At 68.0% G+C, this 45,000-nt stretch carries 44 protein-coding genes and 1 pseudogene (1 of these 45 only partly in view); 1 reads left to right on the top strand and 44 read right to left on the bottom strand.

Annotated features, from left to right (window positions below; all coding sequences use genetic code 11):
* The 39 genes from purH to FJX73_07410 all read right to left on the bottom strand — a co-directional run.
* Positions 1-1,395 carry the 5' portion of a bifunctional phosphoribosylaminoimidazolecarboxamide formyltransferase/IMP cyclohydrolase gene (gene purH / locus FJX73_07600; GenBank protein MBM3470640.1) on the bottom strand. It extends 141 nt beyond the left edge of the window, so 1,395 of the gene's 1,536 nt are visible here — the first part of the coding sequence; its start codon is at positions 1,393-1,395; the stop codon falls past the left edge of the window.
* Positions 1,395-2,042, bottom strand: coding sequence for a phosphoribosylglycinamide formyltransferase (locus tag FJX73_07595; GenBank protein ID MBM3470639.1), 648 nt, complete (start codon positions 2,040-2,042; stop codon positions 1,395-1,397). The genes purH and FJX73_07595 overlap by 1 nt, the downstream gene beginning before the upstream one ends.
* A complete protein-coding gene (locus FJX73_07590; GenBank protein ID MBM3470638.1) occupies positions 2,039-3,076 on the bottom strand; it encodes a phosphoribosylformylglycinamidine cyclo-ligase in 1,038 nt (345 codons plus the stop codon). The genes FJX73_07595 and FJX73_07590 overlap by 4 nt, the downstream gene beginning before the upstream one ends.
* Before the next feature lie 24 nt (positions 3,077-3,100).
* A complete protein-coding gene (locus FJX73_07585; protein MBM3470637.1) occupies positions 3,101-4,555 on the bottom strand; it encodes an amidophosphoribosyltransferase in 1,455 nt (484 codons plus the stop codon).
* Positions 4,556-4,558: 3 nt separating this feature from the next.
* Positions 4,559-6,781 carry a phosphoribosylformylglycinamidine synthase subunit PurL gene (gene purL / locus FJX73_07580; GenBank protein ID MBM3470636.1) on the bottom strand — a complete coding sequence of 741 codons (2,223 nt, stop codon included), beginning with the start codon at positions 6,779-6,781 and terminating at the stop codon, positions 4,559-4,561.
* Positions 6,778-7,476 carry a phosphoribosylformylglycinamidine synthase subunit PurQ gene (gene purQ, locus FJX73_07575; protein ID MBM3470635.1) on the bottom strand — a complete coding sequence of 233 codons (699 nt, stop codon included), beginning with the start codon at positions 7,474-7,476 and terminating at the stop codon, positions 6,778-6,780. The genes purL and purQ overlap by 4 nt, the downstream gene beginning before the upstream one ends.
* Positions 7,473-7,718, bottom strand: a complete 246-nt coding sequence (gene purS, locus FJX73_07570; GenBank protein ID MBM3470634.1) for a phosphoribosylformylglycinamidine synthase subunit PurS — start codon at positions 7,716-7,718, stop codon at positions 7,473-7,475. The genes purQ and purS overlap by 4 nt, the downstream gene beginning before the upstream one ends.
* Complete coding sequence (locus FJX73_07565) at positions 7,719-8,645, bottom strand: phosphoribosylaminoimidazolesuccinocarboxamide synthase (GenBank protein MBM3470633.1); 927 nt, start codon at positions 8,643-8,645, stop codon at positions 7,719-7,721.
* Positions 8,642-9,934, bottom strand: coding sequence for an adenylosuccinate lyase (locus FJX73_07560; protein ID MBM3470632.1), 1,293 nt, complete (start codon positions 9,932-9,934; stop codon positions 8,642-8,644). Before FJX73_07560 ends, FJX73_07565 begins: the two co-directional genes overlap by 4 nt.
* Entirely contained in the window at positions 9,931-11,256 is a 1,326-nt protein-coding gene (locus FJX73_07555) for an adenylosuccinate synthase (GenBank protein MBM3470631.1), read from the bottom strand. Before FJX73_07555 ends, FJX73_07560 begins: the two co-directional genes overlap by 4 nt.
* Before the next feature lie 6 nt (positions 11,257-11,262).
* The gene (gene purD, locus FJX73_07550) at positions 11,263-12,564 is read right to left on the bottom strand and encodes a phosphoribosylamine--glycine ligase (GenBank protein ID MBM3470630.1); all 1,302 of its coding nucleotides are present in this window, start codon (positions 12,562-12,564) and stop codon (positions 11,263-11,265) included.
* Positions 12,565-12,686: 122 nt separating this feature from the next.
* A complete protein-coding gene (locus FJX73_07545; GenBank protein MBM3470629.1) occupies positions 12,687-13,625 on the bottom strand; it encodes a dihydrodipicolinate synthase family protein in 939 nt (312 codons plus the stop codon).
* Positions 13,612-14,631 (bottom strand): LLM class flavin-dependent oxidoreductase, encoded by a 1,020-nt coding sequence (locus FJX73_07540; GenBank protein MBM3470628.1) that lies wholly within the window; start codon positions 14,629-14,631, stop codon positions 13,612-13,614. The genes FJX73_07545 and FJX73_07540 overlap by 14 nt, the downstream gene beginning before the upstream one ends.
* A 112-nt stretch (positions 14,632-14,743) precedes the next feature.
* Entirely contained in the window at positions 14,744-16,360 is a 1,617-nt protein-coding gene (gene groL, locus FJX73_07535; GenBank protein ID MBM3470627.1) for a chaperonin GroEL, read from the bottom strand.
* Between the two features lie 12 nt (positions 16,361-16,372).
* The gene (locus tag FJX73_07530) at positions 16,373-16,693 is read right to left on the bottom strand and encodes a co-chaperone GroES (GenBank protein MBM3470626.1); all 321 of its coding nucleotides are present in this window, start codon (positions 16,691-16,693) and stop codon (positions 16,373-16,375) included.
* A gap of 145 nt (positions 16,694-16,838) precedes the next feature.
* Positions 16,839-17,840 carry a tRNA (adenosine(37)-N6)-threonylcarbamoyltransferase complex transferase subunit TsaD gene (gene tsaD / locus FJX73_07525; GenBank protein ID MBM3470625.1) on the bottom strand — a complete coding sequence of 334 codons (1,002 nt, stop codon included), beginning with the start codon at positions 17,838-17,840 and terminating at the stop codon, positions 16,839-16,841.
* Between the two features lie 20 nt (positions 17,841-17,860).
* Positions 17,861-18,424, bottom strand: a complete 564-nt coding sequence (gene rimI / locus FJX73_07520) for a ribosomal-protein-alanine N-acetyltransferase (protein ID MBM3470624.1) — start codon at positions 18,422-18,424, stop codon at positions 17,861-17,863.
* Positions 18,414-19,304, bottom strand: a complete 891-nt coding sequence (gene tsaB / locus FJX73_07515) for a tRNA (adenosine(37)-N6)-threonylcarbamoyltransferase complex dimerization subunit type 1 TsaB (GenBank protein MBM3470623.1) — start codon at positions 19,302-19,304, stop codon at positions 18,414-18,416. Before tsaB ends, rimI begins: the two co-directional genes overlap by 11 nt.
* Positions 19,160-19,621: a tRNA (adenosine(37)-N6)-threonylcarbamoyltransferase complex ATPase subunit type 1 TsaE gene (tsaE, locus tag FJX73_07510; GenBank protein MBM3470622.1), complete on the bottom strand. Its 462-nt coding sequence runs from the start codon at positions 19,619-19,621 to the stop codon at positions 19,160-19,162. Before tsaE ends, tsaB begins: the two co-directional genes overlap by 145 nt.
* A gap of 31 nt (positions 19,622-19,652) precedes the next feature.
* On the bottom strand, positions 19,653-20,942 hold the full coding sequence (locus FJX73_07505) for a nodulation protein NfeD (protein ID MBM3470621.1): 1,290 nt from the start codon (positions 20,940-20,942) through the stop codon (positions 19,653-19,655).
* Positions 20,943-21,028: 86 nt separating this feature from the next.
* Complete coding sequence (locus FJX73_07500; GenBank protein MBM3470620.1) at positions 21,029-21,727, bottom strand: gamma-glutamyl-gamma-aminobutyrate hydrolase family protein; 699 nt, start codon at positions 21,725-21,727, stop codon at positions 21,029-21,031.
* Complete coding sequence (locus FJX73_07495; GenBank protein ID MBM3470619.1) at positions 21,717-22,445, bottom strand: hypothetical protein; 729 nt, start codon at positions 22,443-22,445, stop codon at positions 21,717-21,719. Before FJX73_07495 ends, FJX73_07500 begins: the two co-directional genes overlap by 11 nt.
* Before the next feature lie 12 nt (positions 22,446-22,457).
* The gene (locus tag FJX73_07490) at positions 22,458-23,450 is read right to left on the bottom strand and encodes a D-cysteine desulfhydrase family protein (GenBank protein MBM3470618.1); all 993 of its coding nucleotides are present in this window, start codon (positions 23,448-23,450) and stop codon (positions 22,458-22,460) included.
* A 21-nt stretch (positions 23,451-23,471) separates the two neighbouring features.
* Positions 23,472-25,085, bottom strand: a complete 1,614-nt coding sequence (pxpB, locus tag FJX73_07485) for a 5-oxoprolinase subunit PxpB (GenBank protein ID MBM3470617.1) — start codon at positions 25,083-25,085, stop codon at positions 23,472-23,474.
* 17 nt (positions 25,086-25,102) lie between these two features.
* Positions 25,103-25,915, bottom strand: coding sequence for a prephenate dehydratase (gene pheA / locus FJX73_07480; GenBank protein MBM3470616.1), 813 nt, complete (start codon positions 25,913-25,915; stop codon positions 25,103-25,105).
* On the bottom strand, positions 25,915-27,069 hold the full coding sequence (gene alr, locus FJX73_07475; GenBank protein MBM3470615.1) for an alanine racemase: 1,155 nt from the start codon (positions 27,067-27,069) through the stop codon (positions 25,915-25,917). The genes pheA and alr overlap by 1 nt, the downstream gene beginning before the upstream one ends.
* Positions 27,069-28,652: an NAD(P)H-hydrate dehydratase gene (locus FJX73_07470; protein MBM3470614.1), complete on the bottom strand. Its 1,584-nt coding sequence runs from the start codon at positions 28,650-28,652 to the stop codon at positions 27,069-27,071. The genes alr and FJX73_07470 overlap by 1 nt, the downstream gene beginning before the upstream one ends.
* Positions 28,653-29,000: 348 nt before the next feature.
* Positions 29,001-29,381, bottom strand: coding sequence for a holo-[acyl-carrier-protein] synthase (gene acpS / locus FJX73_07465; GenBank protein ID MBM3470613.1), 381 nt, complete (start codon positions 29,379-29,381; stop codon positions 29,001-29,003).
* Entirely contained in the window at positions 29,378-29,554 is a 177-nt protein-coding gene (locus FJX73_07460) for a Trm112 family protein (GenBank protein MBM3470612.1), read from the bottom strand. Before FJX73_07460 ends, acpS begins: the two co-directional genes overlap by 4 nt.
* Before the next feature lie 48 nt (positions 29,555-29,602).
* Positions 29,603-31,450 carry a glutamine--fructose-6-phosphate transaminase (isomerizing) gene (glmS, locus tag FJX73_07455; GenBank protein ID MBM3470611.1) on the bottom strand — a complete coding sequence of 616 codons (1,848 nt, stop codon included), beginning with the start codon at positions 31,448-31,450 and terminating at the stop codon, positions 29,603-29,605.
* A gap of 29 nt (positions 31,451-31,479) precedes the next feature.
* On the bottom strand, positions 31,480-32,256 hold the full coding sequence (locus FJX73_07450) for a WecB/TagA/CpsF family glycosyltransferase (protein MBM3470610.1): 777 nt from the start codon (positions 32,254-32,256) through the stop codon (positions 31,480-31,482).
* Entirely contained in the window at positions 32,253-33,590 is a 1,338-nt protein-coding gene (gene glmM, locus FJX73_07445) for a phosphoglucosamine mutase (GenBank protein ID MBM3470609.1), read from the bottom strand. Before glmM ends, FJX73_07450 begins: the two co-directional genes overlap by 4 nt.
* A gap of 15 nt (positions 33,591-33,605) precedes the next feature.
* Positions 33,606-34,010, bottom strand: a complete 405-nt coding sequence (locus FJX73_07440) for a hypothetical protein (GenBank protein ID MBM3470608.1) — start codon at positions 34,008-34,010, stop codon at positions 33,606-33,608.
* Positions 34,007-34,813 (bottom strand): TIGR00159 family protein, encoded by an 807-nt coding sequence (locus FJX73_07435; protein MBM3470607.1) that lies wholly within the window; start codon positions 34,811-34,813, stop codon positions 34,007-34,009. Before FJX73_07435 ends, FJX73_07440 begins: the two co-directional genes overlap by 4 nt.
* A 134-nt stretch (positions 34,814-34,947) precedes the next feature.
* A complete protein-coding gene (gene rpsI, locus FJX73_07430) occupies positions 34,948-35,322 on the bottom strand; it encodes a 30S ribosomal protein S9 (protein ID MBM3470606.1) in 375 nt (124 codons plus the stop codon).
* A 46-nt stretch (positions 35,323-35,368) separates the two neighbouring features.
* The gene (rplM, locus tag FJX73_07425) at positions 35,369-35,797 is read right to left on the bottom strand and encodes a 50S ribosomal protein L13 (GenBank protein ID MBM3470605.1); all 429 of its coding nucleotides are present in this window, start codon (positions 35,795-35,797) and stop codon (positions 35,369-35,371) included.
* A 559-nt stretch (positions 35,798-36,356) separates the two neighbouring features.
* Complete coding sequence (locus FJX73_07420; protein ID MBM3470604.1) at positions 36,357-36,683, bottom strand: DUF3800 domain-containing protein; 327 nt, start codon at positions 36,681-36,683, stop codon at positions 36,357-36,359.
* 231 nt (positions 36,684-36,914) lie between these two features.
* Complete coding sequence (locus tag FJX73_07415; protein ID MBM3470603.1) at positions 36,915-37,370, bottom strand: PIN domain-containing protein; 456 nt, start codon at positions 37,368-37,370, stop codon at positions 36,915-36,917.
* Positions 37,324-37,626, bottom strand: coding sequence for a CopG family transcriptional regulator (locus FJX73_07410; GenBank protein ID MBM3470602.1), 303 nt, complete (start codon positions 37,624-37,626; stop codon positions 37,324-37,326). Before FJX73_07410 ends, FJX73_07415 begins: the two co-directional genes overlap by 47 nt.
* A 200-nt stretch (positions 37,627-37,826) precedes the next feature.
* On the opposite strand from FJX73_07410, the gene FJX73_07405 reads away from it, so the two are divergent.
* The gene (locus tag FJX73_07405) at positions 37,827-38,564 is read left to right on the top strand and encodes a sulfite exporter TauE/SafE family protein (protein MBM3470601.1); all 738 of its coding nucleotides are present in this window, start codon (positions 37,827-37,829) and stop codon (positions 38,562-38,564) included.
* A gap of 3 nt (positions 38,565-38,567) precedes the next feature.
* Here FJX73_07405 and FJX73_07400 read toward each other — a convergent pair whose 3' ends face one another.
* The 5 genes and pseudogenes from FJX73_07400 to FJX73_07380 all read right to left on the bottom strand — a co-directional run bounded on the left by FJX73_07400 (position 38,568) and on the right by FJX73_07380 (position 44,326).
* The gene (locus tag FJX73_07400) at positions 38,568-39,317 is read right to left on the bottom strand and encodes a glycosyltransferase family 2 protein (protein MBM3470600.1); all 750 of its coding nucleotides are present in this window, start codon (positions 39,315-39,317) and stop codon (positions 38,568-38,570) included.
* A 15-nt stretch (positions 39,318-39,332) separates the two neighbouring features.
* Positions 39,333-40,473: pseudogene (locus tag FJX73_07395) on the bottom strand (glycosyltransferase family 2 protein).
* A 1-nt stretch (position 40,474) separates the two neighbouring features.
* Positions 40,475-41,275: a class I SAM-dependent methyltransferase gene (locus tag FJX73_07390; GenBank protein ID MBM3470599.1), complete on the bottom strand. Its 801-nt coding sequence runs from the start codon at positions 41,273-41,275 to the stop codon at positions 40,475-40,477.
* Positions 41,209-43,668 carry a hypothetical protein gene (locus tag FJX73_07385; GenBank protein ID MBM3470598.1) on the bottom strand — a complete coding sequence of 820 codons (2,460 nt, stop codon included), beginning with the start codon at positions 43,666-43,668 and terminating at the stop codon, positions 41,209-41,211. The genes FJX73_07390 and FJX73_07385 overlap by 67 nt, the downstream gene beginning before the upstream one ends.
* Before the next feature lie 13 nt (positions 43,669-43,681).
* On the bottom strand, positions 43,682-44,326 hold the full coding sequence (locus FJX73_07380) for a hypothetical protein (protein MBM3470597.1): 645 nt from the start codon (positions 44,324-44,326) through the stop codon (positions 43,682-43,684).
* Between the last annotated feature and the right edge of the window lie 674 nt (positions 44,327-45,000).

Raw genomic sequence — 45,000 nt, 5'->3', positions numbered from 1 at the left:
ATCGGCAAACGGGAAGAAGGCATCGGAGGCCATCACCGCTCCGCGGGCCCGCTCCCCGGCCTTGGCCGCGGCCAGGCGGACGCTGTCCACCCGGCTCATCTGTCCGGCGCCGACACCTACCACCTGTCGGTCCCTGGCAAACACGATGGCGTTGGACTTCACGTGCGCGCAAACCGCCCAGGCGAAGCGGAGGTCATCCCACTCAGCGGCCGACGGTACGCGGGAGGTGACCACGCTCCACGCGGCCTCGTCCAGGCCCAGGACGTCCTCCGACTGGATCAGCATCCCGCCTCGGATGCTCCGGAAGGCGAGTCCGGCCCGCCCGCTCGCCCCCCGGTTCCCGGTCGCGAGCAGCCGCAGGTGCTTCTTGGCCAGCAGAAGTTCGGCTGCGCCGGGCTCGAACGAGGGCGCAATGATGGCTTCGAGGAAGAGTTGCACCATCGCCTCCGCGGCCCCCTGATCCACCGGAGCGTTGACGGCAAGTATCCCTCCGAACGCGGACACAGGGTCGCCGTCGCGGGCACGCAGGAAGGCTTCGATCACAGTCGGCGCCGCCGCTGCTCCGCACGGGTTCGCGTGCTTGATTATCGCCGCGCCCGGAGACGGCAGATCGCGCACCAGCGCCCACGCGGCCTCCAGGTCCGCGATATTGTTGTAGGAGAGCGTCCGGCCGCCGAGCACCTCGGTCGAGATCACATCGCCCGAGATCACCTCGGCGGCGTAGAGGGCGGCACGCTGGTGTGGGTTCTCGCCGTACCGCAGGTCTGCCCGCTTGCAGAACGTAAGGGTCAGGCGCCCGGGAAACGGCATCTGGCCCGCGGCACGCTGGAAGTACGCGGCGATCGCGGCGTCACATGCCGCCACGCGCGCGAAGGCGTCGGCGGCCAGGCGCAGCCGCAGCTCCTCGGGTATGCCGGTGGCGGTCCGGAGGGCGGCAGTTACCTCAGCGTACTGCGATGGGTCGCAGAGGACCGTTACGCGCGCCCAGTTCTTTGCCGCGGCGCGCAGCAGGGTCACGCCGCCAATGTCCACCTCTTCGACCGCCTCGGGCATGGCGGCTCCCCGCGCGGCGGCTTCCTCGAAGGGATAGAGGGTCACCGCCACCAGGTCAATGGGGAAGATCCCATGCCGCCCCAGTTCGGCCATATCCTCGGACACGCCGCGGGCCAGCAGCCCGGCGTGGACTGCCGGGTGCAGCGTCTTGACGCGGCCTCCCAGCATCTCGGGAAACCCAGTCACGTCTTCCAGCGGCACCACCGGCAGCCCGGCCGCGCGGAGCGCCGCCGCGGTTCCGCCGGTGGAAACCAGTTCCGCCCCGCTCGCGTGCAGAGCCTGCGCCAATGGGACCAGACCGGTCTTGTCCGCAACACTGAGCAACGCGCGTCGGATCGGCATCATGTCAGAAGCACCCTGCTCCCTTCTACCCGGATGCGCCCGTCAGCCCACCAATGGATGACCTGGGGGTAGAGAGCGCGCTCCTCGGCCTGCACGCGCGCCGCCAGCGCGGCAGGCGTGTCTCCGTCGAGCACCGGTACCGCGATCTGCGCCAAGATCGGCCCCCCGTCAGGAACCTCGTCCACGAGATGGATGGTGCACCCGCTTACCGCTGCGCGTGCTGCGAGCACTTCCCTGTGCACCCTCTCGCCGTACATACCCTGCCCGCCGAAGGCAGGCAGGAGTGCCGGATGCACGTTCAGCATGCGCCCGGCGTGGCGCGTGATGAACGCCGGGGACAGAATGCGGAGGAAGCCTGCCAGGCAGATCAGGTCTGCCCGGTGCTCGTGGATTACGCCGGCAAGTTCGGCCTCAAAGGATTCCCGGCTCCTCCTGCGGTGATCCACAAGCACGGTGGGAATGCCTGCCCCCCGTCCACGATCCAGGGCCGGCGCGCCCGGGGTGTTCACGACCACGACCGCGACCGTGACGCCGGGCCGGGTCGGGTCGTCCTCGGCGCCGGCAGATGCCCCTCTGGCGGGAAACGCATCCAGCAGCGCCTGCAGCGTGGTGCCGCTGCCCGAGGCCAGTACTGCCAGGCGCGTCATACCAGATCCACGCCCCTGGGGCCGTCGAGGATCTCGCCGATCTGCCAGGCAGGAATGCCGGTGCCCTCGAAGTGCCGCATCGCTCGCGCGGCATCCTGGGCCGCGGTGGCGACCACCATGCCGATCCCAAGGTTGAACGTCCTCACCATTTCCGCCTCGGAAACCCGTCCTGCCTGTTGGAGCCAGCGGAAGATCGGCGGCTCGGGCCAGTCCCGCAAGACCCTGGCGCGGCAACCGTCGGGCAGTACGCGCACCAGGTTGTCCACGAGGCCGCCGCCGGTGATGTGCGCCGCGGCGCGGATCTGGACGCTCCCCAGGAGGGACAGCAAACCTTCCGCGTAGCACAGGTGGGGTGCGAGCAGCGCCTCCCCCACCGAAGTGCCCAGATCCTCCAGGTGATCGTGCAGCGAGGCGCCCGCGGCCTCCACGATCCTTCGCGCCAGCGTGTAGCCGTTGGTGTGCAACCCGCTGGAACCCAACCCGACCAAGCGGTCCCCGGGTACGATCTCTCCGCCGGTCAGGAGGCCGTCCTGGGGCGCCTGGCCGATCATGGTTCCGACAACCTCGTAGGCGTCACCCGCGTAGACGTCGGGCATCTCCGCGGTCTCGCCGCCAATCAGCGGCACCCCAAGCCGCGCGCAGGCGCGCGCCATCGCCTCTACCAGAACCGCAACAAGAGGCGCATCCAGCCGCCCCATGGCGACATAATCAAGAAAAGCGATGGGCCTGGCCCCGCAGGATACGAGGTCGTTGGCGCAGTGCGCGACGATATCCCACCCGATGACCTCATCGCGCCCCATCTGCCGTGCGATGAGCGTCTTGGTCCCGACGCCGTCCACGGTGGCCAGCAAGAAGCCGGCACCCGAGGGCGCCAGGCGTACCGCGCCGGCAAAGGCCCCGAGCCCGGCACCTACGGCGTCCGTGTAGGTTGAAGTGATCGCCGGCGCCAAGCCTTCCAGCAGACGCGCCTTGGCGCCGACGTCAACGCCGGCTCCCCGATAGGTGAGCCCAGGGGGAGTCTCGTCGGAGCTCACGGCGCGGCACTCACATCGGGTTCCTCACGGCGGGGTGCTCCCGGCGGCCACGGCCGCCATCTCGTCGAGGGCCGTACGTCCTGCTTCGGCCTCGGTCGGCACCCGGGTCGGGTACCGGCCATCCAGACAGGCCATGCACAGCGCATCCCTCGACAGCGCCACGGCCTCCACGAGCCCGGCCTGGCTCAGGTAGCCGAGCGAATCGGCCCCTATGAACCGCCTGATCTCCTCGACTTCCAGGCGGGATGCCACCAGCTCCCCCCTGGTGCTGGTGTCAATCCCGTAGTAGCAGGCATGCCGGATCATGGGGGATGAGATGCGCACGTGCACCTCGCGCGCGCCGGTGCTGCGCAGCAGGCTGACTATGCGGCCCGAGGTAGTGCCGCGGACGATCGAGTCGTCCACCAACACGACGCGCTTTCCTGCTATCACGTCCAGGTTGGGGTTCAGCTTCAGGCGGACACCGAAGTCGCGCGAGGCCTGGTCGGGCTGGATGAAGGTGCGGCCGATGTATCTGTTCTTGATCAGGCCCACCTCGAAGGGCAGGCCGGCCCGCTCGGCGTAGCCCATGGCCGCCGATGTGCCCGAGTCCGGCACCGCGATCACGATGTCGGCGCGGGCCGGATGCTCTCCTGCCAGCACCCTGCCCATGCGGCGCCGGGACTGGTGGACGTTCCTATCGCTGATCACCGTGTCGGGCCTTGCAAAATAGATGTACTCGAAGACGCAGTGGGCGCGCCGGCCAACCGCGAGGACCTGCCGCCTGTGCATGCTCTGTCCGTCAAAAGCCACCAGCTCCCCGGGTTCCACCTCGCACACCGCCTGCGCGCCGGTATGGTCAAACGCGCACGTCTCCGAAGCGACCGCCCAGAATCCGGCACCCCTTCCGACCGCCATCGGCCGGATCCCGTGCGCGTCGCGAAATCCGAACAGCCGCCCCCCCACCAGGGCCGCGACCGTGTAGGCACCATCGAGACGACGCATGCACCAGGCGAACGCGTCCTCGGGGGAGGCCGCCGGCGCCCTCGCGATCAGGTGTGCGATCACCTCGCTGTCGGTGGTAGCACCGAACCCGACTCCCTGCGCCTCCAGTTCGCGCCGGAGCACCGGCGCGTTGATCAGGTTGCCGTTGTGGCTGATTGCCACCGGACCCCACGACGACGGCACGATGAAGGGCTGCGCATTTTCGATGAGGGCCGAACCCATCGTGGCGTACCGGACGTGCCCCACCGCGGCCAGGCCCGGCAGCGAAGTGACCCGGTCGTCATCGAAAACGCGGGACACCAGCCCCATGCCCCTGTGGTGCCGCATCACCGTGCCGTCGAATGCGGCGATGCCCGCGCTCTCCTGTCCGCGGTGCTGCAGCGCGTAGAGCGCCACGTGAACGATCGGCGCCGCGTCATGCCCTCCGGTGCATAGAACACCGCTGACACCGCACTCCTCTTTCCAGACGCCGATGTCCCGCTTTGCACTCACCATGCGCTAGACCTCCAGACCCTCCCAGGCCTCGGTCAGCCCTGCAAGGGGCAGTTCGATCGGATCGGTGGGCCCGGCATCACCAGCCTGGGCCAGGCGTAGCGCCGGGCCACCAACGTGGCCGAGAACGCGGACCGGCACGTCGTGCCTGCGGGCCAATTCATCCAGCGAGCCCAGGCGCTCCGGAGGGAGCGACGCGATGAACCGCGCCGGACCTTCTCCGAACAAGACCTCTGCGAGCGGAACATCCGGCAGCGTCACCGAAGCGCCTGTTCCACCCGTGATGCACGCCTCGGCCAGTGCCACGGCGATGCCACCGTCGCTGGCGTCATGGACCGACGAGGGCAGGCCGGCGCGCACCGCATCGCGTGCGCAGGCGATCGCGCGCACCGAGCGCTCCATCTGGGGATTCGCGGGCCGGCCCCTGACCTCGCCCTGGAGCGCGTGCTGGTACAGACTCGCCCCAAGGGTCCCTCTGGGATCGCCCAGCAGGACGACCAGGTCGCCATCCCGGGCAAAGCCCATCCGGCCAGCGCGTGCCACGTCGTCGAGCAAGCCAACCATGGCCACCACGGGCGTCGGGAAGATCGCGCGGCCCGGACCCTCCCCGCCCTCTGCCTCATTGTAGAAGGAAACGTTGCCGCCTATCACCGGAACCCCAAGTGCCTCGCACGCCTCCGCGATGCCCTCGATCGTTTCGCGGAAGGCCCAGTACACCTCGGGCCGCTCCGGACTGCCGAAGTTGAGGCAGTCGGTGACCGCCAGCGGCTCGGCGCCCGCGCACGCAAGGTTGGCCGCCGCCTCCAGCACCGACAGCGCTGCCCCGCGCCGCGGGTCGGACGCGCACCACCGGCCGTTGCCGTCCGAGGTCAGCGCGAGCCCCAGTGGCGGCGCGGTGATCAGGCGGAGCACCGCAGCGTCGGATCCGGGCGGGGTAACGGTCCTCACCCCCACCATGTGATCGTACTGCTCGTAGATCCGCCGCTTGCTCGCCACGTCGGGGTGGCGCAGGAGAGCGATCAGCACCTCCCCTGGGTCGTGTGCAGGAACAGCCGCGGGATCGAGCCGCCACCGCTCCTCCAGTCCGGCCGGCACCGAGGCCTGGGGATTGTAGATCGGGGCGTCCGCCAGACTCTCGGGAGGAAGGTCTACTATGGTCCGCCCGCCGGCGGTCACGCGCAGGCGCGCTTCGGCGGTGACATGTCCTATCACCTCGGCGGCCAGCCCCCACCGGTGGTAGGCCGCGGCGGCGAGCTCCACCTCTTCCGCGCGCACCACCAGGAGCATCCTCTCCTGCGACTCGCTGAGCAATATCTCCTCCGGCCGCATCCCGGCCTCGCGCAGCGGCACGCGGTCCAGGTCTATCACCATACCCACGCGGCCCCGCGCCGCCATCTCGCTTGTCGCGCAGGTAAGCCCGGCCGCGCCCATGTCCTGTATGGCCAGCACGGCGCCAGAGGCCAGGGCCTCCAGCGTGGCCTCTATCAGCAGCTTGCCCGTGAACGGATCGCCCATCTGCACCGAAGCCCGGTCCGTCTGCGCGCGTCCCTCGTCCAGCTCGGTCGAGGCGAACGCCGCACCGCCTATCCCGTCGCGGCCCGTGCGCGCGCCTGCGTACAGTACGGCGCTGCCGGGCCCCTCTGCCGCGGACCGGGCCACCTGGTCCGCGCGCACAAGACCCAAACAGGCGACGTTCACCAGTGGGTTGTCGCGGTAGCACGCGGCGGTCAGCAACTCCCCGCCCACGGTCGGCAGGCCCACCGCGTTGCCGTAGCCAGCGATGCCGGCGACCACCCCACCGCAGAGCCGTCGGGCCCTGGGCTCGTCCATTGGGCCGAACCGCAGCGAGTCGAGCAGCGCCACCGGCCGTGCGCCCATGGCCAGCACGTCCCGGATAATGCCGCCGATGCCGGTGGCCGCGCCGTTGTACGGATCCACGGCGCTGGGATGGTTGTGGCTCTCCATCTTGAACGCCAGTGCCCACCCCCTGCCGATGGAGACCACGCCGGCGTTCTCGCCCGGACCGGTCAGGACGCGCGGCGAGGATGTGGGCAGCCGGCGCAGCGCTGCCCTGGAGTGCTTGTAGCCGCAGTGCTCGGACCACATCACGCCGTACATCCGCGCCTCTACCGGGTTGGGATCGCGGCCCAGGCGCCGGCAGATCTCGCGGTAGTCCGAGGCAGGAAGCCCGCAGAGGGCCGCGGCGTCTAACGCAGTGGCCTGCGTCATCCTGCACCCACCAGCGCGCCGACCACGGACTCAAACAGCCGGCGACCGTCGGTCGAACCCAGCAGCGCTTCCGAGGCGCGCTCCGGGTGCGGCATCAGCCCGACCACGTTGCCCGCGTCAGAGGCCACGCCCGCAATCCCTGCCACGGAGCCGTTGGGATTGGCCTGCGGCGTGACCCGGCCCAGGGAATCGCAGTAGCGGAAGACCACGCGCCCCGCGGCCTCCAGCGCCGCCACCTCGGCCGGCGTCGCGAAGTACGCGCCCTCGCCGTGCGCCACCGGCATCCGCAGCACGGTCCCGTGCCGCAGGCCCGCGGTAAACGGCGTCCGGTCGGACTCCACGCGTACCCACGCCGGGTGGCACCGGAACCGCAGCGAGACGTTGGGGAGCAGGGTGCCTGAAAGCAGGCCTGCCTCGGCCAGGATCTGAAAGCCGTTGCAGATCCCCAGCACCGGCGCGCCACGTGCCGCGAGTTCACGCACGGCACTCATCACCGGCGCGGTCGCGGCGATCGCCCCGGACCGCAGGTAGTCGCCGTAGGAGAAACCTCCGGGCAGGACCAGTGCGTCTATCCCGTCCAGCGACCGGTCCTCGTGCCAGACTTCCTCGACATGCTGGCCCACCACCGACCGGAGCACATGCACGCAGTCCCTGTCGCAGTTGGACCCGGGGAAGAACACCACGCCCCAGGTCACGTGGCAGCCCCCTGCGGGATCTCCTCGATCGCCCACGTCTCGATCAGCGGGTTTGCCAGGAACCGTGCGCACATCTCGTCCACGCCCGCGCCCTCAACGTCGGGAAGGGTCATCTCGACCACCTTGCCAACGCGCACCTGCTCGACCCGATAGCCCAGTGCGTCCAGACCGCGCTGGACCGCCTGTCCGGGCGCGTCCAGCACGCCTGGTTTGAGCATGATGGTTACTCGGAACGCCCGCATCTACGCGATCCCCTCCCCGGTGAGACGCCGGTACGTTTCCAGGTAGCGCTGCCGCGTGGCCTCTACCACGTCGTCTGACAGGGCCGGCGCCGGAGACTCGCGGTTCCATCCGGTGCGTGTCAGGTAGTCGCGCACAATCTGTTTGTCGAACGATGCCAGCCTTCCGGCCGTGTACTCCGCGGCATCCCAGTAGCGCGATGAGTCAGGGGTGAGCGCCTCGTCAATCAGCATCAACGCATCGCCCCCCGCGCCGCCTGATGCCCCGCGGACCATCCCGAACTCGAACTTGGTGTCGGCAAGCAGGAGCCCGCACCTCTCCGCCACTGCCGCGGCGTGGAGGTATAGCGCCAGACTGAGATCGCGCATGCGCTCCGCCAGAGTTCCGCCTACCAGACGCGCGACCTCCTCGAACGCGATGTTCTGATCGTGCCCGGAGGCGGCCTTGGTCGCCGGTGTGAAGATGGGGTGCGGCAGGCGGGCGCCGTGCGCAAGGCCGTCCGGCAGGCGCACGCCGCAGACCGCGCCGTCCCGGCTGTACTCCTGCCATCCGGACCCGGTCAGGTATCCCCGCACCACGCACTCCACGTCAATCCGGTTGGCCCTGCGCACGAGCATGGCCCGGCCGTCCAGGAGCCGAACCTGCTCACCGACCGCCGGCGGCAGGCGCATCTGGTCTATGTCCGTGGCTATCAGGTGGTTCTGGACTATCTTTCGGGTGCGGGCAAACCAGAACGCGGAGAGCCGGGTCAGGATGCGGCCCTTTCCAGGCACCGGCGTGGGCAGCACATGGTCGAAGGCCGACAGGCGATCTGTGGCCACGATGAGAAGGCGCTCGCCCAGATCGTAGACGTCGCGCACCTTGCCCCGCGCGAACACCGGCAGCGGAAGATCGGTGGCAACGACCGCCGGCGCGTCCGATATGCTCATCGCGGGATGCCGGCGCGCTCCAGTATCAAATCCACGTGGCGCAGGTAGGGCGCCGGATCGAAACATGCGTCCCGTTCCTCCGGCGCGAGGACCCCCCGGGCTACAAGCAGGTCCCCGAACCTGCCCTCGCCTTCCAGCGCCGCGGTCGCGGTCTCCTGCACGATCCGGTAGGCCTCGTCGCGGCTGTGGCCTCCCTCCATCAGGGCCAGCAGCACGCGGTGGCTGTAGACAAGGCCGCCGGATGAATCGAGGTTGCGCTGCATGACGTCGGTGCGGACGCGCAGCCCGGAGAGCACGCGGTGCAGGACCCCCAGCATGTAGTGCACCAGCCCGGTCGCCTGCGGCAGGATCAACCGTTCGGCCGATGAGTGGCTTATGTCGCGCTCGCCCCACAGCGCCTGGTTCTCCATCGCAACTGGCACCGCGGCGCGCACGGCGCGCGCCAACCCCACCAGCCGCTCGCACAGGATCGGATTGCGCTTGTGGGGCATCGCAGAGGATCCGGTCTGGCGCTCGCCAAATGGCTCCTCGACCTCTCCTATCTCGGTGCGCTGAAGCGAGCGGATCTCCGTGGCGATCTTCTCTATGCTCCCGGCCAGAATGGCCAGGACCGCCACGAACTCGGCGTGGCGGTCGCGCTGCAGGATCTGGCTGCTCACCGGAGCCGGCTCCAGTCCCAGGCCCTCGCAGACCGCGGCCTCTATCTCGGGAGGACTGTGGATGAAGGTCCCCACCTCGCCCGAGAGCTTGCCCACGCGCACCGCCTCCCGGGCCGCGCGCAGCCGGGCCTCTGCCCTGCCCAGCTCCGCGTGCCAGAGCGCCACCTTGACCCCGAAGGTAATGGGCTCGGCCTGCATCCCGTGCGTGCGGCCGGCCATGAGCGTGTAGCGGTGAGATGAAGCCGTCGCGGCGGTGACGCGGCGCACCCTGGCCAGCGCTTCGAGGATCAGGTCGGCCGCGCGCACCAGCAGCACGGATTGGGCCGTGTCCACCACGTCCGACGAGCCCAGTCCTCGATGAAGATACGAAGCGTCGGGGCCAGTGCACTCTGCCACCGAGCGCAGGAACGCGACGACGTCGTGTTGGGTCTCGGCGCGCTCGATCTCGTCAATGCGCGCGGGGGTGCCGCACTTCGCCGTGCGGCGCAGCCGCTCCGCGACCTCGCGCGGAACCAGTCCGAGGGCGGCCTGGGCCTCCACAGCCAGCAGCTCGATCTCCAGCCACACCGCGAACTTGGTCTCGGGCGCCCACAGCGTCCGCATCTCGCTGGTGGAGTAGCGCTCTATCACCGCCGGCCCTCTGATGCGGCCGGGGCTTGCAGGCGCAGCAGGGCCTCGCGCTCCCTGCCCACGCCCACCATCGTCACCGGAACCTCCACCAGGGCCGCCAGGCGGTCCAGGAAAAGGCGGGCTTCCACAGGGAGATCGCGGGAAGCGTCAGTCCGCCCGGCGTCAGTCAGCCCGGCGTCAATTCCGCCAGCATCAGTCCGTCCGGGGAGCCGCCAGCCGGGGAGCGTCTCGTAGACGGGCTCGACCTCCTGCAGCGTCACCGTGTCCGGCATCCCATCCAGCAGAGTGCCGCGCAGGCGGTAGTCAGTACAAATCCTCACGGTGTCCATGCCCGACAGCACGTCGAGCTTCATCACGGCCAGCTCTGTGAAGCCCGCCAGCTCGGCGGCGAAGCGGGCGGCCACAGCGTCGAACCAGCCGCACCGCCGCGGCCGTCCGGTGGTCGTGCCGAACTCCTGCCCTGCCTCGCGGATGAGGTCCGCGGTGGCGCCGTGTATCTCGGTGGGCATGGGCCCGGCACCGACCGCGGTCGTATAGGACTTGACCACGCCAACCACGTGCGTGATGCAGGATGCGGGTATGCCGGCTCCCGCGGCTGCTCCACCCGGCAGGCAGGTGGAAGAAGTGACGTAGGGGTAGATCCCCCAGTCCAGGTCGCGCATCACGCCCAGGTGCCCCTCCAGCAGGATGCGCGCCCCGGTGCGCAGGGCACGCTGCACGATGCCGTGGCCGTCCACGATGCGGGAGGAGAGCGCCTCACGCCATCTGGCGCAGCGCGCCAGCAGTTCCTCCGCGTCCACGGCCCCGGCCAGCATCCGGTTCGTCCTGGCCACCTGGTACCGGACCGCGTTCTCAAGATAGGCAGGATGCAGGAGATCGCCCATGCGGACGCCTACCCGGGCGGTCTTGTCCGCGTATGCCGGCCAGATGCCCTGTTTCGTCGTGCCGTGGCTGCCGCTGCCGCGCAGCGCTTCCTCGCGCACGTCCAGCATCACGTGGTGGGGCATCACGATGTGCGCCCGGTTGGAGACAACCACGTTGCGCGTGGAGACCCCGCTGGCTTCGAGCATCGCCAGTTCCTCGCTCAGAGCGTCCGGGTTGACCACCACGCCTGGGCCTATTAGGCAGACGGCCGACGGGTAGAGCACGCCCGAGGGCACGAGGTGCAGCCGGAAGACGCCCCGATCGTTGACAATCGTATGCCCTGCGTTTGTCCCGCCGTTGTAGCGGATGACGAGATCCGCCTCGGCGGCAAGGGCGTCTACGATCTTGCCCTTGCCCTCATCGCCCCAGTGACCTCCGACGACCGCGGTTACCGGCACCGGATTCTACCTCCTGCCCGCTGGCAATGCGCCGCCGCGGGTCTGGGCTACGGCTTCCAGCCGTGCGCCTATGTCCCGCCGGTAGTGCATCCCATCGAAACGGATACTGCCGGCGGCACGGTAGGCGCTCGCGCGCGCCTCTCCGATTGTCCCGCCCTGACCGACCACCGTCAGAACGCGCCCGCCCCCGGTTGTGACGATTCCGTCTCGGCGGCTCGTGCCGCTGTGAAAGACAAGGGCCTCTTCCGCGGCCTGCTCAAGGCCAGCGATGGGAATCCCGGTCTCATAGCGCTCCGGGTAGCCGCCCGATGCCATCACAACCCCGACCGCTGCACCGCGCGCTTCCGAGAGGCTGTCTCCTGCAAGCCCGTCTTCGCGCAGCGCTGCGAACGCATCCGGCAGCCCGGTCTCCAGAAGCGGCAGGATCACCTGCGCCTCCGGATCCCCAAGCCGGCAGTTGAACTCCAACACCTTGGGACCTTCGCTGGTCAGCATCAGCCCTGCGAAGAGAACCCCGCGATACGGGCGGCCTTCCGCGCACATCGCGCGCGCGGTGGGCTGGATGATCTCGGAGAGGATCCGCTCGCGCAGTTCCCGGCTCAGGGGAACCGGCGCCGCTGCTCCCATGCCCCCGGTGTTGGGGCCCTGGTCGCCATCGTGCGCCCGTTTGTGATCCGCCGCCGCCGGCAGCAGCGCAACTGCCTCACCGTCCACCAGCGCGAAGACGCTTGCCTCGTCGCCCTCCAGGCGCTCCTCTATCACGATCCTCTGGCCGGCGTCGCCGAAGGCGTGGTCCACCATCATCGTCTCCACGGCGCTCCTGGCATGAGCGCGATCATCGCAGACGATGACGCCCTTGCCCGCGGCCAGGCCATCGGCCTTCACGACGACCGGGCCGGAGGCGCCCGCGAGATACCGGAGCGCGGGCGCTGGCTCGTCAAACGCGGCGTGTTCCGCGGTCGGAATCCTGTGGCGCTCCATGAGGCCCTTGGCGAAGACCTTGCTGCCTTCCAGTGCCGAGGCCAGAGCGGACGGGCCGACAACAGGCAGGCCGCGCATCTCGAACAGGTCCGCGATGCCGGCGACCAGTGGCGCTTCTGGACCGACTATCGTCAGATCAATCTCAAGCGATGAGGCCGCGCCTGCGAGCGACTCCAGGTCGGTAGCGGAGATCGGCAGGCAGGTGGCGAGCGCGGAGATTCCCGGATTTCCTGGGGCGCAAAAGAGGGCGGCGTCAGCGTAGTGCCGATGCAGGTGCCAGACGAGCGCGTGTTCCCGCCCGCCACCTCCAATAACGAACATTCTCAACGGTTTCAGCATCAAATGTTCGGATTTTTGGCTTGCAATCGGTGCGATATGGGGTTTCCAACCCAAACGCTACCACAAATATCGCACAATTGCAAGCAGAACGGGCGCCCACCGAGGTCCCTCTATCCAGCACGGCCGGGCTCCAACATCCCCGCGCGCTCCAGGGCGAGCCGGATCCGCCTACGTTCATCGTCATCCACGGGAAGAAGCGGAGGCCGCACGGCCGCGCTACCGATCACGCCGAGCATGCGCAGCGCCTCCTTGGTCCTAGCACGGTAGTTGGGTACCGGCGGCGCGAAGATCGCGTCGGCCAGCGGCTGCACGATGCCGGAGAGCCGAAACGCCTCGTCCCAGTCGCGGCGGCGAGCAGCTTCGATCATCTCCACCTGCAGCCGCACGGCCAGCGTCCCAAAACCGATGAGCGCGCCCTCGGCGCCGAGCACGAACGAGTGGCAGATGAAGTTGTCGTTGCCGGTCAGGAGCGTGATCCGCCGCTGCGCCTGGTCCAGGATCGAGCGCATCTGAACGAACTTCATGGCATCGAAAGACGCTTCCTTGATCGCCACCACGGTGTCAATCTCCAGCAGGCGCGCCATCGCTTCCGCCGTAAACTCCACCCCGCCGAGGGCGGGCTGCAGCTGGAAAAGGATCATGGGGAGATCCGCGGCGCGGGCGATGGCCCGATGGTACTCATACGGGATCTCCGGGAATAGAGGGCGGCCGAAGAAGGCCGGGATGGGAAAAATCAACAGGGCGTCCGCTCCCGCTGCCTTCGCGGCGCGCGCCTGCGCTATGGCCTCCTCGGTGTAGGGACCGCCGATCCCCGCAATGACCAGCGCGCGGCCTGCCACCGCGGCCACCGCGGCATCGAGAACCGCCCGCTTCTCGGACCGCGACAGGTGCGGGCCTTCGCCGGTGTCGGCGTTGATCGCTACCCCCACCGGTCCCTGGCGGACCACCCAGTCGAGATAGCGCGCCAGGGTATCGAGGTCGGGCCGGGCCTCGTCGGTCATCGGTAGAACCGTGGCTGGAATCAAGCCGTTGAGGTTAGGTGTCATCATGAGCTTCCCCCAGATCGCCGGTTGCAAAGGCCGGCATAACTTCCTTCGCCAGCAGTATCAGTTCGGCCATGATGTGTTCGTGCGGCATGCCGGGGAAGTACGTTCGGAAGATCAGGTGGTCTACGCCGAAGACGTCCCTGAGCCGCTCGATCTGCCGCACCACCTGCTCGGGCGTCCCTATTAGGAAGCGGTCGCGGCCCAGGTCGTCCAACCGGTCCAGGCGGGTTTCATCTTCCCGTCCTATCAGCGGGTGCGACCAGTCCTTGCCGTACTCGTCGCGGTAGTTGACGAGCAGGTGCCGCTCCGCCAGCTCGCGCGCCCGTGCCTCGGTCTCGGCGATGACCAGCTCGCGGGTAAGGGGCGTGGGGACCGCGCCCGGATCTCTACCGAACTTCACCAGGTGGCGCCTGTACGTCGCCTGAGCATCGAGCAGTTTCTCGAGGCGGGCCGTCGGGCCTGGAATCCAGGCATCGCCCAGCTCGGCCGCGCGTCGCAGCGACAGGTCACCCCACCCTCCAATCCAGACGGGCACCGGACGAAGGGGCCGCGGCTCTATCCGCGCGTCTGAGACGGCGTAGTGCCGGCCGGAGAACGTCACCGACTCCTCTGCCCAGAGGCGCCGCATCAACCGGATCGCCTCGGACAGGCGGGCTCCACGGTTCTCAAGCGGCGCGCCGTAGAGGGCGAACTCCTGCGGCCGGTAGCCGATCGCCACGCCGAAGATAACGCGGCCGCCAGAGATCACGTCCAGCATGGCCACGTCTTCCGCGGCACGGACCGGGTGGTAGAAGGGCAGCACCGCGATGTTGGTCCCCAGCAGAATCCTTGAAGTCCGCGTCGCAAAACCGGCCAGGATCACCAACGGTGAAGGCCAGTAGTGGTTGGTGACGCCGTGGTGCTCCTCCATCCATGCCGAGTGGAAGCCCAGCTCCTCGCCCAGCAGCACCTCGCGCAGCGCCTGCTCGAAGAGGTGGCCGCCTTCGGTCGGAATGAACCCGAATCTCATGACCGGCTCCTTGGGCGCGATCGTGGTGGTGCAGAGGGGGAAGCCGAACGGCTCCCCCCTCTTGTGGAACTCCTGCCGAACTTCCCTGCGACCGGAGGCCGCGCAGAGACGCCTACATCATCGGCATCTGCGGCGCCGCCGGTCCCTGCGGCTTCTCCTCCTCCGGCTTCTCCACGACCATGGCCTCGGTGGTCAGCAGCAGTCCGGAGATGCTGGCCGCGTTCTGCAGCGCGGAGCGCACCACCTTGGCGGGATCCACGATGCCTGCCTTGAACATGTCCACGAACTCGTTGATCATTACATCGTAGCCCCAATCCGGCTTCTGCTCCTTGAGGTGCTCTACGATGATGGACCCCTCCTGCCCGGCGTTGACGGCGAGCTGCCGCGCGGGCTCGGCGAGTGCATTCGCAACGATCGAGGCGCCGACCTTCTCGTCGCCCTTCAGCCCCAACGACTTGACGGCCTTGCTCGCCACCACCAGCGCGGAGCCGCCGCCGGCCACGATGCCCTCCTCGACGGCCGAGCGTGTCGCACGCAGAGCGTCCTCGGTGCGGGTCTTGCGGTACTTCAACTCCGCCTCGCTGGGCGCCCCGACCTTGACCACTGCCACGCCCCCGGCCAGCTTGCCGAGGCGCTCCTGCAGCTTCTCACGGTCGTAGTCGGACTCGGTCTCCTCGATCTGCTTGCGGAGCTGCTGTACGCGCTTCTGGATCTGCTCGGTTTCGCCCGCGCCCTTGATGATGATCGTCTCATCCTTGCGGATCTTCACCTGCCCGGCGCGGCCCAGGTGTTGCATCTCGGTGTTCTCCAGCTTGAGGCCGACCTCTTCGCTGATGACCTGACCGCCGGTGAGAATAGCGATGTCCTCGAGGATCGCCTTGCGCCGCTCGCCAAACGCGGGGGCCTTGACGGCGACCGCCTGCAGCGTTCCCCGGAGCTTGTTGACCACCAGGGTGGCAAGGGCCTCGCCTTCCAGATCCTCGGCGATTATCATCAACGGCCGGCCCATCTGCACGACCCGCTCCAGGACCGGCAGCAGGTCCTTGATCGCGCTGATCTTCTTGTCGGTCAGCAGGATGGCCACGTCGTCGAGAATCGCTTCCATCTTCTCGGGGTCCGTGATGAAGTACGGTGAGATGTAGCCCTTGTCGAACATCATCCCCTCGACGACCTCTACGGTCGTCTCGATCCCCTTGGACTCCTCGACGGTGATGACCCCGTCCTTGCCGACCTTGTCCATCGCGTCGCCGATGAGCTGGCCGATCAGGGCGTCGTTTGCCGCAATGCTGGCGACCTGCTCGATTGCCTCTTTGGTCTCTACGGGCCTGGCCGCCTTGTGAATCTCGGCGACCACCGCGGCGACCGCTTTGTCAATGCCCCGCTTCAGCGCCATGGGGTTGGAACCGGCGGCGACCATCTTGAGCCCGGAGCGCATGATCGCCTGGGCCAGAATGGTAGCAGTTGTGGTGCCGTCGCCGGCCACGTCCTCGGTCTTGGTGGCCACCTCGCGCACGAGCTGCGCCCCCGCGTTCTCGAAGGGGTCCTCCAGCTCGATTTCCTTGGCCACCGTCACGCCGTCGTGCGTGATCGTGGGCGAACCGAACTTCTTCTCGAGTACCACGTTGCGCCCCTTGGGGCCCAGCGTGATCTTCACGGCCTCGGCCAGCTTGTTGACCCCGCGCTCCATCGAGCGCCGGGCTTCCTCGTCGTAAGCCAGAATCTTCGGCATCGTAGGTCTCCCTTATCCCTTGGCCTTGGTCTTGGCCGCGGGCTTCTCGACGATGGCCAGCACGTCGCTGGCGCGGAGGATCAGCAGGTCGCCGTCGTCGGTCTTGACCTCGGTACCCGCGTACTTGGCGTACAGCACCCGATCGCCCGGCTTCACATCCGGAGCGATGCGCTTCTTGCCGTCCTCGTCCCACTCACCCGGCCCCACCGCGATCACCTCGCCGTGCTGCGGCTTCTCCTTGGCGGTGTCCGGCAGGACGATGCCTCCCTTTGTGCGCTCCTCCTCTTCCAGGGGCTTCACGACCACGCGGTCGCCCAGTGGCTTGAGCTTCATCGTCTACGTCCCTCCTTGCGGGGTGTTTGTGATTTGGCACTCTCGGTACCCGAGTGCTAACCACCCCCCATCTTATTCCGGCGGATCGCCGCGATCAAGACCCTGGGGAAAGATAGTTCCGTGCGCCGGGAGGTCGGTCGGGAGGTCAGCCCGTGAGGGGCAGGTCCGCGGCCGCGCCCATATCCCAGGAGTCCTGCTCTCCTCGGGCCAGGCGGGAAGCGCCGCAGGCCGCGACCATGGCCGCGTTGTCGGTGCAGAGTTCCATCCGCGGGACGAGCAGGGGGATGCTGAGGCGGCCGGATTCGGCCTCCAGGCGCGCGCGCAGGACCGAGTTGGCCGCCACGCCGCCCGCCAGCAGCAGGGCCCGCGGCCGGTACTCGCGGGCGGCGCGCGCGGTCTTGGTCGCCAAGGCCTCGGCGACAACGCGTTGAAGAGAGGCCGCGAGCCCGGCGACGAACGACGGAGAGGGCAACGGCTCTGCTGCCAGCGCCCGGAGCGCCGCGGTCTTCACTCCGCTGAAGCTGAAGTCAAGCCCGCCGCCGGGGAACGGCACGGGCAGCGGCACGGCCGAAGCATCGCCGGTGCGGCCCAGCCGGTCCAGTGCAGGGCCGCCGGGATAGCCCAGACCCATGGCGCGCGCGACCTTGTCAAATGCCTCGCCGGCGGCATCGTCGCGCGTCCGTCCCAGCATCTCATAGCGGTGGTGGCCCTCTATCAGCACCAAATCCGTGTGGGCTCCTGAAACGATGAGCGCCAGGGAGGGGGTGGGCAGCGGACCTCGGTCCAGCACGTTGGCGAACAGGTGCGCTTCCAGATGGTTGACGCCCACAAGCGGCAGCCCGTGCACGTAGGCGAAGGACTTGGCAGCGGCAACGCCGACCGCCAGCGCTCCGAGCAGGCCCGGTCCGCGCGTGACGGCTATGCCGCCGAGGTCAGACCAGCGCGCTCCGGCCTGCTCCAGGGCCAGGTCCACAACCGGGAGAAGCCGCTCGAGGTGCCTGCGCGAGGCCAACTCTGGGACGACCCCGCCATATCTCCGGTGGAGATCCTCCTGGGATGCGACGACGTTGCTTTGGATCCGCACACCGCCGGCGACCACAGCCGCGGCGGTCTCGTCGCAGGAGGTCTCGATACCCAGCACCAGCACGGCGACCCGAACGATGCCCCCTACTCCCCCAGGCTGAGCCGCAGCGCATCGAGCCGGGCCTGCGCTTCGGGATCCCTCAGGTTGCCGGTCCACATCACGACCGCGTCTTCTCCGTTGTCGCTGTAGTACCGGCGCCTCAGGGCCACTTCACGGAGGCCGAACTTGCGGTACAGCGCCAGGGCATCCACGTTGGAGGGCCTGACCTCCAGCGTCAGCCAGCGCGCCCCTCGCTCCAGGGCCGCGTCAACGAGGGCAAGCAGCAACCGGCTGCCGATGCCCTCGCGGCGGCGGTGAGTATCCACGGCCAGCGTTGTTATGTGCGCCTCATCGAAGATCACCCACATGCCGGCGAAACCAACGACCGAACCCATCTCATCCCTGGCCACCACGTAGAAGGCGGACTTGTTGTGCTGCAGCTCAGAGCGATAGGCGTCCTTGGGCCACGGTGACGCGAACGCTTCCTGCTCGATCGCGCACACGCACGGCAGGTCTGCCAGCACCATGGGTTCAACGCGCACCCGCGTTATCTGCTTCATCTCGCTCCCGAATCCGTCGCGCTCCGCCGGCGCCCGGCTACGCGCCACCTTTCTCGACCACGGAAGACCGTTCCTCCCATGCCCGGGCCTCCGGCCCGCGCGCGTAGATCGGCACCAACCGCATGGGGTCGTGGCGCTCCCCGCGCAGCAGGCGCGTCCGGCCGACCGCCCCAAGCACCGAGGCACGGGGCCACCAGCGATCGCGCGGTGCCTGGGAGGCCCACGGATGCAGGGCCTCCAGGATGGCCGGCGCGTGCAGCCTGAGCCCATCGCCCGCCACGACGATGGGCTCGTCAATAGCTGGCAACAGGTCGCGGATCGCGCTCGGAGCCACCAGCAGATCCGGGGTCAACCTCACGGGATCCGCGGGCACCGCCCTACACCGGTAGAGCGCCGCGGCCACCTCGCCGCGCCGGGCATCGGCGACGGACAGCACCATGCCGGCAGAACTGTGGCCTCGGTCCTCGACTGCGCCCGCGGCGATCACGTCGAGCGTCGGGATCCCGACCAGCGGGCGGCCGGCTGCATGGGCCCAGGCAGCGGCCGTGGCCGCGCCGATGCGCAGCCCGACGAAACCGCCCGGCCCCAGCGACACGGACAGGGCGTCCACGTCCCCCGACCCCATGTGGGCGTCGTCCAGGGCCGCGGCGACCGCACCCACCAGCCACTCGAGGTGGGCGCCGGGCACGTCGGCCGACCGCTCGGAGATAGTCCCCTGTTGGCCCACGACCGCCACGCTCCCGCGCGGCGTGCTGACCTCAATGGCTAGCACGCGCATGGCGCTCACTGCTCCGCCGCGACGGCGATCCGGTCGGCCATCCCAACGGGCGCGCTCAGGACGAACACGCGGCATGTGTCGGATTCGCCGAAGGCGCACTCGACCCAAAGGTGCTCCACCGGCAGGATCCACGGGGCGCGGTCGGCCCATTCCGCGATGACGATGCCGTCGCCGTCCATCAACTCTTCCAGGCCCAGGTGCGCCAGATCGCCGGGGTGCTCCAGGCGGTAGAGATCGGCGTGGTAGACGCGCACCGGACCGACGTACTCGCGGATTACCACGAAGGAGGGGCTTGCCATGTGCCCGGTCGCCCCGGCGCCGAGCGCCAGACCTCGCGCCAACACGGTCTTGCCGGACCCCAGCGGGCCCACCAGCGCCACCGTATCCCCTGGGCGCAGGTGCGCGCCGATGCGTCGCCCCAGGGACTCGGTGGCCTCGGGTGAGGAGGTCTCGACGACTACGCGCATGGAACCAGGGTATGCCGCGGCAGGCGCGGCGCTATCTCGGAGGATCGGGCTCGGGCTTGACGCGCACGCGCAGGCCGTCCATCTCGACGACGCGCACCCTCTGGCCGTCCTCAATGGGACCCGCAACCGAGGTCGCGCTCCACATCTCGCCCTGCACGTGCACCTGGCCCTCGGGATCCAGCCGCGACCGGGCCACGCCTATCGCGTTGACCAGGTGTTCCTGGCCGCTGCGCGGCCTGGACCGCTGCGCGCGGATCCCGGCGCCCACGGCGAACAGGAAGAACGCGGCCAGCAGCGCGGCAACGGTCAGGATCAGCCGCAGCGAGATCTGCAGGAACGGCGCCTGATGCTCGGTGAGCAGGACCGCGCCGATTATGAAGGCGATGACGCCGCCGGCGGTCAGCACGCCGTGTCCCGGCACCTTGAGGTCGGCGATGAAGAGCAGTATGGCGAAGGCGATCAGCAGCAGACCGGCGACGTTCACCTGCACGATGGCGAACGAGGCCAATCCCAGTATCAGCGCGATGCCTCCGACCACCCCGGGCAGTATTGCCCCCGGGTTGTAGAGCTCGACCATGATGCCCAGAATCCCTATGTTCATGAGGATGAAGCCCACGTTGGGGTCGCTGAGCGTGAACAGGAACCGCTCGGTCAGGTCCATCCTGTGATCCACTATGCGGGCCCCAGCGGTGCGCAGCTTCTTCGGACCGAGGTCTGTCTCGACGGTCCGGCCGTCGAGCTTGCGCAGCAGGTCGTGCATGTCCGAAGCCGCAAGATCCACGACCCGCTCCGCTACGGCTTCCTCCTCGGTGATGGAAACCGCCTGCCGCACCGCCTTCTCAGCCCATTCGGCGTTCCGGCCCCGGCGCCGGGCCATGGCGCGCAGGTTGGCCACCGCGTCGTTGGTGACCTTCTCCATCATGGCCTTGTCCGGCTCCTTGCCCTCACCCGTCCCGACGGCCACCGGGGTCGCGGCGCCGATGTGGGTGGCCGGGGCCATTGCCGCAATGTGCGCCGCGTAGGTGATGAACACGCCGGCAGAAGCCGCCCGCGCGCCGTGGGGCGCTATGTAGACGACCACCGGCACCCTGGCATTCAGGATGGACTTGGTAATCTCGTCCATGGAGCGCATGAGACCGCCCGGGGTGTCCATCTGGATGACCAGCGCCTCGATGCTCGCCGGGTCGGCATCGCGCACCACGCGCAGGATGAACCGCGCAGTGGCCGGTCCGATGACGCCGTCCACGATGATGCGGTGCACCTCGGGGCCGCCCTCCGGCGCTACCGGTACTACACCGGCCGCCTGAGCGACCGCTGGCACCGCGCCGGCCGCAGCCGCCTCCCCCGCAGCCCATGGCGCCGCCAGGATCGCAGCGAGCAGAACTATGACTGTCAACCGCGGGCGCATCATGGGCGACGGGCCTCCTCCACTAGCCGGGTGAAGAGCCGAAGGTGAACCGGGTGGTGCCGCACAAGGCGCTCGGGGTGCCACTGAACCGCCATCACCCATCGGTGCCGCCGGCTTTCCAGACTCTCGATCGTGCCGTCCGGGGCGCGGGAGGTGATCGCCAACCCGGGCGCGGCCTCCGCGACCGCCTGGTGGTGATAGGAGTTCACAAGCAGGGGACCCGCACCGACGATCGCGGCCAGCCGGCTTCCGGGCTCCACGATGACCTCGTGAGAAGTCTCCCAGTAGTCTCCGCCGCTCTGGTAGTGCGCGGAGGAAGGAATCCCTGCCAGGGAGAGATCCTGCCACAGCGTGCCGCCGGCAGCCACGTTCATGACCTGCGCTCCCCGGCAGATGCAGAGCACAGGCAGATCGGCCCGGAGCGCAGCGTGCGCCAGGTCCAGTTCCATGATGTCGCGCGCATCATCAATCCTAAGCGTCTCCTGCACCGAAGAAGCTATCTCCTGTCCATAGTGCCTCGGGTGCACGTCCTCGCCACCAGAGAGCAGCAGCCCGTCGAACGTCACCGGGAGCCGATCGCCGGGGCCGACCACGATGGGATCACCGCCGGCGAGACGGACCGCGTCCACGTACCGATGAGGCACGCTCCCCTGCTTCGTCGTTATCAGTATAAGGGGTAACCTGCCCTCATGGAGCATAGGCCGGCTGCTGCCCTCCTCCGTACCCCGGACCCGTGCCTTCGCCCTGGCTGCTGATGGTCAGCGCGTGCGCGTCCAGCCTGACCGAGCGGATCTTGAAGGTAACCGGCCAGAGGCGCTGGTGCATTACCGGATTCAACTGCCTTTCGAGGTCGCGGATGACGGCAGAGGGCACCGGCAGCGCGCCGGCGTGTAGCGTGTCGAAGTAGAAGAAGACCTCCGTGGTGCCGGAGGCCGCGAAGAACCCCTTCATGCGAAGCCTCGTAGGCTGGCCGCGGAACAGCACCGTCCCGGACCCCAGCAGGTAGCCATCCTCTGCCCAGAGCCGGATGTCGTCGAAAGCGTTACCGGCGTTGAAGTAGTCCTGGAGACTGCGCAGGAGCACCCTGACCTGAAGGGCGCTGTCGCGGAAGTCCAGGACCTTGAGTGTGCCGGCCCGGAGCGCGGCAGGATCGAGACTCACGCCGACCAGCCGAATCATCGCCTCGTCAACGCGCAGGCCCTCGTTCAACAGAAGGCGCCGGCCGGTCGCGGTGATGCGGGCGTAACCTCCGTCGTAAAGGTCGGGAATCGCCTCGATCCGCATCTCTTCCGCGGACTGGAGAAACGCGCCAAACGCGCGGCGAAGCAGCGCCTCGTCCGCAGCCGCCGGCAGCGCCGCCAGGGCGGCGGCCACGAGCGCCACGGCGAGGACAACGGGTGCGGCCCGGCCGGACACCGGAGTTTCCTCCTATCCCTCGGTGAGCCACCCGGCGTACGCGAAGAGCGCAGGCTGGCCGCCGGTGTGCCAGAAAACAACGGTCTGGTCCGGGCCGAACTGCCCGCGCCGGACCATGTCAACAAGCCCTGCCATGGCCTTGCCCGTGTAGACCGGGTCCAGCAGTATCCCTTCGGTCCTGGCCACCAAGCGGATCGCGTCGAGACAGGCGGGTGTGGGTACCGCGTACCGCTCGCCCACATATTCGTCCGTCACCACGATGTCGTCTGGGTGGGGCCTCCAGTCGAGGTGCAGGAGCGTGACCAGTTCCTCGGCCAGGCCGCGGACACGGGCAGTAACGACCTCCCGTGTCGGCCCGACGCTGATTCCCTGCACGCGGATCCCGGACTGCGTGACCTTCATCGCGGTGTAGAGTCCGGCCTGTGTCCCGCCCGAGCCGCTGGCGTGCACGATGGCATCGGCCCGGATGCCCCGGCCGTTGAGCTGCTCCAGCAGCTCGAGCCCGGCGTTGGCAAATGCCGCCGCGCCCAGCGGGGTCGAGCCCCCGAGTGGGATGACGTAGGGCGTGCGTCCCTGCCTACGAAGATCGCGCGCGACGTCCTCCACAACTCCCATGAGGACGTAGTTGTCGTCGGTGTTGATGATGCGCACGTCCGCCCCGAGGACCGAGTCAAGCAGCAGGTTGCCCTGCCGCTCCGCCGACTCTTCTCCGCTCAGCACGGCGATCGCGTCCAGCCCCAGGCGGCGCGCGGCGGCCGCTATGGTCCGGGCGTGGTTCGACTGCACCGCGCCGACGGTGATCACCACGTCGCAACTGCGATCCACGGCCTCGCCCATCAGGTACTCGGCCTTTCGGACCTTGTTTCCGCCAAACGCCAGCCCGGTGATGTCGTCGCGCTTGAACAGGATGCGCGGTCCCCCCAGGTAGGCCGAGAGTGACGGCGCTTCCTCCAGTGGCGTGGGAAGTGAGGCCAGCTTGATGCGTGGCAGGCGTCCTAGCTGCACTGGGTCCCCCTTTCTATTGTGCTATCGCGTGCGGCACGCTACCCCAGCGTGCTCTCTGACCGCGGCGTGAGCCGCCTCAACCGCAACGGCCTGGAAGCGAAGCTCTTCCCCTGGCCCGGCCTGAGCAACACGGCACAGATCGGGCCCGATCACCCAGGCGATCTTCGGATACCCGCCCGTCGTCGGGCCGTCGGCGAGAATCACCAGCGGCCGGCCGTCCGCCGGAATCTGGATGGCGCCGGGAAGAAGACCATCGGACAGTATCTCGGCGCTGCCCCGGTGTCCCAGGATCGAACCTGCCAGCCGCGACCCGCTGCGGTCACGCTGCGCGGTGGCCGTGTATGCCCGGCCCAGGAAGGCCGCCTGCGCCTCGGCCGTGAAGGCACCGGCCTGGGGGCCGAGAACCACCCGGACCGGACCGTTCCTTGTTGTCAAGGGTTCGCCGGGCCGCCGGGTCCTGCGCCGGGCGCTGCTTGCTTCTCCCATTCCGAGAACATCTCCTGCCCGAAGCGCGCGCCCCAACGGCCCGCCCGGACCACCCCGGGCATAGACTGAACGGCTGCCCATCAGTGGCGGCACTTCCACTCCGCCGGCCACCCCCAGGTAGAGCCACTGGCCTCCACGCGGCGGTTCGAACTCGAGCAGATCGCCGGGACGCATGCGAACCGGCTCCTCGGGATCAAGTGCGGTCCGGTTGACCAGGGCGGCGAGGTCGGCGCCGGCAACGGTGATCTCGGCCTCGGAGAGAACGCGCATCCTCGGGCCGGGAAACGTCAACTCAAGGGCGGCGGCTCCGGGCAGGTTGCCCAGCACGCGGTTGACCGCGTCCAGCGCAGGCAGATCCAGGGCACCGGACGAGGGAACACCGAACCTCCGCCACCCGATCCTGCCGCGGTCCTGCACGGTCGTCATCAGCCCGGGTTCCAGCACCTCGAAGACCGGGCGTCCAATCGCGCCGACGGGCGTAGCGTCCGCTTGGGCCACATGCCATGCCGCGGAGCCGTGTGGAACCGGCACTAGTCGCACCCGGTCGCCCGGCTGCAGCAGGCACGGCTGGATCCTGCTGGGATCGAACAGGCGCAGATTGGTGCGACCCAGGAGATGCCAGCCGCCCGCGGTCTCATGGGGGTAGATGCCGCTGAACGCGTCGGCTACGGCCACGCTGCCGGAGGGCACGCGGATGCGGGGTGTTGGCCGGCGCGGCATACGCAGTCGCGGTGCCAGCAGCCCCAGATACGGAAACCCGGGCGCGAACCCAAGCATATAGACCAGGTAGTCTGTCCCGCTGTGCAGCGCGATGACCTCGGACTGCGTGATCCCACAGGCCCGCGCGACTTCTTCCAGGTCCGGCCCTGCGGTACCGCCGTAGACAACCGGTATCTCCACCAGGGCCCCATCCGAGGCAGGCACCGGTGCCGACGCCCGGGCAACGGCTTCGCCGCGCCCGGCGATCTCGTCAAAGGAGACCTCCAGCGGGTTGTACACGACCAGCACCGACCGAAGCCCTGGGACCGTCTCAACCACGCCGGGCAGATCTCTCAGGAGACGGTCGGCGCCATGGACCCGTGCGATCACATCCGGCGAGAGGTCAGGGGCGAACTCCACGAGGAGCCCGCGGTCCCCGGCAGGCGCCACGCGAGGCCAGGCGGTGCTCAACCCTCTGCCCTTGGGTAGGATCCCAGAACGCGGAGGAACGCGGACACCAGGGCCAGGTCGTCCAGCGCGGCGCGGCCCGCGGGCGAATCACGGTGCGTCTCAATGTCCACGTAGAACAGATACTCCCATGGGCGGTCGCGCCTGGGACGCGATTCGAGTTTCGTCAGGTTGATGCCGCGCTCGGCAAACGCCCCGAGCGCACGATGGAGCGCACCGGGTATGTTGGCCGTCGAGAACACGACCGAAGTCTTGGCGCGATCCGTGGGAGGCGTCGGGGTAAGCGAGAGCGCCAGGAATCTGGTGAAGTTGACCGGGCTGGTCTCGATGCCCTCGGCCAGCACCTTCAGGCCGTAGATCTCGGCCGCGTGCCGGCTGGCTATCGCGGCCACGCCGGTGCGGCGATCCACGGCCACGAGCTGCGCACTCCCGGCCGTGTCATAGGTGGCCACGGTCTCCCACCCGCCGCGCGCCAGGAACGCGTCGCACTGGGCCAGTGCCTGCGGGTGCGAGATCACCGTTCGGATCGAGTCCAGCGTCTCCTCGGGCAGTGCCAGCAGGCAGTGCTCTATCCGTTGGTTGTGCTCGCCCACTATGTGCAGCGCACGCCGCACCAGCAGGTCGTAGGTATCGTTGATGCTGCCTGCCTGGGAGTTCTCGACAGGCACCATTCCCCGGGCCGCAGCGCCGCGCTCCACCGCGTCGAAGACCGCGGCGAGCGTCCGGCATGGCAGGGGTTCCAGCGGCCCAAAGTGCGCTATCGCCGCCGCCTCGCTGTAGGCGCCTCGCTCACCTTGAAACGCCACGCGCATCATTCCGGGTCCACACCGGCCACCGCCACCGAATGTCCGTCGCGCAGGTAGACGCGCGGCACGCGGCGGCCCACGCGGCAGAACACCTCGTGGGCGATCGTGCCCGCGGCCTCGGAAACTTCGTCCACGGGCAGCCCTGGGCCGAATACGATGACCTCGTCGCCCTCGCAGACCGGCGCGTCGCCGGCGTCCAGCATCGTGTAGTCCATGCACACGCGGCCGGCCACCGGAAGGCGGCGGCCACCCACGAGCATATGGCCAGTGTTCCCAAGCACGCGCGGGTAGCCGTCGGCGTAACCCAGGCCGACAGTGGCGATCGTGGTGGCCTTAGGGGTCCGGTAGGTACCGCAGTAGGACACCGGGGTCCCCTCCGGAACGCGCCTGGTGCGGGTCACGCGCGAAGAGAGCGTCATGACGGGTCGTAGCGCAGGAACGGTCAGGTGCGGCGCAGGCGCGACCCCGTAGAGGGAGATGCCGATGCGCACCATGTCCAGATGGGCCTCGGGATAGGCGAAGGTGGCGGCGCTGGCCGCGGCGTGCGCGATCGCCAGAGGGAACCGCTCCCGCACGAGCGCAACCGCCTGCTCAAAGGCGGCGAACTGCGCTTGGGTCGGCGCTGGATCGGGCGCATTGGCACAGGCCATGTGCGTGAAGATGCCTTCCACCTCCGCCTTCGAGGAATCCACGCGGGTGAGCAGGCCGGCCAGTTCCTCTACGGTCACGCCCATCCGGGTCATGCCGGTGTCCACCTTGATATGAACGCGGAACCTGGCCTTACCATCGAGCGACTGCACGGCCTCCAGGGCAGAGAACGTGCCCACCGTCAGCCTGCACTCAGAGTCCACGAAGCGCGGCAACCAGCCGGCCGAGACCGGCCCGAGGACCAGGGTCCGGGCGCGCACTCCGGCGGCGAGCAACTCTGCTGCCTCGCCAGGCGTGACCACGCCAAGCCAGGACGCGCCGGCTGCCAGCGCTGCCTCGGACACCGGGACGAGCCCGTGGCCGTACGCGTCCGCCTTTACAACGGCCATGAACGCGGTCTTCTCGGGAAGCAGAGAGCGGATCGCGCGCACGTTGTGCGCCACGGCGTCCAGGTCCACCGAGGCCCAGGTCCGCGACCGTGCCCGCGCAAGAGCGGCGCCGAGCGCGTTCATCAGCCGGCCAGTCCCAGCGGCGTGACCACCTCGGTCACCGATCCGGAGCGGACGGCAGCGAGAGAGCCGGGCAGTTCGTCGGCCACGTCGCGCGCCAGCACCCCCACCGGACCCCGGCAGGCCGCGACCCGGTCCCCTGCCAGGCCGTGCAGGTACGAGCCGGCCCAGGCCGCCGCAGTCGCCGGCAGGCCCTGACCCACCAGCGCCGCGATTACCCCGCAGAGCACGTCGCCCATGCCTCCTGCGGCCATGGCCGGATTGCCGGTTGGGATAACGAACGCGGCCCCGGAGGGATCGGCGACGACGGTGCGGGCTCCCTTCAGGACAACCGTTGCCCGGAACCGTGCCGCCGCCGCGCGCGCCGCCTGGAGCCGGTGACGCTGGATCTCGTCCACCGTGCACTGAAGCAACCGGGCCATCTCACCGGGATGAGGTGTCAGGATGCGCGCGGCCCTGCCAGCGGGCATCTCCCCGGGAAGACCCGCCAGGATGGTCAGGGCGTCGGCGTCCAGCACCAGCGGAACAGGACACTCCGCGAGCAGGCGTTGCACCACTGCCGCAGGCCCTGGGAGCCGCGAGATCCCCGGCCCGTACGCCACCACATCGGCAGATCCCGCCAGGTCCATGACCTGACCGGCGGCCTCTGCCGCCAGCGCGCCGTCGCTGTCGGGAAGCGGCAGCGGCATCCCCTCGATGACCGCCGGGCCCACAATCGGGTAGATCGCGCCGGGCACGCCCAGCGTAACCAGGCCGGCGCCGGCGCGCAGCGCACCGAGCACCGTCAGGACCGCGGCGCCGCTGTGCCCGATGGAGCCGGCGATCGCCAGAACCCTCCCGGCATCGCCCTTGTGCGCGTCGAGACGGCGCCGGGGAATCGCCGCGTCCACCATGTCGCCCGTGACGAGGGCCGTTGCTATTCCGGGATCGTTGAGCAAGCGGGGCGGATGTCCCACGTCGGCAACCCAGATGCGTCCGGCGTGGACGGCACCCGGAACAAGAACTAGCCCTGCCTTGGGGAGTCCCATCGTTACGGTCGCGGTGGCTCGCACGGCTTGGCCGTCCACGGCACCGGTGTCGCCGTTCACCCCGGAAGGGATGTCTATGGCCAGAACCGGCCGGCCGCAGCCATTGATGGCCTCGATCGTCTTGGCAGAGAGGCCGATCGCCGGGCCGCGAAACCCGGTCCCAAAGAGACCGTCAACCACCAGGTCGGCGCCTGCCAGCACCCCTCGCAGCCCGGGCATCGCCGTGCTGTCGAGGTTCGTGATCTCCACCCCAGCCCGGCGCGCGGCCTGGAGGTTCACCGCGGCGTCGCCGCTGACCTCGGCATCACGGGCGATCAGCACCACCAGGATCCGCCACCCCTCCGCCTGCAGAACCCTGGCGGCGACCAGCCCGTCACCACCGTTGTTGCCCTTCCCCGCGACCACAACGGTCCTCGCGCCGCCGCGGCCTACCAGCCGGACGGCCGCCTGGGCCACGCCCCGGCCCGCCGCCTCCATGAGGAGCAGCGTCGGCACACCGAACTCCTCGGCCGCCCGCCGGTCAAGGGTGGCCATCTCTTCGCTCGTTGGGAGTCTCAAGCGTCGCCTCCGGCTATGCCGCTGCGTGGCTTCTTGCAGGTGGGGCCGGTTTCCTCTCGGATCTTGCCCACACTATCCACAGCCCGGGAACGGCCGTTGGGGATTGACTGACCCGACCGCCGGTGGTATGTTTCGGGCCAGAGGAGCGCGAGCCCAACGGCAAAGTAGCCGAGTCAAACGTAGCGCACGTGGACTCCGAAAGCCGGATGGTCTTCTTGGGAGGTAACTCCCGAGAATAGCCTACTGAGCGGTACGAACCGGCGGCGCGACTGAAGACGGTGAAAAGTCGGAAGAAGCGAGCGCTCCTCTTCTATTTCCCCTGGCTTCACCCGGCGCCCTCTACGCTTCTCAGTTGCCCAACGCCACCGCACTGGCCACGGCGTGGTCGTGCGTGTGGGCGAGCGTGACCAACACGCTGACCACGCCCTGTTGGTCTGCGATCCGGCGCGCACCGCCGTGCAGGTGCACGAGCGGCCGTCCCTGATCGTCGTTTACGATCTCGATCTCGCGCCACGCCATCCCCCGCCGGCCGACACCGAGGGCCTTCATCACCGCCTCCTTGGCCGCGAAGCGCGCCGCCAGCCGCGGCCCGCGGACCAGCAGGGGCCGCGCGCGCTCGATCTCTGATGGCGTGTAGATGCGACAAACGAACGCTTCACCCCATCGAGCGACCGCGCGTTCGATTCGATCCACCTCGACCATGTCGGTACCAAGTCCGAGCACCCTCATCCCGGCAGCTCCGCCTCGTCGGCCAGCATGATGGGGATCTCCGCGCCTTCGATCTGCCGGATCGGATACCGGCGCCCGCAGGCGGTGCAAACGATGCGATCGCCGTCGCGCACAACAGCCGCGTGATCCACAGGACACGCCAGCACCTGCAGGAACCCCTCGTCAATCGCCATCTGCGCACCCCCGCGGGGAAACCGGTTCGACCCGGCGCCCCTTCCTCCCTACTCGACCGTCACGCTCTTCGCTAAGTTACGCGGCCGGTCAACGTCGTGGCCGCGCAGCACGGCCACGTGGTAGGCAAACAACTGGAGCGGAATGATCGCCAGCGCCGGCGCCAGGATCTCATCCACGGAAGGAATGCGCAACACGGTGTCGGCGTACCGGCCTATCTCGCGGTCGTCGTCGAAGGCGACGGCGATCACCTCCGCGCCGCGGGCGCGCACCTCCTGGATGTTCGAGACCGTCTTCTCGAACACCGCGCGCTGCGTCACGAGGGCAAAGACCGGGGTCTCGGGCGTGACCAACGCCAATGTGCCGTGCTTGAGTTCGCCGGCGGCCAGCGCCTCGCTGTGCAGGTAAGAGATCTCCTTGAGCTTGAGCGAACCCTCCATGGCCACCGCGTAGTCGAGCGCCCTGCCGATGAAGAACGCGTGCTCGGCCGCGGCGAGGCGTTGGGCCAGGGCTTCCACCTGGGTCGTATCGGAAAAGACCTTCTGCGCCAGCACGGGGAGATGGCGCAGCCCGGCGATCAGCGCCGACGCACGCCCACGCGAGAGCGTCCCCCGGCGCACGCCCAGGTCAACGGCCAGCATCTGCAGCGCCGCCAGCATTGTGGTGTAGGCCTTCGTGGACGCAACCGCGATCTCCGGCCCGGCGCGGACGAACAGCACGTCGTCGGCCTCGCGCGCCAGGGTGCTGCCCACCACGTTGGTCACCGCCAGTAGCCGGCTTCCGCGGGCGCGCGCCTCGCGCGACGCCGCCAGCGTGTCGGCCGTCTCCCCGGACTGGCTGATGGCCACGGCCAGCGTGGCTCCCTCGATCAGCGGATCGCGGTAGCGCAGTTCAGACGCCAGGTCCGCCTCGACCGGCACCCGGGCGAGGTGTTCGATCGTCCACCGGCCCACAAGCCCGGCGTGATAGGCCGTGCCGCATGCGACGATCCAGATCTTGTCCAGGCGCTCGACGAATCCCTCGGGAAGCGCAACCCCATCCAGCTCGACCCGGTCGTCAAGATCGAGCCGGCCCATCACCGTCTCGTGCAGGGCTCGCGGTTGCTCGTAGATCTCCTTGAGCATGAAGTGCGCATACCCGCCCTTCTCGGCCATCGCCGCGTCCCAGGTGATGCGCTGAACCGGGCGATCAATGGTCTGCCCCTCCAGGTTGGAGATCTCCATCCTGTCCGACCAGATGACGGCCACCTCGCCGTCTCCGAGCACGACCACGTCGCGCGTGTGCGGGAGCAGGGCCGGGATGTCGGATGCCAGCAGCATCTCGCCGTCTCCGACTCCTATGATGAGCGGGCTGATCATCCGAACCGCCACGATGTGATCAGGATGATCCGCGCTCAGCACCACGACCGCGTACGCCCCCTTCGCCTGATGCAACGCCTCCCTGACGGCCGCCTCCAACCGATCCGGCCGGTCGGGCGCAAGCCGCGCATGCGCGGACTCGATCAGGTGTGCAAGAACCTCGGTGTCCGTGTCCGACCGGAACCGGTGGCCTTCTGCCTCCAGCCGCTCCTTGAGGGGCATGTAGTTCTCGATGATGCCGTTGTGGATTACGACGTGCCGCCCGGTGCAGTCGCCGTGGGGGTGAGCATTGACATCGGTGGGGATGCCGTGAGTCGCCCAGCGCGTGTGGCCGATGCCGACGCGGCCGGCCGGTGGATTGGCCTCCAGCGCCGCTTCGAGCACGCCCAGCTTGCCGGCGGCCTTGCGCACCGCGATGCGGTCGCCGTCAAGCAGGGCCACGCCGGCGGAATCGTATCCCCGGTACTCCAGCCGCCGCAGCCCATCCAGAAGGACGGGCAAGGCCGGATGCGGTCCAACATAGCCCATGATGCCACACATAACCTGCCTCCATGTAGGCGGCTCTTGCCTCAGCCGCGCGGATCCCGTGCGCGCCGCCAGCGCTCGCGAATCGCCATCAAGAACAACGGAGGTATCGTGCGCACGACGCTCCACCTGCGCGGTTCGCGCAGAACCCGGTAGAACCACTCCAGACCGATCCGCTGCATCCACCGGGGCGCGCGCGGCACCAGCCCGGCCAGCACATCGAAGGAGCCCCCCACCCCGATCGAAACCGGAACGCTCAAATCCGCGCTGTGGAGCTGCATCCAGCGCTCCTGCCGCGGCGCGCCCAGCGCCACCAGCAGGAGATCCGGACGGGCCTGCCGGATCTGCGAGCGCACCGCCTCTTCCTCCTGGGACTCGAAGAACCCGTGGTGGGTCCCGACGATCTGCAGCGCCGGATGCTGCCGTCGCAGCGCCGCGGCAGCGGCCTCAGCCACGCCTGGCGCGCCCCCCAACAGGAAGACACGGTGCTCGGCGGCCGCGGCGCTCGCGCAGAGGGCAAGCGCCAAGTCAATCCCTGCCAGGCGCCCGGAAAGCGGCACTCCCAGAATCCGTGCCGCCAGAATCACGCCGATCCCATCCGCGGTAACAAGCGCGGCGCCGTTTACCAGCGCACGGAGCGCCGGATCGCGGGCCGCCTGCACCAGCAGCGAGCCGTTGAGCGTAACCACGTATCCGGGAAGGCGCGCGGCGATACGATCGCGCGCCCACCGCAGCGCCGCCTCCAGCCCCACGTCGTGCGCCTGGGTCCCGAACAGCTCTCGCCGCAAGACGGCGACGTCCGCGTCAGACGGAACCGTCACGACGGCACGCCCAGGTGCCTGGCGATCACCGCGGCAACTTCCTCCGCAACCACGCGTGCCTCCTCTTGGCTGGAGGCCTCGACCATGACGCGGACCAGGGGCTCCGTGCCCGACGGCCTCACCAGGATGCGTCCGCGCGGAGCAAGCCGGGCCTCGGCCGCGGCCACGGCATCCTCCACCTCAGGCGCGTCAATCGGGCCGTTGCGCGCGCGCACGCGCACATTCACCAGAACCTGGGGAAGCCGCGGAATCCCCGCCCGCAGCTCGGAGAGACGGCGCCCGGTCGCGGACATCACGTTGGTCAGCGCGATCGCGGTCACCAGACCGTCCCCGGTCGTGGCCTGGTCAAGGAAGATCAGGTGCCCGCTCTGCTCGCCCCCAAGGGTGGCGCCGGTCTCCAGCATGCGCTCCAACACGTAGCGGTCGCCCACCGGGGCCCGCTCCAGCCGGATCCCCTCCTGCGCCAGGCGTTGCTCCAGCCCCAGGTTGCTCATCACGGTGGCCACAACGATCCCTCCGGCCAGGTTGCCCAGGCGGTGTCGGTCCAGCGCGCAGATTCCCATAAGCGCGTCTCCGTCCACCTCTTCGCCCAGTTCGTCCACGGCCAGCACCCGGTCGGCGTCACCGTCGTGCGCGAACCCAACGTCGGCGCCATGAGCCAGCACGGCCTGCCTCAGCGGACCCAGATCTGTGGAGCCACACGCGACGTTGATCCGGGATCCGTCGGGCTCACCGTGGAGGGTCACAACTTCGGCGCCGAGCATCTCCCACAGGCGCGGTGCCACGCGCACGGCGGCCCCGAAGGCGCAGTCCACCACGATCTTCATCCCATCCAGCCCGCCGGCGGAGAGGCCGGCCAGGTGACGCAGGTAGCGGTCCACGCCGTCCGGGATAGTCTCGATCGTCCCCATGGCGGTGCCGGTGGGACGTGGCAGGTCGTCGCGGTCGAGCAGGCCTTCGATGGCGGCCTCGAGCGCGTCCGGCAGCTTGAAGCCGTCACCGCCGAAGAGCTTGATGCCGTTGTCCTCTACCGGGTTGTGCGACGCTGAGATGACCACGCCACACGCGGCGCCCAGATCGCGTGCCAGGTAAGCCACCGCCGGCGTGGTCAGGATGCCGCCCAGCCAGACGTGAACGCCCACGGAGCAGAGCCCGGCCGCGAGCGCGGCTTCCAGCATTGGACCGGAGAGGCGGGTGTCGCGGCCCAGGATGAAGGTCGCGGCCGCGCCGCCCAGTTCGGCGCCGGCCGCGCGGCCCACGCGAAACGCCAGTTCGGGTGTGAGGTCGGCGTTGGCGACCCCGCGGATCCCGTCGGTTCCAAAGAGCCGCCTCAACGGCACCACGCCTTTCTAGGGCCGCGCGATCGTTACCATCACGACCGGTGGAGATGCCTGGACTAATGTGACCCCGGGTGGCACCGGCACATTGAGCGTCACGCGGTACATCCCGGCATCCACGACACCACTCACGGGTGCGATCGCGCGCACGTCGGAGGGCTTCACCGCCAGGACGGCCGGGGTCGGGCCGCGGATCTCCAGGTCCACGGTTCGCGGGTTCGCCGTTGCCACGAGATCGGCGGGCAGCTCCGTGAAGGTCACCTCCACGTTGCGGACGAGCAGCGAGGCCACCATCGCCGGCTCAGACCTGGGGCCCTGCGCGCTTCCCACGTAGTGCCACATCGCGGTCGCGATCGCCAGCGACAGCAGCAGCAGCCGCGTGCGCTCGGAAAACAGCGCGGACAGACGGGCCTTCATGAGTTCGCCTGGGCCCTGCGCCACGGCCACAGGGCTGGCCCGCGGGGTCCGCCGTGGGCCAGCAACCCCAGGAGCGCCACCTTCAACTCCTCTTCGGACAGCCCGCGCCTCAAGACGCCGTCGCGCGCCAGGGAGATAGAGCCGGTCTCCTCGGAAACAACCACCGCCACGGCATCGGTGACCTCGCTGATCCCCACCGCAGCGCGGTGCCTTGTGCCCAGGGTCCGGCTGAGGAGCGGGCTCTCGCTGAGGGGGAGCAGGCAGCCGGCCGCCATCAGCCGGTTACCTCGGATCACGACGGCCCCGTCGTGCAGCGGCGTGTTGTGAAAGAACGTCGTGATCAACAACTGCACCGACGCCAGCCCGTCAACCTTGACGCCCGACTCTATGACGTCGCTGAGCCCGGTGCGCCGCTCCAACACGATCAGGGCGCCGGTCTTGCGGGTCGCCAGGACGCGACACGCCCTGGCAACGTCGTTCACGAGCCGGATCATCTCCTCGCGTCCCAACCCCTGGCCCGACCCCGAAACAAACATCCCGCCGCGGCCGAGCTGCTCTAGCATGCGCCGCAACTCCGGTTGGAAGATCACGAGGACGGCGATCGGGATGACCAAGCCCAGGTAGGAGAGCACCCACTGTAGCGTGTTCAGCTTGAGGATCCGGCTGGCGGTGTAGACCACGAAGAGCACCGCCAGCCCGGTCGAGAGCTGCACCGCCCGCGTCCCGCGCACGAGCCACAGGACCTGATAGATCAACGCCGTCACGATGGCGATGTCCAGGAGGTCCAGGGCTCGTATCGGCATTGGTGATGACCCGCGGCGCTCTCTATATAGTCAGTGCCAACAGGGCTCCTTGTGCGTGCGATGGAACCGCCACGCCCGCGGGCCGGGGCCGAAGCCCACTGCCGGCACCGGTGGTCGTGGCGGCCTTGCCGTCTCTAGCGCTTGCTGTACTGACCGGCCTTGCGCGCGCGCTTGAGTCCGTACTTCTTCCGTTCCTTCTCGCGCGGATCCCGCGTCAGCAACCCTGCCTGGCGCATCGCCGGGCGCAGCGTCTCGTCGGCCTCCAGCAGTGCCCTTGCTATGCCGTGGCGTACGGCCCCGGCCTGCCCGGAGAAACCGCCACCGGAGACGTTCGCTATCACGTCGAAGCGGTCATCGGCCTTCGTCGTCAACAGCGGCTGGCGGACCATCACCTGCAGCGGCGAGGTCGGGAAGTAGGCATTCAGCTCCTTGCCGTTGATCGTGACCCTGCCTGCGCCAGGGACCAGTCGTACCCGTGCGACCGCCGCTTTGCGGCTGCCTGACGTCATCGCGACTACCTGCACACCTGCCACTTGGGTTCCCTCGCTCCCTCTGCTACCAGGCCAGCGGCGCCGGCTTCTGGGCCTGCTGCCGGTGCGCCGCGCCCCGGTAGACCTTGAGCTTCTTGATGAGCTGGCGCCCCTGCCGGGTCTTGGGCAGCATCCCGCGGACCGCCTCGGTGATCGCCCGCTCGGGACGCGTCTTCATCAGTACCTCGTAGGTGATCTCCTTGAGGCCGCCCGGGTAGCCGGAGTGCCGGTACTGGCGCTTCTGCTGCAGCTTGCGCCCGGTCAGCCGTACGCCGCCGGCGTTGATGACCACGACGAAGTCGCCGACGTCAATATGCGGCGTGAACGTGGGCTTGTGCTTCCCGCGCAGCAGCGCAGCGATGCGCGTGGCCAGCCGGCCCAGCACCCTGCCATCGGCGTCTATCAGGTGCCAGCGGCGGTCGATCTCAGCGGCGGTCGGAATGACGGTCTTCATGCAACCCTCTTTGTCCGGTCTTGGCGAAGAAAGCCGGGGACCGCGACGGTCACCCGGCGAGCGAGCCACGGCCTAGTCTAATATGGGCGGAAGAAGGGTGTCAAGCGCGGCCTCCGCCGCAAGCCAACCGGCCGCAAGCCAGCCATCTGTCACTGCCCCTGGGGGGCGGTAGCCCGAAACCAAGTACCGAGAGAGCCTGGGGCTCTTCTGCTGGCGCAAGCAGGGCACTCGCAGGTGGACGATGTGCGCGAAACATGCACCAGCCCGTGAAGGATGTCGTCCTTTTGGTCGAACCGGTTGATGGTAGGACCGATGAGCGTCGCATCTCGCCTCTCGTAGAGCAAGAAGATGGCATGCGAGACAAAGTCCGCGAGTTGAAGCAGACGTGTCTCCGCTGCACTGGCGAAAAAGGGGGTATCACTGAGGTTCACCAGGACTCCCCACTGTGTCCCGAGTTCTCGGAACCCTCTGACCCACACTCTTGTACGCTGGCGGAATCGCCCCTCGGCGAAGACAAGCAGCCCGCGCTGAGGGTCGTCGAACTCGCTCTTGCGCCGCATCAAGAAGATGTCTCGGTCTTCTCGATGGCTGCTCCGAACAGAACCAGACCCGGCCGCTTCGCTCCTGCTATGACGTTGCCGATGTCTTGAAGCACGGCCTGCCTTGTGGTCTGGGGCACCGCCCGCCAGAACCCGCTCCCCGCGCGAATGTCGGCTGCATGGAACACCACGGGCTGCAGACCGGGGAAATGCCGCCTCTGAGTCTCGTCAAGATCCTGGGCGAGGAAGAGGGTCTGACGCTCGAAGACGGCTGCACCTCCCAGCACGAAGTGCCTGTCCTGCGGATTGTCAGGGTTCCCTGACTCGTCCACGTAGAGGAGGTACACGGCGTTTCACCCCGCCTGGTGAACCTCTTGGAGACCTCGGCGCGGTACCGTCCAAATGAAGAAGGCGACCGACGGCTCTTCGCGCACGGGTCCCGGAAAAGGGGACCCTATCGGTCGCCTGTCTAGGCTAGCACACCCGCGAAGGTTGTCAAGACGGTGCACGGACCCCCGCAGAGGTGTAGAGCGGTCACCCAGTTCGGAACCGCAGCGTATGCGCCAGTCCGTTGCCGATCAGCGTGGGAGCCGGCGGAACCCCCTGCGGCGCCCCGGACCGAACCTGTACACGAGGAAGTCCGCATCGAAGGCGAAGACATCGTTGATCCCCAGGCGTTCCATCATGGCGAAGGTCGCGCAGTCCACGAAGCTGAAGGCCTGATCAGGATAGGCGTGCGCGATGTGCCAGGCCGCCTCCAGGTCAACCGGCTCTGGCGTGAGCACCGCGATCCTTGTCTCGCGCAGGGTTCCCCAGAATGCAAGCGCGGCCCGACGCCCGAGATGAGCGGTAAGCAGCGCCCATGTCTCGGCGATGACGAGATCGGTTGTCAGGAGGGGTGTCTTACCGGCGTGCCGGACGTAGAACGCGCGGGCCTCGCGGTGGTGGCGGTCTGACGCGTCTGCCAGGGCATACCAGGCGCCGGTATCAACGAGCACGCTCACGGCGGAGCGCCCCGGCCAGATAGGCGTCATGGCGTTCAGAGATGTCGGAGCGCCCGCTCCTCCCGAGCCCCACGAGTCTCAGATACGCCTCGGCTGGCACATGCCCTGAGCCACTGCGGTCCGAGAGGTGCCGCCCTATCAGACGCCGCAGAAGCTCGGCCATGGATATCCCTTCTCGGGCGGCCTCGGTGCGAAGGGCCCGATGATGGTCCTGTTCCAGGTAGATCATCGTCCGCGCTCGCATGGTCTTGCACCCCACCGGCTCGCGTTTGGGAGCCCGGCTCATAGCATAATGATGCCGATAGCATTGAGTCAATGAGAGGAGCGGCTTCCTTGGCAGCCCGGTGATTCTGTCACCCCGCGGTACCCTAGACCTGGACTCGTGACGGGCAGGCTCTCAGGGCATGATCGGCGAACCAGAGTACGTGTCTCGGTTGCCGCGACAACATGGCAGCCGTAGTCCCTGACGCCGTGGGGTAGTTCGCCCTGGAGCAGATCGCCGCATACATAGTCGTCGGATTCATCGCCCAGATGATCGGTGGCACCCTGGGAATGGCCTATGGCGTCACCGCGACCTCTTTCTTGCTCACGCTTGGCATGCCGCCGGTGGCCGCGAGCGCAAGCGTTCACGCGGCCGAAGTGGTCACCACCGGGCTCTCCGGACTCTCCCACGCGGGCTTCGGTAACGTTGATGGCTACCTTGTCAAGCGGCTCGTGATCCCCGGTGTGATTGGGGCGGTATCTGGCGCGTACATCCTCGCCTCGGTCCCGGGAATGACGATCAAGCCCTTCGTGGCTGCCTACTTGCTCGTGATGGGCCTAGTGATCCTCTCGAAGGCCCTGAGGAGGGCGGTTCAGGGCGAGGTGCGCACGCGCCTCGTTCCCCTGGGCCTGGTCGGAGGATTCCTGGACGCGATAGGCGGAGGGGGCTGGGGGCCAATCGTCACGTCCACGCTCGTCGCACGAGGCAACAGCCCCCGATTCACGATCGGGTCGGTCAACTTTGTGGAGTTCTTCGTGGCGCTGTCGGCATCCGCGACCTTCGTCCTCACCGTTGGCCTGTCGTACTGGCATGCTATCGTAGGGCTCGCCATCGGAGGAGCCGTGGCCGCGCCAATCGCCGCCTACACGTGCAAGAGAGCGCCCACCAGGGTGCTGATGCTGCTGGTTGGAGTCCTGATCATTGGCCTGAGCATCAGGACACTCAGTCAAGTCCTGAGGTAGGCCTCACAGTCGGCGTTGACGCGCCCCGCGGTCTGCCCGGGTGAACCGCACGCGCAGCAGCCCCTTGACGTCCTCCCAGGCCGTGCGCGCGATCCGGACCCGGCTGTCCCGTCCCTCGACCCAGACCACCGGTACCTCGTGGATGCGGTAGCCGAACTGCTCCGCGCGCAGGAGCAGCTCGGTGTCGAAGAACCAGGCGTTGTCCTGGACCAGTGGCACAAGTTGCTGCGCCACCTGCCGGCTGAGCGCCTTGAACCCGCACTGCGCGTCGGAGAACCGCCGCCGCGGGAACAGCAGGCGGATCATCAGGTTGTAGCCGCGAGAGAGCACTTCGCGCAGCAGGCTCCTTTCGATCCGGCTCGCCGGGTGCAGGCGGGTGCCCGTGGCCACGTGGGCGCGGCCCTCCAGCAGCGGCTCGACGAGGGGCGGGAGCGCGGCCAGGTCGGTGGACAGGTCCACATCCATATAGGCCACGACCCGCGCGGCGGATGCCAGCCATGCCGCCCGCAACGCGCGGCCGCGCCCCTTCTCCGGGATGCGAAGGCACCGCACCTGGGGCCACCGCGCTGAGAGGCCCTCGGCGACCTCCGCGGTCCGGTCTGTGGAGCCGTTGTCGGCCACGACCACTCGATAGGTGCCACGGTAGCGCTCTTCCAGGAAAGGAACCAGCGTGCCCACGCAGGCAGCGATCTTGGCCTCTTCGTTGTAGACCGGGATGACAAGGTCTATGCGCGGAGTTCTATCTGTGCCCACTCCGATCTTCCCCACCTACTCTTCTCTGTTGCGTAGCTCATCGGCGAAGATCATGATGAACCCTGCTGATAGGAGGAGCTGGAGCCCTAACACAACCAGAAACGCCACAAGCTCGGCTTCCTGCGTTCGCACGAAATCGCCATAGCCACCCCTTGCCCAGTCCGCCACCAACCGAAATCCGTAGGCACCGCCCGCGCACATCGAGATGACTCCCGACGACGCCAGGGCCCTGCGCGCGCCGGGACGCCTCGCTACATCCGTCACCAGATCGCTCGTCGTGAACCTGTGCGCGAGCGCGTAGAGCTTGGCAGCCACCCCGAAGACGACGGCCTGCGAACCCACGAGCGCGAGCATTACGGCCGCAAGCGTGGTGTGCATGCCAAAGGCGATCCGGCCGATCTCCACCGGTCCCAGGAGAAGCACCCCCATCAGCCCCACACCCAGGGCAAGGCAGAACAGGCCTGGCGCGATGAAGGTCACCGTTGGATTGTAGAGCACGACGAAACTGAGAATCGTTCTCAGTATCTTGTACCCGTCCCGCAAGGGATGAAGCTTGGCCCTGCCGATGCGCCCCCGGTACTCGATAGGAACATCGAGGATCCGCAGGCCCATGCGCGCAGCCTTGATTGATATCTCGGACTCGACGCCAAACCCGGTCGAGCCGACCCGCATCCGTTCCAGGTGCTCCTTCCGTATGCCGTAGAGCCCTTAGCGGGTCGTGCCCCTCGAAGCCGTAGAGCAGGCGGATCGCCGACCGGAACAAGAAGCCGCCGATCCGATTGAATACCGGTATATGCCGCTGGCCCAGGCTCCGAGAGCAGACGACCATGTCGTGCTCGTCCAGCGCACGAGCGATCTCGGGAACCATCTCCGTCGGGTAGGTCCCGTCGGCGTCGATGAAGATGATCTTGTCGCCACGCGCATGAGCCACGCCCGTGCGCATCGCAGCCCCTTTGCCCCGGTTCCTGGGATGAGAGACGAGACGGCAACCATGTTGCCGGGCGACCTCGGCAGTACGATCCATTGATCCATCGTCCACCACCAGGACTTCGTCCGCATCCCTGAGCACGCGGCGCAGGCCTTCGAGGACAATCGGAAGGCCTTGCTCTTCGTTGAAGGCCGGAACCACGATCGTGGTCTCAACCTGCATGCCCATACTACCCTCCGCGTGAGACTCCGGAGGCATCGTGGGCGCCCGACCCGGCAGGTCTGGCTGCGGCGACGAGGGATAGCCCGATAGGCGGCGGCATGACTCGCTCGATGGCCATCAAGAGTGGCACCAGCCGGTCAAGCAGCGTGAGCGCCTGGGAACTGTGGAGATCCCTCTTGAGCACGCGCCCCTCCCACCACCACCCCAGGAGCCCTGGCGCGTTCATGTACCGCAGGTCAATGGTTTCGAACCCCGTCTCGGCGAGCTTGGTTCGCAACTCGCCTCGGGAGTACCGGCGGTGATGGCCGTCGGCCCTGTCGATGGTCCCGTACGCGCCGGGCACCGCCGGCACCAGAAGCACCAGCCGGCCGTCGGCGGCCATGAGCCGACGGAGATTCCGGAGCGCGCGAACATCGTCGGCGATGTGCTCCAGGACGTTGACGCATGCAATGGTGTCATATGTCTCCTCCAGGCGCGTCTCCGCGAGATCGTCAAGAACGATATGCACGCCGGGGAAGGCGACGGCGAGTTCCTCGAGATTTCGAGGGTTGACATCGGTACATGTCAGGTGGCCCCCACGCTGGATCAGGAGTCGCGTGAGGTTTCCGACCCCTGCTCCGATCTCCAGCAGCCGGTCACCGCGGATGTGGTCCTTCATCATGTCGTAGATCCACCCATGATACCGCCGGGCCTTCGCCATCAGGCGGAGGTTCAGTTCTTCTGCGGTGGAAGCCTGCGGGTTCATCGCAGCTCGTAGAAGTAGGCGTTGTCGATTTCCACGTTGCCGTCCGGCTCCGCCATCAGCCATACCTGCGCAAGCCGCGCTGTGTTGGGAGCGGTGCAGGCCATCGCGTAGCGCGTGCTATTGGGGCCGATCTTGATCCTTCGCCATGTGGGATGATCAATCACACGGCCGCGGTCATCTAGCCACTGGATGAAGAGCCGGGTTGCCCCCGAGGGCCCCATTGACCGGATTCTTGACTCGAGAACGTATAGCACGTACGGAGTGGCCACAACTCGCTGCACAAGGTGGGCTCCAGGGGCAAGCCGTACGAGCGTGCCTGCTCCTTCCAGGCCGCCGGCTGCCTGCACAACGCTCACCGCGCCATGGCGGCCCCATCCCGCCGGTACACCGGCTGGATCGGGCGCCATCTCGGGATTCCGAAGCAGGTTCTGGCCGCGGCGCACCTGGGCACCAGCCGGAGGCGACAACTGGAAGAGATAGTACTCTCCGTAGGCGTACTCGAGCCGCGGACCCTCTTCCCAAGGGGCCTCTCGGGCCAGCCACCCGCCGGCGCGCCGCCACCGGGTGATTACCGGGTAATCCCGATTCAACACGAGATGGCTGAAACCGGCCCGCTTCAAGACGGTCTGGATCTCGGCGCCCGTACGAGCGCCGAGCACCGCGTCCGGAAGCGCGGGGTCGTAGATCCGTCCGAGCCACGAGATGGGCACGAAGAAACGGTCGTAGTAGAAGGCCATATCCTCACCCGCCCCATAGATACGGGCCGACTGAGGAAGCGTCCTCCTGACATACTCAGCCACACGGAATCCGGCAACGTGCGCTGCTGTGTAGTCGGCTCGAGTGACCGTTCCTCGAACGACCGCGGTCGGAAAGGCGGGGGACCCAGGCGTGATCCAGGTGACGGCCGTCATCATGGCGGCTGCCAGCAGAACGACTCCGAGTCGAAGCCCGCCCTTGCCGTGCCTCGCCCTATCCAACAACCCCGCCGCACCAATGATCGCCGCGAGAGGAAGCAACGGCAACAGATACCTGAGATACTGCGCATTGAAGAACCACACCAATCCGCCAGCCAGAAGCACCCCGCATGCCCACGGAGCGATGCGCCTGCGAGCGATCGCCAACAGCGCGAACGGGAGCAGGAGCAGGTAGATCAGTCCGATGCTTCCGTCCTCAACAAAACGTGTGGGATGCAGGCTGACGTTCCACGGCAGTCGCACGAGATCCCACAGCGACGTGCCCATGCCGAAGAGGTGCATGTTGAACTTTGTGTTCTCCAGGGACCAAAAGGGGCTCTTGAAGACCGCGTTGAGCATCGGGAACACAGGGTTGCCGGTCAACACCCATGCCCGCCCATACCAGATGGAACCGGTCACCACGGCTCCAAGGGTGAACGAACCGATCAGACCCAACCGCGTCTTCAGCCGCCCAGAGGACAGGCCGCCCACAAGGGCCAGCACGACCGTCACAGGAAGGGCGACAATCAGGTTCGTCAGCTTGAATCCGAGTAAGGTCCCAGTCAATACCCCTGTAGCAAGGGCACGTTGGCAGCTTGGGCGCTCCATGAAGCAGACAAGGGCGGCCAGGGCTGCTACGACGAAGAGAACCGACCACAGGTCGGTGTACGCGGTTCCCCCGGTCCAGTAGATGAGTGGGGTGCTCACGAGGATCGCAGCAGAGGCCAAGCCTACCCATGGAGTGAACAACCTCGCCCCCAGGCCATATGTGAGCATGCCGGCGTGCACACCCGCCGCGTAGTGCATGAGCTTCGGCGCCGCCTCGCCGGGGGCGAAGAGCATGCCGGCGGCGTACAAAATGTGCGCGTTGAGCGGCAGGTAGCTCTGGATCTGCTGTCGCATCTCGACTATCGCCCGCTGCTGGGCGAACTCTCGCGCAACGGGCAGGTGTGCCGTCAGAGCATCATGGCGCACCTCGGGCGCCACTGCACCGACCATTCCTATCAGCATCAGTACCACCAGGCCCCACCACCACGTCGCCGCTGGTGAGCCTGCGGGTTCCCGTCCCCCAGACCGGCAGTGCACATGCATGCGGCTTGAGTTGAGGATGGCCAGGGCGACTCCGACAAGTGAGATGGCACCGATCACGGGCCGGCTCAGCACTCCCGCCACTCCGGCAAGGATCGCAAGCAGGACGAAGACCGCCAATCCCATGGCTGCTACCAGCGGGACGTCCTCCCAAGAGCTGCAGGCGTCCCCAAGGTCCAGCCACCTGGCCGCCAGCGATCCGTACCCGTATGCCGCGACCCACAGCACCACGGTGACAGCAAGTGCTCCAAGAACGCCGGCCGAAGCAGCAAGGGACGCCGCACATGCTGCTGTCAGAAGCACCAAGCCCCACCGGGCAGCAGTGGAACCTCGGCGGCGCTCCATCTCCCAGAGCGCCGCACCAGGGATCCCGAACGCGGTTGCCACAAGCAGGAGATGCTTCACGACGCTCACCGGGGCGGGGTGTTCACGGCTCCAGGCGGGCCTGCGGCCCTCGGGCGGAAGCCGGAAACGCGTTCCCGAGCAGGTTCACAACCCACAGCACAACGAAGACGAAACAGGTGTCAATCAGAATGTTGAACAGGTGCAGTTGCTTCACCGTGTCAAGCAGTCCGTTGCCCATGAACTTCGCAACGTACTGCACGGCCGCCATGAGACCGAGGATGATGAGGAGTTCCGACAACAGCCCTGAGGTCACGCTGGCAGACCGCCACCGGGCAGCCACGCCGGTCCCGAGGAGCAGGACGAAGACGCCCACAAGAAACCGGAGATCGCGTGGCCAGCGCGCCTTGAAGTCACTCCAGGCAGCGAACCTGTGAGACTGGGCGCGCGGCGGATAGCCGCTCTCCTTCAGGAAGTTCCCATGCCGCTCCGGCCTGGTGAGGAAGGCGTGTCGTGCCAAGCGTCTGGCCGTCAGCACCAGTCGGTTTGGATGTGTTGCATAGAACCGAACGACATCATACTGCCCTATCGCCCCAAAGAAGGCGCGTCGGAACTCCGGATCCTGAATGGGCGAGTCGGGCCGGTAGGCGTGGGTGTTCGCCAGGGCGGCAAGCCGACGGTCGAGTCCAACGGACGACAGGTCTTCTTCGGGCGAAGGCGATCGCCTCAAGATCCCGAAGAACACGGCGTTGTACAGGTTTGCTTCACGGATGTACGCGGGCGTGGCGAGGTAGTACCAGCACGAGAAGACCGCCAGGGTCGTTGCCGCAGCCAGAACCCCAAGGCGCCAGGATGGCCTGGGCCAGCGCCAGAACAGGCGCACTCCCCAGAGAGCCAGCAGCCAGCCGACGTGCTGTTGTGCGCCCTCGCGCCGATGAAGAGGGCGGCGGCCACCGAGAAGAACACCAGATGCCAGAAGCTGGGCCTTGAGGCCGTCAACGCGAAGAACGATGCCGCAAGGGTTAGTGCGAAGAAGATGAGGCTTGCCGGTTCACTGTAGAAAGAGTTGAAGTAGGCCACGTACCCGACATCGGTGAAGATCAGCGCCACGAGCCCCAGCAAGATGGCCCGCGAGGCTATCGGCAGAGGCCGGCTGGCATACAGAACAAGCCATACGCTCGCCAGGAAGCAAACGGCATTGACGGCGCCCATGACCCGCAGATCGAAAAGCCCATCCTTCGATATCACCCGGTTGGCGGCCATCGCGACTTCCAGCAGGAGCTGCTGCGATGAGATCACGCCGCTGTTCCACCACGGCTCCACCACTCTGAACTTGGTGTTGATGTAGCGGAAGTACCTGTCTTCGCGATCCTCCGTGGTGTACTGGAGGCCGACGCGCCCCAT

Source organism: Armatimonadota bacterium (assembly GCA_016869025.1).
GTDB lineage: Bacteria > Sysuimicrobiota > Sysuimicrobiia > Sysuimicrobiales > Humicultoraceae > VGFA01.
The sequence above is the reverse complement of the archived record's forward strand: the minus strand, read 5'-3'. Positions and strand labels throughout refer to the sequence as shown.

What these genes read in the sequence shown, in the direction of transcription:
- FJX73_07595 (MBM3470639.1), bottom strand. Translation starts at nt 2,042, where the DNA reads ATGACGCGCCTGGCAGTACTGGCCTCGGGCAGCGGCACCACGCTGCAG.
- FJX73_07585 (MBM3470637.1), bottom strand. Translation starts at nt 4,555, where the DNA reads ATGGTGAGTGCAAAGCGGGACATCGGCGTCTGGAAAGAGGAGTGCGGT.
- purL (MBM3470636.1), bottom strand. Translation starts at nt 6,781, where the DNA reads ATGACGCAGGCCACTGCGTTAGACGCCGCGGCCCTCTGCGGGCTTCCT.
- purS (MBM3470634.1), bottom strand. Translation starts at nt 7,718, where the DNA reads ATGCGGGCGTTCCGAGTAACCATCATGCTCAAACCAGGCGTGCTGGAC.
- FJX73_07565 (MBM3470633.1), bottom strand. Translation starts at nt 8,645, where the DNA reads ATGAGCATATCGGACGCGCCGGCGGTCGTTGCCACCGATCTTCCGCTG.
- FJX73_07545 (MBM3470629.1), bottom strand. Translation starts at nt 13,625, where the DNA reads ATGATGACACCTAACCTCAACGGCTTGATTCCAGCCACGGTTCTACCG.
- FJX73_07540 (MBM3470628.1), bottom strand. Translation starts at nt 14,631, where the DNA reads ATGAGATTCGGGTTCATTCCGACCGAAGGCGGCCACCTCTTCGAGCAG.
- groL (MBM3470627.1), bottom strand. Translation starts at nt 16,360, where the DNA reads ATGCCGAAGATTCTGGCTTACGACGAGGAAGCCCGGCGCTCGATGGAG.
- FJX73_07530 (MBM3470626.1), bottom strand. Translation starts at nt 16,693, where the DNA reads ATGAAGCTCAAGCCACTGGGCGACCGCGTGGTCGTGAAGCCCCTGGAA.
- tsaB (MBM3470623.1), bottom strand. Translation starts at nt 19,304, where the DNA reads ATGGGCCGACCGCGCCCCGTGGATCCTGCCGGTGGAGCACCTTTGGGT.
- tsaE (MBM3470622.1), bottom strand. Translation starts at nt 19,621, where the DNA reads ATGCGCGTAGTCGTCGAGACCTCCTCACCCGAGGCCACCGAGTCCCTG.
- FJX73_07500 (MBM3470620.1), bottom strand. Translation starts at nt 21,727, where the DNA reads ATGCTCCATGAGGGCAGGTTACCCCTTATACTGATAACGACGAAGCAG.
- pheA (MBM3470616.1), bottom strand. Translation starts at nt 25,915, where the DNA reads ATGCGCGTGGCGTTTCAAGGTGAGCGAGGCGCCTACAGCGAGGCGGCG.
- alr (MBM3470615.1), bottom strand. Translation starts at nt 27,069, where the DNA reads ATGAACGCGCTCGGCGCCGCTCTTGCGCGGGCACGGTCGCGGACCTGG.
- acpS (MBM3470613.1), bottom strand. Translation starts at nt 29,381, where the DNA reads ATGAGGGTGCTCGGACTTGGTACCGACATGGTCGAGGTGGATCGAATC.
- FJX73_07460 (MBM3470612.1), bottom strand. Translation starts at nt 29,554, where the DNA reads ATGGCGATTGACGAGGGGTTCCTGCAGGTGCTGGCGTGTCCTGTGGAT.
- glmS (MBM3470611.1), bottom strand. Translation starts at nt 31,450, where the DNA reads ATGTGTGGCATCATGGGCTATGTTGGACCGCATCCGGCCTTGCCCGTC.
- FJX73_07440 (MBM3470608.1), bottom strand. Translation starts at nt 34,010, where the DNA reads ATGAAGGCCCGTCTGTCCGCGCTGTTTTCCGAGCGCACGCGGCTGCTG.
- FJX73_07435 (MBM3470607.1), bottom strand. Translation starts at nt 34,813, where the DNA reads ATGCCGATACGAGCCCTGGACCTCCTGGACATCGCCATCGTGACGGCG.
- rpsI (MBM3470606.1), bottom strand. Translation starts at nt 35,322, where the DNA reads ATGACGTCAGGCAGCCGCAAAGCGGCGGTCGCACGGGTACGACTGGTC.
- rplM (MBM3470605.1), bottom strand. Translation starts at nt 35,797, where the DNA reads ATGAAGACCGTCATTCCGACCGCCGCTGAGATCGACCGCCGCTGGCAC.
- FJX73_07415 (MBM3470603.1), bottom strand. Translation starts at nt 37,370, where the DNA reads ATGACGCCTATCTGGCCGGGGCGCTCCGCCGTGAGCGTGCTCGTTGAT.
- FJX73_07410 (MBM3470602.1), bottom strand. Translation starts at nt 37,626, where the DNA reads ATGAGCCGGGCTCCCAAACGCGAGCCGGTGGGGTGCAAGACCATGCGA.
- FJX73_07390 (MBM3470599.1), bottom strand. Translation starts at nt 41,275, where the DNA reads ATGGCTGATGGCGGAGCCGGACGGCAACGTGGAAATCGACAACGCCTA.